The sequence below is a fragment of the Salinisphaera hydrothermalis C41B8 genome (assembly GCF_000732535.1).
In the GTDB taxonomy this organism is placed as follows: Bacteria; Pseudomonadota; Gammaproteobacteria; order Nevskiales; family Salinisphaeraceae; genus Salinisphaera; species Salinisphaera hydrothermalis.
The window spans coordinates 57,672-114,028 of record NZ_APNK01000009.1 but is presented as its reverse complement, the minus strand read 5'-3'; the positions used below and the strand labels follow the sequence as shown (position 1 = coordinate 114,028).

Below are 56,357 nucleotides of genomic sequence, written 5' to 3'. Positions count from 1 at the left end.
GATGATCTGTACGACTTTTCCAAGACTCATAGCGTTTCCTCGACTGGGCAGCAGGCGCTGCCGCGTATCTTGTTCTTTCGTTGCGATTCTCTGGCGCGTCCGGCTCTAGGAGACCGCCGCTGCGCCGGCCACGATTTCCGACAGCTCCTGCGTGATCGCCGCTTGGCGCTGCTTGTTGTACTCCAGCTGGAGGTCGTCGATGATGTCGCCCGCGTTGTCCGAGGCCGACTTCATTGCCACCATCCGCGCGGCCATCTCACAGGCCACGTTCTCGACCGCGCCCTGATAGACCTGCGATTCGACGAAGCGCACCAGAATGTCGTCCACCAGCCCATTGTCTTCCGGCTCGTAGATGTAATCCCAGCGGTCGGACAGTTCGTTGTCCTCGCTTTCCTCGACCGGCAGCAGCTGCTGGCGATAGGGACGCTGCGTCATGGTGTTGACGAACTCGTTACCCATGACGAACACGCGATCCAGATTGCCCTCGCGATAATCGTCGAGCATTACCTTCACGGTACCGATCAGATCCTGCAGATGCGGCTGATCCCCTAGATCGACCACGTCGGCCTTAACCTTCGCGAACCGCTTGAAGAAGCTCAGCCCCTTGCGCCCGATCACGACCAGGTCGACATCGACGTTGTCTTCGCTCCAGCTCCGGATCTCGCCCAGAACGCGACGGAACAGGTTGATGTTCAGACCGCCGCAAAGACCGCGGTCGGTCGAGATCACGATGATCCCGACCCGCTTGGCTTCACGCTCGACCAGAAACTCGTGCTTGCCGCCGATGTTGGCCTTGGCGACATGCCCGACCGTACGCCGGATCTTGGCAGCGTACGGACGCGCTGCCTCCACGCGCTCCTGGGCCTTGCGCATCTTGGAGGCCGCGACCATTTCCATGGCCTTGGTGATCTTTTGCGTATTCTGAACGCTCTTGATCTTGGTCTTGACTTCCTTGGCACCGGCCATCTAGCGAACTCCGTTGAACTGCATCACGCCGCGGCGTTTCACCACGTGTGCGATTCCTTGAAGGACTTGAGCGCCGAATGCAGGCCGTCCTTGATCTCGTCCGAGTAGTCACCCGTTTCGTTGATCTGGTCGACCAGCGCCTTCTGCTCCGAGCTCATGTACTGATGCAGCGCGGCTTCGAAGTCCTGAACCTTGTCCGCGTCGACATCGTCCAGATAGCCCTGCTCGGCCGCGAACAGCGACGACGCCATGAGCGCCACCGACAGCGGCGAATACTGGTTCTGCACCATCAGCTGGGTCACGCGCTCGCCGTGCTCGAGCTGCTTGCGCGTAGCGTCGTCCAGATCGGAGGCGAACTGTGCGAACGCCGCCAGTTCACGGTACTGCGCCAGCGCCAGACGAATACCGCCACCGAGCTTCTTGATGATCTTGGTCTGGGCCGAGCCACCCACGCGAGAAACCGACAGACCGGCGTCGACCGCCGGACGGGCGCCCGAGTTGAATTTATCGGTATCCAGATAGATCTGGCCGTCGGTGATCGAGATCACGTTGGTCGGCACGAACGCGGACACGTCGCCGGCCTGGGTCTCGATGATCGGCAGCGCCGTCAGCGAACCGGTTTTGCCCTTGACCTCACCGTTGGTGAGCTCTTCGACATAGTCGGCGTTGATGCGCGCGGCGCGCTCCAGCAACCGGGAATGCAGATAGAACACGTCGCCCGGGTAGGCTTCACGGCCCGGCGGACGACGCAGCAGCAGCGAAATCTGACGATAGGCGACGGCCTGCTTGGACAAGTCGTCGTACACGATCAGCGCGTCTTCGCCGCGATCACGGAAGTATTCGCCCATCGCACAGCCAGCGTACGGCGCCATGTACTGCAGTGCCGGCGACATCGCCGCGCTGGCGGACACCACGATGGTGTGGTCCATCGCGCCGTGCTCTTCGAGCTTGCGCACCACGTTGGCGACCGAGCTGTTCTTCTGCCCGATGGCCACGTAGATGCATTTAATGCCCGTGTCCTTCTGGTTGATGATCGCGTCGATCGCGATGGCGGTCTTACCGATCTGGCGGTCGCCAATGATCAGCTCACGCTGGCCGCGGCCGATCGGGACCATGGCGTCGATCGCCTTGAGACCGGTCTGCACCGGCTGGTCAACCGACTGGCGAGCGATAACACCCGGGGCCACCTTTTCGATCGGCGCCGTCTGCTGGGCATCGATCTCTCCCTTGCCGTCGATCGGCGTGCCCAGCGGATCCACCACGCGCCCAAGCAGCGCCTCGCCGACCGGCACTTCCAGCACCTTGCCGGTGGTCTTGACTTCGCAGCCTTCCGAGATGTGGCGATACTCGCCCATCAGCACGGCGCCGACCGAGTCGCGTTCGAGGTTAAGCGCCAGCCCGTAGGTGCCGCCGGGGAATTCGAGCATCTCGCCCTGCATCGCGTTGGCCAGCCCGTGGATACGGGCAATGCCATCGGCGAGGCTCACCAGCGTGCCGACATTGCGCGATTCGGTGACGGTCTCGAAGTTCTCGATCCGTTTTTTGATCAGATCCGAAATTTCCGCCGGATTGAGTTGCATTGATGTCTTCCTCTTTATCCTTCTCGCCGCGTGCGCCACGCGACGGCGTCGACCTTAATGGGCGAGAGACTGGCGCATCCGCGCGAGCTGGGCCGTCAACGAGCCATCGATCACGAGATCGCCGGCCCGGATCACGGCACCGCCGATCACCGAATCGTCCTGCGCGAACGTCATCGCGACCTTGCGATCGAAGCGCTTCTCGAGCGCTTCGCCCAATGCCTTCTGCTGGGCATCGGACAACTCGACCGCCGAGGTCACCTCGACGTCGAGCCGATCCTCGGCCGCGGCACGCTCGATCTCGAACAACTCCGCGATCTCCGGCGCCAACGACAGACGATTGTTGTCGATCAGCAGACGCACGAAATTACGCGCCTGCTCGCTGAAGTCCGATGCTCCGGTTTCGATGATGGCATCGGCCAACACCCCGTCGGAGACACGCGGATTGTTCATCAGCGCCGCGACCGACTCGTTCGCCACGATGGCCGACAACGCGGCTAGCGCGTCCGACCACTGCGACAAACCGTCGCTGCCGGACGCCTGAGCCAGCTCGAAGACCGCCTCGGCGTAGGGCCGGGCCAGGGTATAGCGCTCGGCCATGACTAACGAATCTCCGCCACGAGGTCGTCGATGATGTCGTTGTGCGCCTTGGCGTCGATCTCGCGCTTCAAGATGCGCTCGGCGCCAGTCACGGCGAGCTCGCCGACTTCACGACGCAACTCTTCCTTGGCGGACGCGACGGCCTGGTCGACCTCTTCACGCGCAGCGGCCACGATGCGATCGCCCTCGGCACGCGCATCGCTGCGAGCCTTGTCGAGCGTCTCGTTAGCCTGGCGCTGGGCCGTGGCCAGAAGCTCGCGGGCTTCTTCCTGAGCCTTCGACAGACGCGACTCGGCTTCCTTGACAGCCTCGTCGAGTTCCAGACGTCCACGTTCCGCCGCGGCCAGACCTTCGCTGATCTTCTGGCGGCGCTCGTCGATCGTTTGCGTCACCGGGCCCCAAAGCACCTTCTTGATAAAGAAGACAAGTGCCAGGAAGACCAGGATCTGGACGATCAGGGTTCCGGTTATAGCGACCATGACGCGCTCCGGCCTTAACCGCCGCCGGCGAGGCTAGACAGCGTGCCCACGAACGGGTTGGCGAACAGGAACCACATGGCCACACCGAACAGAATGAACGGGAAGGATTCCATGAGGCCGGCGAAGATGAACATGTTGACCATCAGCTGCGGACGCATTTCCGGCTGACGGGCGATGCCTTCCAGCGCCTTCGAGGTGATCAGGCCCCAGCCGATGGCCGAGCCGAGACCGGCGGCGGCCAGCATGAGACCCACGGCGACGGCCGTCGCGGCGACGATCTCAGCAATTTGTTGTGGATCCGAATGCACGATTGCTACTCCTTGTCGACATTTTTAGCTTAACGACGGATGAGATCGGATTCCCGGCCGACCCACCCCAGCGATGTTCGGATCTCGCGACCCGCTTTCTCCAGCCGGCGCCGTGATCGGCCGCGGCACCTTCCACCGCCGGGTCGAATCCAGACCCGACCGGCGTAACTCGCCGCTCGCGACGAATCTGCCGCGAGCGGATCAATTTTTCCAGGCGATTGACCGCCGAAGTCTCCGACCCTGTCAGTGATCGGTCTGCTGCGCCATCCCCAAATAGACGATTGACAGCACGGCAAAGATGAAGGCTTGCAGGAACACGATCAGCAGATGGAACACGCTCCAGATGAAACCGCCCAGGAAATGCAGCGGCGCCCAGACCGCGACCATCGCGCTCGGCGGCGATAGCGCCGACAGCGTCAGCATCGCCAGCAGCGCGAAGATCAGCTCGCCCGCGAACATGTTGCCGAACAGTCGAAGCGCGAGACTCACCGGCTTGGACAGATCGTCAATCAGGGTCGTGAGAATGTTAGCCGGCGCCGCGTATTTGCCGTACGGATGCGTCAGGAAACGTTTGACGTAACCCTTGGCGCCGTTCGCACGGAACTGGTAGTACACCATGATCGCGAACACCACGATCGCCATGGCGAACGGCGTATCCAGCGCGGCGGTCGGCACGATACGGAAGTAGACATGCTCGAAGCCGAGCAGATGACCGATACCACCGAGCACGCTCGGCACGAGGTCGACCGGAATGATGTCGGCCAGGTTCATGGCCGCCACCCACAGAAAGATCGTCAACGCCATCGCGCCCACGAAATCGTTGCGCTTGTGGAAGACCTGGCCTACCTGGTCGCTGACGTATTCCACGCCGGCTTCCATCGCCATCTGAATGCCGCTCGGGTCCTCGACCGTGAGCCGCTTGCGAATGAATAGCGCAAGCAGGGCCACCAGCCCGGCGCAAATCAGCCCGACGATGATCAAATCGATCGTGAACGCGCCGAAGTCGACCAGCCCGGACGGCTGATGATCCGCCGTGCAGCCGACACACCAGTCGGTCAGATGATGCGTGATGTATTCGGCCGAACCGCCGCCGCTATTGGCCATCGTATCGTCTTCCCATCAGTTCGAGCATGTATCGACGCATCGGCCCGGCGGCCAGATAGTAGGCCAGCTCTGATACGCCGAACCCGATCAACATCGGCACCGGCACGAGGCCCAGCACACCAATTCCCACCGCGAACGCGATACATACCATGATCATGCGTTCTGCCGCGCCTAGAACGAGCCACCGCATGGCCCGGTCCGAGCGCGAAGCCTGGCCGATTCGCCAAGCCAGCATTAACGTCATGATCAATGCGACAAGCCCACCGTAGATCGCGGCTACAGCGGCACCACTCCCATAAACCACGCTTACCAGGATCGCCACACATACAGCGGCGACCGACTGCATGAGCAGCAATCGAGTCACTACGTTTCGCATCGATTGTCGCTCGCTGAGGCTGCGTTCCCGGACGCGTTGTTCCCTTTGTTCGAGCCGCGAGGCTACCTTGTTTCACTCGCGGATTTCAACAAGTTTTCGGGTCGCCCCGAAGAATTTGCGAGTTAGCTCCAGTTGGCGCGTAGTTACGCGCACGCTCCATGTACATGACAACCAATTCGAGACCAATGTGGTATCGATTCCACGCTCGATGACTGTCAGTCGAAGCGTCCCACGAGGGCATCCAGCTCTTCGGCCGATTTATAGCGAATGACCACGCGCCCGCCGCCGCGACGATCGGGCTCGATGCGCACGCCGGCCTCCAGCCGCTTGGCCAGGCTCGATTCCAGGCGTTCGACCGTGGCGTCGCGTTCGGGCTTCGGCGCGGCCGACGTCTCGCCGGCGAGCATGGTGCGCACCAGCGATTCGGTCTGGCGTACGGTCAGGCGACGGGCGACCACGCGCTCGGCCGCGGCGGATTGTTCGTCGCCCGTCAGCGCCAGCAGCGCGCGTGCATGGCCCATCTCGATCTCGCCGCCCCGCAGCCGATCGGCGACATCGGCATTCAGATCCGCAAGACGCAGCAAGTTCGACACCGAGGCCCGCGAACGGCCCACGGCTTCAGCGCAGGCGGCATGCGTCATGCCGTATTCCTCGATCAGGCGCTTGAGCGCGGCCGAGATTTCCAGCGGGTTGAGATCCTCGCGCTGAATGTTCTCGATCAGGGCGATCGCCATGGCCGCGTCATCGGCGAGTTCGCGCACCACCGCGGGCACGGTTTCGAGCCCGGCCATGCGGGAGGCGCGCCACCGGCGTTCGCCGGCGATGATCTCGTAGCGCTCGGGATCGTCGTCGCGTCGACGCACAACCAGCGGCTGGACCACACCCTGCGCCCGAATGGACGCGGCCAGCGCTTCCAGCGCATCGGCGTCCATGTCGCGGCGCGGCTGATAGCGCCCGGGCGAGAGATCGTCGAGCGCGACTTCGGTCAGCGCGCCGGAAGCCGCCGCCTGTTCATAGTCGTTCGCAAGCAGGGATTCCAGGCCCCGGCCGAGGCCCCGCTTCTTCTGTGCCATAGCTTCGCCCTGATGGTCTGGCGCCGCCGCCCGTCGTACGCAACGCGCTGGCGGCCTGTCGGCTGTTGCCACTCATTGTAAAACCACGCGGCAGCCGGTTTCGGCCCACCGCCACGTTACGACGGGCGCGACGGTGCGCGCCTGGCGCTAGCGCTTACCGCGTCGCCCGAACAGCGAGGATACCGCACGCCGCGCGCCCCCGGTCGGCGCGGTCATCACTTCGCTGTCGTCGCGCCCCAGCAATTCGGCGGCCAGCGATCGATAGGCGGCCGAGCCGGTGGCGCTGCTGTCGTATTCCAGTACCGACAAGCCATGGCTCGGCGCCTCGGCCAGACGTACGTTACGCGGGATCACGGTCTTGTAGACCGAATCGCCGAAATAGTCGATCAGCTGCGCCGATACATCGCCGGTGAGCCGGTTGCGCCCGTCGTACATGGTGCGTAACACGCCCTCGACGGTCAGCTCGGGATTGATGCGCTGGCGCACGCTGTCGATCGTCTCCAGCAACGCCGACAACCCTTCAAGCGCGTAGTACTCGCACTGCATGGGAATGATCACCCCGCGCGCCGCGACCAGCGCGTTCACGGTGAGCATCGACAGGGCCGGTGGGCAGTCAATTACGACATAGTCGAAGCTGTCGGCGATCGAAGCCAGGGCGTTCTTCAAGGCCGAGCGCCCGCCGCCACGCTCGCGCAGACCGACTTCGGCCGCGGTCATGTCGCCATTGGCGCCGAGCAGATAGAACGAGCCGTCGGCCACCACTTCCAGCGCTTCCGCCACGCCCTTGTCGCCGAGCAGAAAATCGCAGACCGTCGCCTCGAGCGCGTTCTTGTCCACGCCCACGCCCATGGTGGCATTGCCCTGGGCATCCATATCGACCAGCAGCACGCGCTGCTCGGCCTCGGCCAGGGCGGCGGCCAGATTGATCGCGGTGGTGGTCTTGCCCACACCGCCTTTCTGGTTGGCTATGGCGATGATATTGCTCATGAAAACATGCCTGGCGTTTGGCGCCGGTGAAACAACCCCGAGTCGTGCGCGACCCGAGTCTATCGCATGCGCGAACGAGCCGTGACCGGCCCGAACGGCTGATCGCTAGATCAACCCGGGTTCGAGAATCGCCACATGCCGCTCTGCGCCGAGCCCCGGCACGGTCACGGCCACGGTTTCGACATGCCGGAAATCCAGCGGCAAATCATCCATTTCAGCGGCCGGATCGCGCCCTTTCATGAGCACGAACCGGCCGCCTGGCGCGATCAGATGACCCGAGCCGCGCACGGTATCGCCGGCGGTGGCAAAAGCGCGCGTGATGACGCAGTCGAAACGCCGCGCGGGTTTGAAGTCCTCGACCCGCGACTGAACCACCTCGACATTCTCCAGGCCGAGCTGACGCCGCACGTGACGCAGAAACGACGCCTTCTTGCGATTCGATTCCACCAGCGTAACCGCCAGCTGCGGCCGCGCAATCGCCAGCACCAGCCCGGGCAGCCCCGGCCCGGCACCGACGTCGGCCAGATTGGCGCCCACCACGAAATCCGATACGGCCAGACAATCCAGCAGATGCCGCGTCACCATCGCCTCCGGATCGCGTACGGCGGTGAGATTGTAGGTCGCGTTCCAGGTGTTCAGCTCGCGCAGATAATCGATCAGGCGGTCGCCCGTCTCGGCCTCGCCCGACATGCCCAGTGCGTCCATCCCGGCATGCAACCGTTGTGCACAGGCGTTCCAGTCGGTCATGGCCATGATGATCGATCCCCCGATGTGATCCCGGCAAAGCCGGGCAGCATACCGTTTTTCAAGCCGAGACGTGGCCGGCACCCTCCAGCCGGGGCGACAAATCCGCGACCGCGGGCCGCACGTGCAGCTCTGTGCCGTCGAACAGCCAGACACCGCCGCCGGGCAGCGTGAGCACGCGTCGGATCAGTACCGCAGCCGCCAGCGCGTCAGCCGTCCAGACCGCTCAGGCGTTGCCGCGGGCCTCGATCTTGGCCCAGGTGTCGCGCAGGGCGACCACGCGATTGAACACCGGCGCGCCCGGGGCATGCTCATAGCGATCGGCCACGAAATAACCGGTGCGTTCGAACTGGAGCCGGGTTTCCGGCGCGACCTCGGCCGCATCCGGCTCGATCCAGCAGCCGCGGTGTACGGTCAGCGAGAACGGGTTCAGGCCGTCGAGCAATTCTTCTTCGCGGGCCGGATTTTCGACCGAGAACAGCCGGTCGTAGACGCGGACCAGCGCCTGCTTGCCATGCGTCGCCGACACCCAGTGGATCACGCCCTTGGGCTTGCTGCCGTCGGCCGGATTGGCGCCGAGCGTGTCCGGATCATAGGTGCAGTGCACCTCGACGATCTCGCCGGCGTCGTTCTTGACCACGTCCTGCGCTTCGATGACGTAGGCATTGCGCAGCCGCACCTTCTTGCCGAGCACCAACCGCTTGTACTTCTTGTTGGCCTCCTCGCGGAAATCCTCTTTCTCGATATAGATCTCGCGGGTCAGCGGCAGGCGGCGCTCGCCCATGTCGTCACGATTGGGATGGCCGGGCGCGGTGAGCGTTTCCACATGGCCTTCCTCCCAGTTGGTGATGACCACCTTCAGCGGATCGAGCACGCACATCGCACGCGCGGCGTTGGTGTTCAGGTCATCCCGGATCGCGTGTTCCAGCAGCGCCGCGTCGACCGTGCCGCCGCTGCGCGACACCCCGACCATTTCGCAGAAATTACGAATGGATTCCGGCGTGTAGCCGCGCCGCCGAATACCGGAAATCGTCGGCATGCGCGGATCGTCCCAGCCGTCGACGATGTTTTCGTCGACCAGCCGGCGCAGCTTGCGCTTGCTGGTGATGGTGTAGTTGAGGTTCACCCGCGCGAACTCGTACTGCACCGGATGGCTCGGCACCGGCAGATGCTCGATCAACCAGTTGTAGAGCGGACGATGGTCTTCGAATTCCAGCGTACAGATCGAGTGCGTGACACCCTCGATAGCATCCGACTGGCCGTGCGCGAAGTCGTAGGACGGATACACGCACCATTTATTGCCGGTCTGGTGGTGCGCCTTGTTGCGAATACGATAGATGACCGGATCGCGCAGGTTGATATTGCCCGAGGCCATATCGATCTTCGCGCGCAGACTGGCCGTGCCCTCGGCATATTCGCCGTTCGCCATCGCCTCGAACATCGCACGCGACTCGACCGGGTCGCGGTCGCGATACGGGCTGTTTTTGCCCGGCTCGGTGAGCGTGCCGCGGTATTCGCGAATCTGTTCCGGCGAGAGCTCGTCGACGTAGGCCAGGCCGGCGTCGATCAATGTGAGCGCGTAGTCGTAGAGCGTATCGAAATAGCTCGACGTATAGCGCACCTCGCCGTCCCATTCGAAGCCCAGCCAGTGGATATCGGCCTGAATGGAATCGATGTATTCCTGGTCTTCGGCGTCCGGATTGGTGTCGTCGAAGCGCAGACGGCAACGGCCGCCGAAATGCTCGGCCAGCCCGAAGTTCAGGCAGATCGAGGCGGCGTGGCCGATATGCAGATAACCGTTCGGCTCGGGCGGAAACCGGGTCACCACCTCGCCGCGATGCTCGCCCGAGGCGATCTGCTCGGCGATCAGCGTGCGCAGGAAATTGGTACCGCCAGTCTTTTCGGCAGGGGCGTCGTGGGCGTCGTTGTTGCTCATAGCGGCCGGCTCGTCAATACGCGTCGCGAAGATCGACGAGCCATGCGGCCCGTCGACGAAACAGCGGCGAATTATAACGGGTTGAACGTCATCGCTGGCCGCCCCGGGGCCGGCTCGCCCCGATTCACCGGGCTCGCGATCTCTTGATACCGCGCTTTCGCGCGTCGTTAAATTATTAATGAACGATTCATACGATGCGCCTAGACTGGCTTCAGTATCACGAAACGAGCATCGCGCTCGGCACGGAGATCCTCATGAACAAGACGAATACCCAGTCTCGCTCGCGCTGGCTCACGCGGTTCAGCGCGCCGCTGGCCGTCCTGGCGCTGCTCGCCACCGGCATCGGTGCCGCCCAGGCCCACGACTTCGATCACTATCGACACCACGATCGTGACGACATGCATCGCACGTTTCATCGCGATCACGACCATTACCGGGATCACGACCGGCGCGACTATCGCCACTATCGCTACGACCGGGACCATCGCTACGGCTGGCGCGGCGAGCATCGCGATCACTATGATCATCGCCGTTATGGCGACGATCATCGCTATGACCATCGCTACGCCCGCGACGGCTGGCACCACGACGACGATGACCGCGGCGTGTTTGGCCGCTGGTAGTCAGCGGCTACGGTCGGCGACGATCCTGACGTCTCAGGATCGATCGCCGGCCGCTTCCGGAAAGTAGGCGTCCTCCAGAAAATCGGCCACTTTCGCGTAGTGATCGTGTTCCAACCCGCGAATCACGCGCTGCATGCTCGATCGAATCACCCGCATCGCGCCCTTCAGCCCGTAGTCGATGCTCTTGCGCGTTGCGAACCCCACGCCCAGCGATCGTAGCGGTCGCTGAAAATGATAGTCGAAGGACGTCTCGGTCAATTCGAGGATGAGTTCGACGACATGGTCGCGATGCACCTGCTCGGGCGCATGCCGCAGATCCTTGATGGTCTGCCGAGCACGATCGGCCAGCTCGCCGGAAATCGGGCATCCGATAACGGGTTCAGCCATGGTCTCCTCCTGTGTCAGCCCCGCCTGGTCGTTCAGACAACGAATAGATCGGTGAAATCCGGTACGGCCGTGGCTTCGGTCCGGGCCTGATCGGCGACGATCTCGTGAATCCGGCCTGCGTTCTTCGGCGCGATCTTGAGCGCCAAATTGGCCGCGAACTTTTTCTTGAGCTCGGGAATCCCCTCGTCGCGACGCCGGCGATGCCCGATCGGATAGTCGACGGAGACGTTCTCGGTCGCCGATCCGTCGTTGAAGAACACCTGCACGGCATTGCCGATGGCGCGCTTGTCGGCTTCCAGATACTCGCGCGTAAAGCGCTCGTTCTCGACTACTTCCATCTTGGCGCGCAGCGCATCGATCCTCGGATCGGCGGCGACATTGTCTTCGTAGTCAGCTGCGGTCAGGCGACCGAAGATGAGCGGAACCGCCACCATGTACTGAATGCAGTGGTCGCGATCGGCCGGGTTATCCAGCGGGCCGGTCTTGTCGATGATGCGCACGCCGGATTCCTGGGTCTCGATCCGGATACGGTCGATATCGTCGAGCCGGTCGACCACTTCCGGGTGCAACGTCAGTGCGGCCTCTACCGCAGTCTGGGCATGGAATTCGGCCGGGAAGCTGATCTTGAACAGGATCTGCTCCATGACATAGCTGCCGAAGTCCTGGCCGAGCGTGATTTCTTCACCACGGAACAGCGCATCCTGAAAACCCCAGGTCGGCGCGGTCAGCGCCGACGGATAGCCGATTTCGCCGCGCAGCACACGCAACGCCAGCAGCACGCCGCGCGAGGTCGCGTCGCCGGCCGCCCAGGACTTGCGCGGGCCGGTATTGGGCGCATGGCGATAGGTGCGCAGCGCGCCGCCATCGATAAACGCGTGGCTCACCGCGTTGGTCACCTCGTCCCTGGTCCCGCCGAGCATCTGCGTGACCACGGCACAGGTGGCGATGCGCACCAGCAGGACGTGATCCAGACCGACCCGGTTGAAGCTGTTTTCGAGGGCCAGCACGCCCTGGATTTCATGCGCCTTGACCATGGCCACCAGCACATCACGCAGGGTCAGCGGGGCCTCGCCCCGGGCAATGTTGCGCCGGGAGACATAGTCGGCCACGGCGAGGATGCCGCCGAGGTTGTCCGACGGATGACCCCATTCCGCAGCCAGCCAGGTGTCGTTGAAGTCCAGCCAGCGGATCATGCAGCCGATGTTGAAGGCAGCCGTCACCGGGTCCAGGGCATAGGACGTGCCCGGTACGCGCGCGCCGTTGTCGAGTGTGGCGCCTTCGACCACCGGCCCCATGAGCTTGGTGCAGGCCGGGTAAGACAACGCCTGCAGGCCGCAGCCCAGAGTGTCGATCAGGCAGTAGCGGGCGGTTTCCAGGGCTTCGGCGCTGTCAATCTCGGCGTCGCAGACATAATCGGCGATGCGGGTGATGACGGTATCGAAGGGGACGCGCGAGGCGGAACGGTTATCGTGGCTCATAACACCTGCAGTTGGTTGAAATCGGATGCGACGGCTCGTCAGTCATTCGAATCGCTCGACGGGCCGGTCGTTTTCTTGTCCTGGGTCGTCTTGGCGGCCTGGCGTGGGCTGCGCGTTTTATTGGACGCGTTTTTCGCCCCGCTCTTGCTCTGCCGGGTGGCGCTGCGACCGCTGCCGGCGGCCTTGCCATCCCCGCTGGACTGGCTGGTTTTGGCCTGGCGGGGTTTGGCCCGGCTACGCGCGGACGTGCCAGTCGATCGTTTGCGAGCCTCAGTCTTGGCTTGGGTCTTGGCTTGGGTCTTGGCTTGGGTCTTGGCTTGGGTCTTGGCTTGGGTCTTGGCTTGGGTCTTGGCTTGGGTCTTGGCTTGGGTCTTGCCCTGACTCCGGGCCTTGGTCGGGGCCGGTTGAGCGGGCGTGGCCTCCGCCGGTTCGGCGGCGCTTGCTGCCGGCGCGCTGGCCGGCTGACCGTAGAGTTGGCGCAGCTCGTCCAACGCTTCGCCGGCATAGACCGCGATATGCTGCAGCGACGGCAGGCTGTCGCGACAACCGATGAAGCCGAAGCCCAGCGTATCGGCATAGCCGTGCACGGTGATGTTCAGCGCCTGACCGTGGGTGACCAGCGACGTCGGGTAGAACACCTCCATCTCGGCGCCATTGATATACAGCGGCTTGCGCGGCCCCGGCAGGTTGGACACGGTCACGTTGAATACCGGCCGCGTCCGCCCGGCCATGCCGGAAACCAGCGACAGGATATACGGCGACATCAACGCGATCGTGTACTGGGTGATCGCCGAAGCGGATAACTTCTCCAGGCTTGCCTTGGCCGCCCGCGTCGACGCTGCGATCGTCTCGAAGCGCTTGCGCATGTCGGGCTCGTCCGTGGCCAGCGTCGAAATGATGAACGTAATGGCATTACCGTGCTCATCCTGGTCGTCGCTGTCGGCCGTGCGTACGGATACCGGGATACCCGCAGTCAGTGCCTTTTTCGGCAGCGCGTTGATCTCGAGCAGATAGCGCCGCAGCGCCGTGCCGCAGATCGTGAGCACGATATCGTTGACCGTGCCGCCGGCGTTGCGCGCTAGCCCACGCAGCTCGGCCAGCGAATACAGCTGGGTCGCATACCGTCTGGGCGCGGTGATCCGGCCGTTGAGCACCGAACTCGGCGCGGCAAACGGCAGCCCCATCGCATTGCTGCCGGAGCGAGCCGCCCGCAGCATATCGCGGACCACGCCCGCGAATCCGGAAAGCGACGTCACCTGTTCCCGGGTGCCGCCGATCATCTGGGCGACCGCGCGATACAGGCCGGGGCGGACTTCCTCGGGCGGCTTACGCGGTCGCTTCTTCGGCTCGATCGCCCAGAACGGCGGTCGACCGCGGGTTTCGGCCGTGCCGTCGAGCGCGCGCGCCAATAGCCGCATGCCGGCCACACCATCGATCAGCGAATGATGCACCTTGAGGTAGATCGCGAAGCGCCGGTCCTCCAGGCCCTCGATCAGATGGCATTCCCACGGCGGATAGTCGAAGTCGATCGGGTGACTGTGCAGCCGCGAAGTCAGCGTACCCAGTTCAAGTTCGCCGCCGGGCGACGGCAGCGCCGAATGCCGGAAGTGATAGTCGACATCGATTTCGTCGAGCAGCTCCCATTCGGGCACGACGCTGCGCAGGCGGCCGGAGCGCAAACGCTGATTCCAGGGGCGAAAGGCCGTTGGGTAACGTCGCCAGTGCTCGACCAGGCGCTCACAGAAATCCGCCGGCGCATCGTCGGGGATCTTGAATGTCAGCAGCCCGCCGACCTGCATCGGCGCGTTGGGCGTTTCCACGTTGAGCCAGGCGGTATCCACCAGATTGAGTCGTTTCGTCTGCATAGCGCACCTCGCGCGCCGCTGTTGTCCTGGCCCGCCATGATAGAAACGGGCGCTCAGTTTCGAGCATACGCCGTTGCCCGGCCCGCGATATCCGCTCTTTCGCCGATGTCACGGCAGGCCGGTCATCGCGCGCGATCTCAGCCGACGGCGGCGGTGATGAACAGGGCCACGGTGCAGGCCGTGGCGGCGAACCAGACCAGGCTGCGCAACGTGGCGCGGTCGGTGATATAGCACCAGCCGTAGATCAGCCGCAGGAGGATGAACAGCACCGCCAGCGTATTGACGGCCCCGATCGCGCCGCCCGCGATCACAGCGATGATCACGCCGGCCGCGAACGGCGGGAACGCCTCGAAGCTGTTGAGCTGCGCCCAGTAGGCGCGTTTCTGGGCGCCTTCGGTGCGATCCAGCCATTCGCGCGGCGTATGGTTTTCGCGCGGGCCCATCTTGTTCTTGCCGGCGAATTTCGCGTAGCCGATGAAGCCCAGCGGCATGAAGGCGGCGATCAGCACGCACCAGTAAGCCAGAATCATACGGTTCTCCTTATTATGGTTGACGGTCTCGACACGATCAGCCGCGTGCGTCGATGGGCACGAATTCGCGCGTGTCAGGCCCGATATAATCGGCGCTCGGGCGAATCAGGCGATTGTCGGCCCGCTGCTCGAAGATATGTGCCCCCCAGCCGGTCAGTCGCGAGATCACGAAGATCGGCGTGAACAGTTCGGTCGGAATGCCGAGAAAGTTATAGGCCGTGGCGTGATAGAAATCGGCATTGGGGAACATGCCTTTTTCATCCTGCATGACCTGCTCGAGGCGCTCCGAGATCGCATACAGATTGCGCCGCTCGGGATCGTCGCCGGCCAGCTGTTCCGACCAGGCCTTGATGATGGGATTGCGCGGGTCGCCGGTCTTATAGACCCGGTGCCCAAAGCCCATGATCTTTTCCTTGTTCGCCAGCATCCGGCGCAGCCCGGCCTCGGCATCATCCGGATCGGAGAACGACTCGATCAGCGCCATGGCTTTTTCGTTGGCGCCGCCGTGCAGCGGACCGCGCAGCGCGCCGATCGCCCCGACCACGGCCGAGTAGAAATCCGACAGCGTGGCCGTGATCACCCGCGCGGTGAAGGTCGAGGCGTTGAATTCATGCTCGGCATAGAGAATCAGCGAGGTCGACATCGCCTTGATCGATTCTTCGTCCGGCCGCACGCCGTGCAGCAAATGCAGGAAATGCGCGCCGATACGGTCGTCGTCGGTCTCGACCTCGATGCGGTCGCCCGAATGGGTGAAGTGATACCAGTACAACAGCATCGACGGAAATGCGGCCAGCAGCCGATCGGCCACATCGTGCTGCTGGGCGGCCGGATCGTTTTCCTGCTCGATCGTGCCCAGCACCGAGGCACCGGTGCGCATCACATCCATCGGATGCGTATCGGCCGGCAGCACTTCCAGCGCGGTCTTCACGCCTTGCGGCAGGCCGCGCCGCGCCGCCAGGCGCCGCTTGTAGTCCTCCAGCTGGGAGCGCGTCGGCAGCTCGCCGTAGAGCAACAGATAAGCCACTTCCTCGAACTCGGCGCGGCGCGCCAGATCGTCGATGGCATAGCCGCGATAGGTCAGTCCGACGCCTTCCTTCCCGACCGTGCAGATGGCGGTCTTGCCGGCGGTCACGCCCGCCAGGCCGGCGGTATTCTGGCTCTGTGCCATGACAGAAACTCCTCGTGGTTTGTTATTGCTTCCAGCTTGGCGCGCTCAGCGCGTGACGTCGACCACCGTGCGGCCGCTGTGCTCGCCGGCCATGATCGCCTCGCAGACCGCCTGAACATCGTTCAGACCGATGGTTTCATGGGCGATGCGATCCAGCCCTGCCGGCTTGAGCTCGCCGGCCAGATCGCCCCAGACCGCCTCGCGGCGCGGTGCCGGGCATTCCACCGAATTGATGCCGAGCAACGACACCCCCCGCAGGATGAACGGGAGCACGGTGGTCTCAAGCTTGGGCCCGGCGGCCAGTCCAATGGCTGCGACATTGCCGAATTGCACGATATGCCCGAGCAGATCGGCCAGTACCGGGCCACCGAGCGCATCGATTGCGCCGCCGTAGGTCTCGGAGCCGAGCGGCTTGCCGCCGAGATCGAGCGTATCCGGCGCGATGACGTCGGTGGCCCCGAGTTCGCGCAGCGCCGGGCCCTGGGCCTCGACGCGACGCGTCACCGCCACCGGCGAAAACCCGGCCTGGGCCAGCATCTGGATGGCGAACATACCGACCCCGCCGGACGCGCCGGTGACCAGGATCGGGCCGGCCTCAGGGCTCTGGAAGTTGTCGCGCAGCCGCGAGATCGCCAGGCCCGCGGTGAAACCGGCCGTGCCCAGCGCCATGGCTTCCCAGGCCGTAAGGCCGGCCGGCAGTGCGGTCACGCAATGTGCGGGCACGCGCACGTAGTCGGCCAGGCCGCCGTCGCGAGTTTCCGACAGTTGCCAGCCGGTCACCAGCACCTCGTCGCCGGGCGCGAACCGCGTGTCATCGCTGGCCTGCACCACGCCGGCCACGTCGATGCCGGCATTGAGCGGCCGCTTGCGCGCGATCTTGCCGGCCCCGGTGATCGCCAGGGCGTCCTTGTAGTTGAGACTGGAATAACGCGACTCGATCACCACCTCGCCGGCGGTCAGATCGGCCTGTTCCATCTCCGTGATCCGGCCGCGCGGGCCGTCCTCGGTGTCGATGATCCGCAGTGCTCTCACGGCGCGCTCCGTGGTTAAGTGAAAACACCGCTTTTTTAACACAGCATGCCGAACGAACAAGCTTGAGCGCGAATCGGGCTCGGCGTAGGCTTGCCGCATCATCCAACCACCGCTGATCCGCGATGAGTGACAACGTCTATAAGTCCATCGAACTGACCGGTTCCTCCGAAACCAGCCAGGAAGATGCCGTGCGCAAGGCCGTTGCCGAAGCCTCGAAGAGCATCAAGAACATGCGCTGGTTCCAGGTGGTCGACACCCGGGGCCACATCGAGGATGACGAGATCGCGCACTGGCAGGTGACGGTCAAGATCGGCTTCACCCTCGCCAGCTGACCGAAGATGAGCGACCAACCCAGCGCCTGGCAGGGCGACCTGGACCGGGCCGACCTGATCGAAGCCAACGTCCCGGCCGATCCGCTCGCCCTGTTTGCAGACTGGTACGCCAGCGCCGCCGACTGCGGGCTGCGCGAACCGACGGCCATGACGCTGGCCACGGTCGACCCCGACGGTAGCCCTTCGGCCCGCATCGTGCTGCTGAAGGGCTTCGACGACGCCGGGTTCCGCTTCTATACCAACTACCAGAGCGACAAGGGCACAGCGCTGGCCGCGAACCCGCGGGCCGCATTGGTGTTCTGGTGGGAACCGATCGAGCGTCAGGTCCGCGTGACCGGCGCGGTGAGCAAACTGGATGCAGCCACCTCGGATGCCTATTTCCAGCGTCGCTCCCGCGGCAGCCGGCTCGGCGCCCATGCGTCGCTGCAGAGCCAGCGGCTGGCCGATCGAGCCGAACTGGACCAGCGGCTGGCCGACGTCGAGGCGCGTTTCGCCGATCGTGAAGTGCCGCGCCCGGATCACTGGGGCGGCTATCTCGTCGCGCCGGAGCGCATCGAGTTCTGGCAGGCGCGACGCAGCCGACTGCACGATCGGCTACGCTATGTCCGGGACGAATCAACAGGTTGGCGCATCGAGCGCCTGTCGCCCTGATCGCCCGCTACCCGATGCGCCTTTCGGCGTGGCCGTACCGGCCCACCGCTGTCGTTTGGAGATGAAATGAGTCTGTTGCGTTTGGTTGCCCGGCTGGCCTGCCTGTGTCTTGTTGTTGCCATTACCACGCCGGCGCTGGCCGCCGTGTACGACATGCCGCCCCCCGGTTCGGACGTCGTCGGCAAGCTGCAACACATCAAGACCAAGAAATCGGATACGTTCGTCGCCCTGGCCCGTAAATACGATGTGGGCTATCGCGACCTGCGCGAAGCCAACCCGAACGTCGACCCGTGGCTGCCCGGCGACGGCACGCCGCTGGTGATCCCGACCGAATACGTCCTGCCCAACGTGCCGCGCAAGGGCATCGTAATCAATCTGCCCGAGATGCGGATCTATTATTTCCCGCCCAAGGGAAGCAAATACGCCGGCAAGGTTTTCACCTTTCCCGTAGGCATCGGCCGCCAGGGCTGGGCCACGCCGGTGACGCACACCCACGTGGCACAGAAGATTCCGAACCCGACCTGGACGCCCCCGGCCTCGATCAAGGCCGAGCATGCCAAGAAAGGCGATCCGCTGCCCGACGTGGTCCCCGCCGGCCCGAACAACCCGCTCGGGCAGTACGCCCTGCGCCTGGGCCTGCCGTCATACCTAATTCACGGCACCAACAAGCCGGCGGGCATCGGCATGCATGTCTCCCACGGCTGTATTCGCCTGTTCCCGGAGGATATTTCCACGCTGTTCGCACTCGTGCCCAAGGGCACGCCCGTGAACATCGTGAGCGAACCCTACAAAGTCGGCTGGCAAGGCAATACGCTGATGATGGAGGTGCATCCGCCCCATCCCGAAGGCGACAGTAAGCCCGTGCAGTCCTACACGCCGTGGGTACAAGCGCTGATTGCGGCGACCAAGGACGAGCCCAAGGCGCCGGTCGATTGGGAGACGGCCGAGAAGGTCGTACAACAGGGCCGTGGCATCCCCGAGGCGATCGGCACCGATCCACGCAAGCACAATCCGAACACCACGTCGCACTCCGACGCGGCGTCGAGCTGATTCGATCCGCCGGCCCCACCGTTCCGGCTCGGCTTAGACCGGGTCGAGGACCTCGCCGGGCGGACACAAAAAAGCCCTGCCAAACGGCAGGGCTTTTTTACAAGCGGGACAAGCCCGCCCGCTTAAGCGCTTACTTCTGCTGAGAAGTCTGGAACATACGCTCCATACGCTGCGAGTTGGCCTGAGCCATCGACTTCGCTTCGTTGGCGGTCTGCAGCGCCTGGTTGGCGGTCTGCTGAGCCTCGTTGGCGGTCGACTGGGCCGATTCGGCCTTACGGGTGGCCTGGTCGATCTGCGACTGCATCGGGCCGTTCTGGCTGGCACAACCAGCAGCGGCGGCGACGATGCCGGCAGCGAAGGCAGTCTTCAAAACCGTCTTGATCATAATAGCAACTCCTGATTATTGCTTTGCTCCGACCGGAAACCCCCGACCGTGCTGACTAAATCTAGCATAACTTCGGTTCGATGTTGATACGATCAGGCCTCGCGCCCCACGGGTTCTGAATCGAGGAGACCAGGCATGAGTGATAGCCGGGTACACGAAACTGAAATCAAACTGAACGACAATGCCCGGCTTGGCCGCCTGACTTTGGACAACCCGGCTGCCCTGAATGCTCTGCGGCTGGAGATGGTCGAGGCCATTCAGTCCGCGATCGATCGCTGGGAGTCGCGCGAGGATATCGTCGCCATTCTGATCGACGCCGACTCGGACAAGGCTTTTTGTGCCGGCGGCGATATCGTCAATCTGTATCGAGCCACGACCGGGGCAATCGAGGCCGACTATCCCTATCGTTTCTTTACCCACGAGTACCGCCTCTGCCACGACCTGCGTCGTCTGAACACACCGTGCATCGCCTGGGGCCACGGTATCGTGATGGGCGGTGGCATGGGCGTGTTTTCCGGCGCCTCGCATCGCGTGGTCACCGGCAGCAGCCGTCTGGCCATGCCCGAAATCAAGATCGGGTTGTTTCCAGACTGTGCGGCTACCTGGTTCTTCAATCGTATGCCGCGTTATCTGGCTCGTTTCATCGCTTTCACCGGCACGACGCTCGGCGCCGCCGATGCGTTGTTCACGGGGCTGGCCGATCATGCGATCGGGCACGATGCCAAACCGGATGTGATCGAGGCGCTGGCGGCGGTTCCGGACTGGTCGGACCCCGCGGCGGCCGTGACCGACGCACTGCGCTGGGCCGAGGCGAACCGGCCGGCCGCCACTGCAGGCGAGGCACCGATCGCGGGGCATCTGGATGCCCTACGCGCCGCGACCGCCGGCGCCGATCTCGAAACGATCGTCGCCGGCCTGTCGGCCTTGGCGGACGCCGACGACCCCTGGCTGGCCGAAGCCGGCGCGAACATCGCCGCGGGCTGCCCGGTCACGGCGCATCTCATCCATCGTCAACTCGAAGGGGGCGCATTGCTCTCGCTCGCCGAGGTGGCTCGCACGGAGTTGGCCATGGCGCTGCAATGCTGCGCGCGGCCCGATCTTCCGGAAGGCGTACGCGCCCTGCTGATCGACAAGGATCGCCAGCCGCGCTGGCGCTATACCCGGGTAGCCGATGTGCCCACCGAATATGTCGATGCCCATTTCGAGCCCGCCTGGACCGGGCCACACCCGTTCGAGGACCTCGCGCCAGCGCAGCTCTGACCCAGCGACGGCGCTGCGGTACTTTTATGACGAACAGCTCAACACCAGCCCCCGCGCCCAGTCCGGCGGCAGGCGCGCATAGTCTGCATGTTCCGGCTGCTCGTCGAAGGGGTGGCGCAAAATCGCGTGCAGGCGTTCGATTTCGCTGTAGTCCCCGTCCTGGGCGCGCTCGATGGCGTGCTGCGCCAGATAATTCCGCAGCACATACTTCGGATTGGTCAGTCGCATGCGCTCGGCGCGCGCGGCGTCGTCCTCGCTCGTGTTGCCGAGCCGGGCACGCCAGTCGGCCAGCCACTCGTGCGCGCCGTCGCGATCGACAAACTCATCCACGAAAGGCGCGCCGGTCGCCTGCGGGTCGGCCGAGACATGGCCAAGCGCCCGGAAGGTGCGCGTGAAATCGGCGCCGTCGGCCGCCATGCGCTTGAGCAGGCGCTCGCTCAGTTCAGCATCGCCCTCGACCGTCTCGAGCAGGCCGAGCTTGGCGCGCATGCGGGCCTGATATGCCTCGTCGAACTGGCCGCGATAACGCTCGAGCAACGCCTGGCCGATCTCCACCGCCGCATCCGGCTCGTCCGCCAGCAACGGCAGGATGGCCTGCACGAAACGGCCGAGGTTCCACAGCCCGACGGCCGGCTGCTGCTGATAGGTATAGCGGCCGCCTTCGTCGGTATGGTTGCAGATCCACTGCGGGTCAAAGCTGTCCATGAAACCGAACGGGCCATAGTCCAGCGTCAGCCCCAGCACCGACATGTTGTCGGTATTCAGCACGCCATGACAGAAGCCCACGGCCTGCCAGTCGGCCACCAGTTCGGCGGTTACGGCGATCACGTGTTCGACCCAGGCACGATAGCGCTCATGGGTATTTTCGATCGCGGCGATTCGCGGATGATGTGTGGCGATAACGTGATCGGCCAACGGTGCGAGCTCGTCGAACTGCCGGTTGTAGAACAGCATTTCGAAGCTGCCGAAACGCACTAGCGACGGCGCGACCCGAGTCAGTATGGCCGAGGTCTCGACTGTTTCACGATAAACCGGTGCCTGGCTGCCGACGATGGCCAGCGCGCGTGTGGTCGGAATACCGAGGGCCGCCAGCGCTTCGCTGCCCAGATACTCGCGCACCGTCGAGCGCAGCACGGCCCGGCCGTCGGCAAACCGTGAATAAGGGGTCTTGCCCGCGCCCTTGAGCTGGATGTCGTAAACCTGCCCACGGGCGTTGACGACATCCCCCAGCGTGATCGCCCGGCCGTCGCCCAGCTGGCCCGCCCAGATGCCGAACTGATGCCCGCCGTAGCGATGCGACACCGGCGCCGCGCCCTCCGGGACGCGGTTGCCGGACAGCACCTCGGCATAGCCCTCGCGGCGCGCCCGATCGGCGTCGATATCCAGTAGCGCGGCCACATCGTCGTTGAACGCCACCGGATACGGTGCGTCGATGGCCGTCGGCTGTTGTTGCGTATACCAGGGCTCGCCCATGGCCGCGCCGCGGTTACGCCAATCGAGTGCCCAGAGGTCGCGTGTTTTCTGATTCGTGCTCATCCGTCGACGCTGGCGACGCCTGCAGGCTCATGCAAGCCCCGGACGGTCGACCTACTGCCCGTCGCTGTCGCTTGAAGGCTCGTCCGGCGGCGTCTGGCAATACACGGCATCCGGATCGCCCGTGCCGTCGTTGATGTGCACCAGCTTGGCGTTGGGCTGCTGACGGCATTTTTCCTGCTGATCGCGCCGCTGCGCGGCTTGAACCGCCTGACTGTGCTCATAAGCCTCGCGTGCATCACGCAAATGCGCGAGGTCGCCGGATAGCGGCCCGCTCGCACCCTGCGGCCCGCTGGGATCATAAGGCGCGTCCGTCGCATCGAAAGCGTCGACCGGGTTCTTGTACGGGCCGGGATGGCGCGGCGGTGGCGGATGATCCATACAGGCCGCCAACATCAACAAGCCGGTAGCGGCCACCAGGGCGCGCCCTATCGTGGAGCCTGTGTTCATCGTCATTCCCCGCGAGATGGGTTCGAATTATAGTTTAGGCCTTGTGAATGCGTCGTACGAGCACCGCGTTCGGGCCCGCTCGTTCGCCGCTCACCTCGCCCATCGGGCTCGCGCTTGCCCGCGCTGCGGCAACGCCTGACGACAGAGCGGGCGAAAACGCGCTAGGATGCGCCTCTTTTCACGCGAATCGAGTCATGCAAACGCTACACGTCAGCCGTGATTTCGAAGCCGATGCGGCCACGATTTTCGATGTCATTGCCGATCATGCCGGCTATGCCAGCTTGCCGGGCATACGCTCGGTCTCGCTACGTACACCCGGTGAAACCGAGCGCGGCGGCGTCGGCGCGGAGCGAGTGATCCAGCTGCCGGCGATCCGTCTGGTCGAACGCATCACCGAATACAAACCCGGCGAGTCGCTCGGCTATCGCATCATCGAATGCCCGTTGCCGATCGATCACATCGGCGCGCGCATCATGCTCCAGCCGCTGGGTAGCGACGGCAATCGCACCCGGGTCCACTGGACTTCGCGCCTGCGCGGCACCACGCCGTTCGGCGCCGAACTCACGGCGTCGGTGTTCGCGGCCCAGATGCGTCTGGCCTATCGCGGCGCGCTCGAGATCTGGGCGCGGCGGCTGGGCGGCTAAAACCCGGCCACGAGGCCCGGCTAGCGTTCGCTACCCGGGCTGTCGGACGCGTTGCGCTCGCGCAGCGCGTCCCGAATCTCGGTCAGCAGCACTTCCTCGCGCGAAGGTGCCGGCGGCAGGCTGGGCGCCTCGGCTTCCTTGCGCTTGAGCTTGTTGAGCATCCGGATCACGACGAAGATCGCAAAGGCGATGATTACGAAATTGATCATCGTCTGGATAAAGCTGCCGTAGTTGATCGTCACCGCCGGCTGGGTGCCGACCGCATGGCGCAGGGTGAATTTGAGATTGGCGAAATCCACGCCGCCGATCAGAATGCCCAAAGGCGGCGTGACGATATCGTTGACCAACGAGGTCACGATCTTGCCGAACGCACCGCCGACGACCACACCGACCGCTAGATCGATCACATTGCCTCGCACCGCGAAGCTCTTGAACTCGCTCCAGAAGCTCATGATGTCTGTCCGGCTGGATTGGTCATATCAGTTTAGCGCTGCCGGGGCGCGATCGGGGCGTTAATTCCAGCCGATCGGCTGGTAACCGCGATCGCGCAGACAGCGATTCACATAGGCCCGATAGGCCGGCGCCGGGCCATTGTCGTGATGGAACATATCGCGGACCAGACCGGCCGCCACGCCGCCGGCCGCCCCGGCCGCGGCTCCGGTTGCCGCATTGCCGTAGATCGCGCCGGCCACCGCGCCGCCGGCACCGCCCACGGCGCCGTTTTCGACGGCGTTGCGACCGATGCGGCCCTTGGAATAATCCAGTCCCGCCGCCTTGGCCTGCTGGGTACAATCCGAAACGGCCTGATGCCCGCCCGGCGGCATACCACCACCGCGGCTATAGAGCACGGGTTTCTGGCTTGCGCAGCCGGCCAGGCCCAGCACGGCCGCGACAATCAGCGCTCGACGATTCCACATGAGAACAATCTCCGGCGCCGACGGATGCGACGGCGCGCTCAGGCGTAATGCGTTTTCAGATGATCGGCGATTTCGGCGGCCGCGAACAGCGCCTGTTCGGTGTTCGGATCGATCAAGGTAGGGACCGGCGGACGCCCGGCATCGACATCGGCCGGCGCGCTTCGCCGTATCCACTCGGCCGGCGCCGGCGCATCGGCCAGCGCGTACGGGCTGCGCAGCACATAAGGCAACTCCAGCGCTGCCAACAGGCCGCGCACGGCCCCGGCATGCGAGCTGCGCTCGTCACTGAACAGTTCGAGCAGCCATTCCGGCGGCGTTCGGCCACGCGCGTCGGCCACCTGCATGCCGTATGACCCGCGCACCGCAGCCCCGGCGGTCACGCCCAGCGCGCCGGCCGCGGCAACGTCCGGCCGATCGAGCGCATCGAGGTAGCGGATGATGTCGCCGGATTCATACAACACCGTGTCATGGGCATCGTCGACCAGCAGGGGGAACTGCTGGCGCCCGCCTACGGATTCGGCCTGGGGGCGAAATCGCCGCCCGCCTCGCGGGCAGGGAAAGACCACGGCCTCGAGCACGCGCTCCATCAACGCAGCGCGCACCCGGCCGCAGAACGGACAGCCTTCGTACTCGTACAGATACAGCATGATTTCGATCATACCGCATGACGCCGCGGACACTACGGCTTGTCCACAAGGCGCGGCGACGCCACAATCGCGGCGCCATCGCCGGACGAAGATCATGGACAAGCGCGATTTCGATTATGTTCTGCCCGAGGCGTCGATCGCCCAGGCGCCGCTCGCCGAGCGTCGCGCCTCGCGCCTGCTCGCGCTCGATCGGCAAAGCGGCGCCGTCGATGATCGCCGCGTCGTGGATCTACCGGCCCTGCTCGACCCGCACGATCTGCTGGTGTTCAACGATACGCGCGTACTGGCCGCGCGCATGCATGGGCACAAGGCGACGGGCGGCGCGGTCGAAGTGATGCTGGAACGCATTCTCGACAGTCGTCGCCTCACCGCCAAGATCCGCGCCAACAAACCGCCGCGCGCCGAGGCCGAAATCCGGATCGGCGATTATCGCCTGAGCGTGGCCGCCCGCCACGGCGAGCTGTATACGCTGGCGCTCGACGGCGACGCCTCGGTCCACGATCTGCTCGATGCGCATGGGCACATGCCGCTGCCGCCGTATATCCGCCGGCCGGACGAAATCACCGACCGCGAGCGCTACCAGACGGTCTGGGCCCGGCATGACGGCGCAGTGGCCGCGCCCACCGCCGGCCTGCATTTCGACGAGGTGCTGCTCGATGCGCTGGCCGCGCGCGGCGTGAATTTCGGCTATGTCACGCTGCATGTCGGCTCGGGGACCTATCAGCGTCTGCGCGAAGGCGATGTACGGCAACAGACGCTGCACGCCGAACGCCTGCAGGTCGACGCCTTATTATGCGAACAGGCCGCCGCGGCACGCGCCGCCGGTGGCCGCGTGATCGCCGTCGGCACCACCGCCGTACGCAGCCTGGAGACGGCCGCGCGCGCCAACGGCGACCAGCTCGGCCCATATCAGGGTGAAACCCAGCTGTTTCTCAAGCCCGGCGATACGTTCCACGCGGTGGACGCCATCTTCACCAACTTCCACGAACCGCAGTCGAGCCTGCTGATGCTGATCTCGGCCTTTGCCGGCCGCGATAACGTTCTGGCAGCCTATGCCCACGCCGTCGAGGCGGGCTATCGATTTCTGAGCTATGGCGATGCCATGTTGATCCGCTGAAGCAGGCCGCTCAGACCTTGGCCCCGAGCCCGACCCGGCGCACGAAGGCCTCGATCAGGCTGTAGCAGCCGAACAACATCACGCCGACGGCCCAGACCGCCAGCACGATCCGGCCATAGCCGTGCTGCTGTACCCAAACCAGCAGCCCCTGTACGCCCTTGGCATCGCTCGGGTCGAGGGTGATCGCGGAATAGATCACGAAGCCGCCGATGCCGAGGAACAACAAACCGCGCGCCGATAAACCGATACGGCTGACCGGATCGATCCACCACATGGCGCCAGGCCAGGCATCGAACCACTTGCGAAAGCCGGCCACCGCTGCCTTGTGCAGATGCGCCACGCCGGCCCCGATGATGACAATGCCGAGCACCGCCACCAGTTCCCGCCCATACGGCCAGTCGAAGGTGGCGGAGACGGCGTGCTGGACCGGCTGGCTCGAACCGCTCGACCAGTCCATGGAAATCTTGATGCCGGCCCAGGCCAGCGAGGCGTGGCTGAACGCGCTCACCAGCAGCCCGCCGCGTACGGCGAGCGCCTTCGGTCCCCAGCCGTGATGATCGACATCCAGGGTGGACTGCACCAGACGCCAGGCGCCGTAGGCGGCCAGTCCCGCCGCCAGGGCGAGCAGCACCAGGGCGCCGCCGGGTTCCTGGTGAATCGCCTTGAGGCTGCCACGCACGTCCTCGGCCTCGGACAGCTCCCAGGCGGCATGTAGTGCGAGTCCCCCGAAGACGAGGTAGACCAACCCGCGCGCGGCATAGCCCACGCGAGCCAGCCAGCGCACGGTCGTTCGCGTCCATTTCATGCTGCGGTGGCATCCCCGATGGCAACGGCCACCGAATCGTGGCGCGCATCACGGCGGATGCTAACAAACCCCGCGAACACGCGTGATCCGTATACTGACGCATTCACCCGCTGTCGCAGAAAGAGTCCTCGTGTCGGACCCCACACTGTCATTCTGGTGGTTGCTCGGCCTACTTGCGTTGTTGCTGGTCGTCGGCCGACTGGTCGCCGGTTTAGTCTGGTGGGCGATTCGCCGGGCCACGCCGGCCACCCGCCGGGCCGCTAGCCGTACCGGCCGAGCCTTGCCCGGGCGGCGCTTTCTTGCCGATACCCTCAGCGCTCGCTTTCCGCGCACGAGCGCCTGGGTGGCCGCCCGCTTCGCCACCGACCGCTTCACCGGGCTGCCGCTGACACTGATGGTGATCCTGGCTGGCTATCTGGCCTCGCTCGGTAGCGATCTGGCCGAGGACGTCATCGAACGCGAAGAAATCGTGCACTTCGATGCCCACGTCAACGCGGCCCTGGCGCCGTTGCGCAACAGCGATCTGCTGCATGTCTTCGCCCAGATTACGCATTTGGCCGATATTCCTACGCTGGTCGCCGTCGTATTGGTTGCCACCGCCTTTCTCTGGGCGGATCGGCGTACGACTTATATTCCCGGGCTGTTGCTGACCGTGCTGGGGTCGGAAACGCTGACCTATGTCGGCAAGTACGCCGTCGATCGGCCGCGTCCGGATTTTCTGACCTTCGCCAGTGCCATCACGCCCTCGTTTCCCAGTGGGCACGCCACCGGCTCGATGGCCGTCTACGGCTTTATCGCCTATGCGATCGCACGCGTGTTGCCCAGCACTCGACTGCGCTTCGAACTGGTCTATTGGTGCGGCGCACTGATTGCCCTGATTGCGTTCAGCCGGCTTCTGTTGTCGGTGCATTTCACCAGCGACGTGGCCGCCGGCCTGCTGGTCGGCGGATTCTGGCTGCTGGCGGGGTTTGCATTGACCGAATACCTCAACGACCGCGCCGTCCGGCGCTGAACGCTCAGCGCCCGCCGGATTCATCGGGCTCGGCGGCCAGTTCGTCACGCTCGAACAGTTCCTCCAACTCGACTGCGGCCTCGCGTACGCGCTTGGCCAGACGATCTTCGTCGTTGGCGACTTCGTAATGCTCGGCCAGGCGCGCCTCGTCGTGCGCCTTGAAGGTCTTCTGTGCGCGCTCGACCTCCTCGCGACGCATGCCCAGCGCCCGCATGGTGTCGCCAGCCAGAGCAATGCTGGACAGGAACGTATCGCGCTGGAAGACCGTCACCCCCAGATCCATGAGCCGATAGGCATGCTGGCGATCACGCGCCCGCGCCACGATGGTGAGATGCGGGAAATGGGTCTGCACCATATGCACGGTACGCAGCGAAACCTCCACGTCGGCGATCGCCAGCACCAGCACGCGGGCCTCCTCGGCACGAGCGGCGCGCAGCATGTCGACCCGCGAGGCATCGCCGTAATACACCTTGGCGCCGAAGCGGCGAACGAAATCCACCTGGGCGGGGTTGGCCTCCAGCGCCACGAAGCCGATGCGCTTGGCGCGCAGCATGCGGGCGATGATCCCGCCCACGCGCCCGAAGCCGGCGATAATCACCGGATGCTCGGATTCCGCCGGCGTTTCGTAGTCCGGCGTTTGATCCGCCGGGGCGCGGCGCGCGTTGAACCAGGCCACGCCCTGAACCGCGAACGGCGTGAGCACCATCGACAATGTCACCGTCGCCACCAGCACGTCGGCCTCCGGCTGTACGAACAAGCCGCCGGCCACCGCCGTGGACAGGATGACGAAGGCGAATTCACCGCCCTGACCGAGATAAGCGGCCAGATTACGCGACGCCGCCCACGACAGCCCTTGTCGGCGGGCGAGTACGGCCAGAATCGCGCCCTTGACCGCCACCAGACCGAGCGTCAGCGCGATCAGATAACCGGGGTGAGAGGCGAACAGGCCCAGGTTGATCGACATGCCCACGGCAATGAAAAACAGACCCAGCAACAGATCCTTGAACGGATCGACGTTGGCTTCGAGTTCGTGCCGATATTCGGAATCGGCGAGCAGCACCCCGGCGACGAACGCGCCCAGCGCTACCGAGATACCCGCAGCTTCCATGACCGCGGCCGTGCCGACCACGATCAGCAGCGTCATGGCGATGAAGATTTCCTGCATGCGTGTGGCGGCCACCACGCGCAGCACCGGCTTGAGAACATAGTGGCCGCCGATCACCAAACCGGCGATTACGGCTGCCGCCTTGGCCGTCTTCTCGATACCGCCGAGCAGCGATATCTCGGTCGTACCGATGGATAGCAACGGCAGCAGCGCGAGGATGGGAATCACCGCCAGATCCTGGAACAGCAGGATCGCGAACGACGAGCGGCCATGGCGCGAGGTGAGCTCACCGCGCTCGCCCAGCATCTGCAGGGCAAACGCGGTCGACGACAGCGCCAGCGAGAAACCGGCCACTGCGGCCGGCGCCGGCGGCAGATGCATGATCCACGCCGCCGCCAGCGACAGCGCGACGCCGGTCGCCAGCACCTGCAGTCCGCCGAGCCCCACGATCACCTTGCGCAACGCCCATAGACGTCGTGGCTGCATTTCCAGCCCGATGATGAATAGCAGGAACACCACGCCGAACTCGGCCAGATGCAGCACTTCGTCGACCTGGCCAATCAGGCCGAAACCCCATGGCCCGATCACCATACCGGCCAGCAGATAACCGAGCACCGAGCCCAGCCGCAGCTTCTGAGCGATCGGCACGGCGATGACCGCGGCCGCAAGGAAGATCACCACTTCGACCAGCGAGACACTCAAGCTCTTGCTCCCGGATTCAAACCCCGCACTCCGGTCAAGCTTAGAGCTTGTTGCGGTTTCGCACGACCCCTAGCCGAGTGCATTCGAGGCGCTCGGGCGCCGCCGGGGTGCGACACAGACCCGAGTTGCATCCGGGCGGCGGTACGGCGTCAAATGGCTAAGGGCTCCAACCCGATCCGCTCCGTTATCCATCTCCCAAACCGGTGATTCCCTCATGGCGTCCCAGCCTCAGTTTCAACGCCCTGTCTCTTCGGATTGGCGCGCCCGCGCCGAACGGCTGTCCGACGCGGATATGGAAGCCTTCTGGATGCCGTTCACGTCCAATCGCGAATTCAAGTCGAAACGGCGCCTACTGGTTGGCGCCGCGGGCTGTTATTACACCGCCGAGGACGGTTCCAAGAAATACGACACGCTGTCCGGCCTGTGGTGTGCCAGCTTCGGACACGGCCGGCCCGAAATCGCCGAGGCGATCGCCGAGGCCGCGCGCACGCTCGATTACGCGCCCCCGTTTCAGTACGCCCATCCACTGGGCTTCGAACTGGCCAATCGGGTGAAGCAGTTCACCCCGGCCGGGCTCGATCACGTGTTTTTCACCAACTCGGGCTCGGAATCGGCCGATACCGCGATCAAGATCGCCAAGGGCTACTGGGCCCGTCGCGGCCGCCCGGAGAAGAACCGACTGATCGGCCGGGTGAAGGGGTATCACGGCGTCAATGTCGGCGGCACCAGCGTCGGCGGCATCGAACCGAATCGGGCCGGCTTCGGCGAGCTGATGGCCACCGGCCATCTGCCGCATACGCTGCTCGAGGAAAATCGTTTCTCGCGCGGCTGCCCCGAGCACGGCGCGGATCTGGCCGACGTGCTGGAACAACAGATTCAGGACGCCGGGGCCGAGACCATCGCCGCCGTGATGGTCGAGCCCATGAGCGGCTCGGCGGGCGTGATCGTGCCGCCGAAGGGTTATCTGGAGCGTCTGGCCGCGATCTGTCGTAAACACGACATCCTGTTGATCTTCGACGAGGTGCTGACCGGCTTCGGCCGGCTGGGGGCGACCTTCGGCGCCGAGCTGTTCGGCGTGACGCCGGACATCCTTACCATGGCCAAGAACATCACCAATGGCTCGGTCCCGATGGGCGCGGTCGCGGTCACCGACGCCATCCACGATGCGTTCATGGAGACGTCACCGCTGGAGTACGACGTCGAATTCCGCCACGGCTATACCTATTCGGCGCATCCGCTGGCCTGTGCCGCGGGGCTGGCCGCGCTGGACGTGATGGAACGCGATGGCCTGGTCGCCCGGGCGGCCGAACTCGCGCCTTATTTCGAGGACCAGCTGCACAACCTCAAGGGGTTGAAGCATATCGTCGATATTCGCAACCTGGGCCTGGCCGGCGCCTTCCAGATCGAAGCCCTGCCCGGCGAGCCCGGCAAGCGCCCCTGGCAGATCGCCATGGCGGCCTGGGATCGCGGCTTGTATGTCCGCTTCGGCGGCGACACGGTCCAGCTCGGCCCGCCCTTCATCGCCGAAAAAGCCGATATCGACCATATCTGCAATGTGCTGGCCGATATCATCCCGAGCATCGACTGAGAACAGACCCTAGTGGAATCGGCTCTGACGCTGATCGCATGCGCGCGGCGGGAACGGCTCCCGCCGCTTGCGTTTACTGAATGCTGTAGCCGCCGTCGATGACCAGGTTGGCGCCGTTGATCATGTCGGCGGCGTCGCTGGCCAGATACAGCGCACAGCCGGCGATTTCTTCCGGATAGACGAAACGCCGCGCCGGGATCTTTTCCTTCATCCGTTCGCCGACCTCACCGGCCCATGCCTTGCGGCCAAGCTCGGTCAGCGCGACGGTCGGCGAAATCGCGTTGACGCGGACGTTGCGCGGGCCCCATTCCGAAGCCAGCACCTTGGTCAGACCGACCACGCCGGCCTTGCTCGTGCAGTAGGCCAGATGCTTGTCGAGCGCGACCTCGGCCGCCTGCGACGCCATGTTGACGATGCGCCCGCCACCGGATTCGAGCATATGCCGGCCCACGGTCTGGCACATCAGGAAGACGCCCTTGAGATTCACGTTCAGCGTGAGGTCCCAGTCCGCCTCGCTGAGCTCTTCCGCCCAGTCGAGCGCGACCACGCCGGCGTTGTTGACCAGCACGTCGATACGCCCGAATTCGGCCACCACCCGCTCGACCGCCGCGTGCACGTCGACGCTGTCGGTCACGTCGGCCTGAATACCGATCGCCGCGTTCTCGCCGAGCTCGGCCGCAGTGGCCGCGACGTGCTCACTGCGGTCGACCAGCGCCACCCGGGCGCCTTTTTCGACATACAGCTCGGCGATGGCACGCCCGATACCGGCCGCGCCGCCCGTGATCAGCGCGGTTCGGCCGGTGAGCGCGAAATTCTTGTCATAGCCTTGATATTCCATGGGAATCACCGCGTGGGATGAACGTCTCGTCGCCGACCCGGGCCCGAGCGAACCCGCACCGGGCGCAAACCCGATGAACGAACGACGAATGAGACGGGCGGCCACCGTGTCCGTCACCCGACGAACACGGCGCCGCCGAAAGATTTACTGCTGACCGTAGTGGCCGGAGGCCAGGTTCTTGTTGATCAGCTCCGGCAGGCCGTCGATGAACTGCTGCCGGTTGTCGTACATCTGCTTCATGTACTTGTCGGCGTTATCGTGGGTCACGACCGGCATGTGGATCATGATCTTCTTGGGCACGGACTGGCCGTGCACCGCGTTGACCGCAACCTGCAGCGCCATGCCGAGCTGGAGCGGGGCATTCTGCAGATTGGTGACCAGCTGACGACCGGAGGCCACGTTCTTCAGGCCGGCCTCGATGCCATCCACGCCGACCACCGGCACGTTGGTGATACGACGCTGACGCATGGCGCGGATCGCACCGACCGCCATGTCGTCGTTCTCCGAAATGATGCCGTCGATCTTGGTGCCATAGCGCGACAGCCAGGAAGCGGTGATGTTGTAGCCTTCCTCGCGCTTCCAGTCGCCCGGGCGCTGGGCCAACACTTTGATGCCCGGATGCTGCTTGAGCACGTTCTCGATGCCCTTCGTGCGATCGATGGTCGCCGACTGGCCGAGCGGGCCCTTCAGGATCACCACATTGCCCTTGCCACCGATCTTCTCGACCAGTGCCTTGGTCTCGTTCTCGCCGGCCAGCACGTCGTCCGGGCCAACGTAGGAGGTCAGATACTGTTCGCCCGGCGGGAAGATCTTCACATTGGTGCCGATCACCTTGATGCCCTTATCACGGGCTTCCTTGATCTGCGGGCCCAGCGCGGAAGAATCGACCGGATCGATGATGATCGCGTCCACGTTCTGCGAGATGAACTGCTTGACCTGGGCCACCTGGCTGGCGACCGAGCCGTCCGCACTGGCCCAGCGCAGGTCGACGTTGTTGGCCTTGGCCACCTTGTCCACGCCTTCCTTGCCGGAGGAGACCCAGCCCGACATGGCATAGACGGTAAAGCCCACCGTCACGGGCTTTTTGCTGCTGTCGTTACTGTTGGCCTGGGCTGCCAGCGCGGGCCCGGCCAGGGCCACACAGCCGAACGCGAGCAGCGCGGCCCCGGCCCGCTTGATGAATGATGATTTCATGATCGTCCTCCTGTTTTCTCGCTCGAGATCACAGCCCCATCGGCTGTGGTTTGTTGTAAAGCGCTTCATCCCGACGCTCAGACCAGCTTTCTTCGGCTGGCGATGGTGTCCAGAAAGACCGCCAGGATGATGATGAAACCGCGGATGATGTGCTGATAGAACGGCGAGACATTGAGAATGGTCAGGCCGTTGTCGATGGTGCCCAGCAGGATCACGCCGAACAGCGCGCCGGCGATCGAGCCCCGGCCGCCGGCCAGGCTGATGCCGCCGATGACCGGCGCCGCAATGGCGGTGAGTTCGTAGCCGGAGCCGGTCGAGGCGATACCGGCGGTGATCTGGGCGGCCAGCAGTACGCCCGCCAGCCCGGACAGCCCGCCCGAGATCACGAACGCCGAAATCAGCACGCGCCGGATCGGCAGGCCGGCGACGAAGGCAGCCTGGATATTGCCGCCCACGGCATAGATATAGCGGCCGAAGCGGGTCTTCGACAGCACCAGCCAGAGCAGCAGAAACACGATGAACATGATGTAGATCGGAATCGGAATGCCGAAATACGCGTTGATCGAGATATTCAGAAACGGATCGTTGTCGATCGAGATCTGTTGCCCGGCGCTGAAGACATAGCCGACGCCGAGGGCGATCGACAGCGTGCCGAGCGTGGCCACGAACGACGGAATATTGAGCAGCGCTACCGCGATGCCGTTGAAGGCGCCGATGAGCAAACCGGCCAGCACGCCGCCGGCAATCGCCACCAGACACCAGCCGACCCCCGAATGCCCGGTCAGAATCACCGCCGCAACCACGCCGGCAAGGCCCACGATGCTGCCCACCGACAGATCGATCCCGCCCGAGAGCACCACCACGCCCTCGCCGAAGCCGATCAAGGCATAGACCGAGATCAGCATCAGGATCGAGATGATGTTGTAGAAGGAGATGAACTGCGGCTGGGCGATCGCCAGCGGGATCACGTAGCAGGCGAACGCGATCCAGACCACCAGCGAGGCCAGCCGCTGGCGATTGAAAAAGGCCGGCCGACGCGCCGCGGTCGCGGCGTCATCTGACGGTTTCTGGGTCGATGTCGGGGCAGTACTCACTGGGTCATCCTCTTTCTGAACCGCGGGCTCGCCGAATCGTCGCGGTCATGCGCCGATCGCGGTCCGGACGATGTCGGCCTCCTGGAACGCGTCACGCTCGAAGGTTCGGGCAATGAAGCCGTCCTTGAATACGGCGATGCGGTGCGACAGCGTCATCAACTCCGGTAGTTCCGACGACGACACCACGATCGCCACGCCGTGGCGGGCCAACTCGACGATGATTTCGTAGATATCGGCCTTGGCGCCGACATCGATGCCGCGCGTGGGCTCGTCCAGTAACAGCACCTTCGGGTCGTCGGCGATCAGGCAGCGCGCGACCAGCGCTTTCTGCTGGTTGCCGCCGGATAGCTGGGCGACCGACGCGCGCGTGGATTCGTACTTGGTGCGCAGCGCTTCCAGCGCTTCGCGCGTGACATCGTGTTCGCGCGACGTCTTGAGCCAGCCGGCGATGCCGGAAAAACGGCCGAGATTGGCTAGGATCGCGTTGGCGGCGATGCCCTGCGATAGCACCAGGCCCGCCTCCTTGCGGCTTTCCGGGATATAGATCAACCCACGGGCCAGTGAGCGCGACGGCGACCGATCGGCATAGTCCGCGCCAGCCAGCCGCACGCGCCCCTGGCGCGCGGGATGCAAACCGTAGACCGACTTGAGAAACGCCGTGCGCCCGGCCCCGGCGATGCCGGCCAGGCCGATGATCTCGCCGGGCCGAATCGCGAAATCGAAGGCCGTATCGGCCCCGCCGTCAGCCGCGCGCGTGGCGTAGTGTTCGACCGCGAGCACCGGCGGCACATCCGCAACCTCGGGCAATACCAGCCGCTGCTCGGCCAGCTTGCGCCCCACCATCGCATTGACGACCTCGGCCGAGGACAGATCGCGCGCCGCGGCTTTCAACGTGATCTCGCCGTCGCGCAACACCGCGATGTCATCGGCCATCCGTTCGACCTCGTCCATCTTGTGGGTGGTGAACACGACCGTCGTGCCGTCGGCGCGCAGCTTGTCGACGATATCGAACAGATGCTGTGTTTCGTTGCTGGTCAGCGAGGACGTCGGCTCGTCGAGCAAGAGGATGCGCGGCCGGCGATGATAAGCCCGGATGATCTCGACGATCTGGGCATAGGACAGGCTGATCTGCTCGACCCGATCCCGCGCGTTGATCGGCACACCGAAGGCATCGATCGCCGCCTGGGCTTCGTCGAACATACGGCGCGATTGCAGATAACCGACGTGCTTGGAACCGGCGGTCAGCTCGCGGCCCAGGAAGATGTTGTCGGCCACCGTCAGATGCGGCACCAGCGACAGTTCCTGGGTAACGATCTGAATGCCGTGCGCCTGGCCGGCACTGGGCGTGAACTCACGCACCGGCTCGCCGTCGATCCGCAACTCGCCGGTGGTCGGCGCGATCAGGCCGGCAATGATGTTGAGCAGCGTCGACTTGCCGGCCCCGTTCTCGCCCATGAGCGCGGTCACGCGACCGATCTGCAGGCGCAGATCGATCCGGCTCAGCACCGGGGTGGTACCAAAGCGCTTGCCGATTTCAAGGCATTCGAGAATGGGCTCGCTCATCGCCTGTCACGCCTGTCGCGTGCTCCTCCATGAATGCGCTCGGCTGCATCGGCCGTTGTTTTCTGCCGAGCGCCTGCCCTGTCGCGCCCATCGGATGGGCGATGACGGCGGCCGGTGGCGCCCGGCATCTTTTCGTGCTCATAATAGCAACACAATGCTCATATGAGCGCTATGCCCTATTGGTCGCAGACGCTATCCTTACCGCCATGCCCATCGATCCCGACACCGGCGTTCTGGCTGCGACCGTCGCGCAGCGGTTTTATATCGACGGCGCACCGAAGACGGTGATCGCCGAGGATCTCGGGCTGTCGCGCTTCAAGGTGGCGCGTCTGCTCAACCTCGCGGTCTCGGAAGGCATCGTGCGTTTCACCATCAAGGCGCCGCTGGCCTACGACACCGGCCTGGCGCGCGAGCTGCAGCGCAAATTCGATCTCAAGCAGGTCATCGTGGTGCGCTCGTCCGAGCATGATCGGGAACCCGCGGCCATTCGACAGCGTGTCGGCGCGGCGGCCGCCAACCTGCTCGGCGAACTGGTTTCGCCGGACGATGTGCTCGGGATCGGCTGGGGCCGAACCACCAGCGCCATGGCGCTGCAGATCGAGCAGCTGGCACGCTGCACTGTGGTCCAGATGGGCGGCATCGTCGGCTCGTCGAGCGAGAATTCACTGGACGTGGTGCGCCGGGTGAGCGAAATCGGCGGTGGCGAGGCCTATCCGATCTTCGTGCCGCTGGTGGTCGGCGACAAGGCGACCGCGGATGGCCTGCGCAAGGAGCCCAGCGTGGAGGCCGCATTCCGCCTGTTCGGCTCGATTTCGGTCGCCGCGGTGGCGATCGGCAGCTGGGATCCACCGGCCTCGCAGATGATGCAGAGCCTGAGCGCAGAGGATCGCCGTCAGCTCAGCGCTGCCGGGGTCAAGGCCGAGGTGTTGGGCACGTTCATGCGCGCCGACGGGTCGCTGGTGACCACACTGGATGATCGCACGCTCGCGCTCGGCTACCCGGACCTCCTGCGGATTCCGAACCTCATTCTCGCCGTGGGCGGCGCCGAGAAAGCCGAAGCCTTACTGGCGGTCTTCCGTGCTGGCATTGGCAAGACGCTGGTAACCGACGACACACTCGCCCGACAGCTGCTCGCTTCGGACTGACCAAGGTCGCGGCGCTCGCCGCGACCGCGTCACGCCCGCCGGATGACCACTGGTCAGGTGCCGCGTATCGCCGCATCATTCATGCGTCGGGCTTGAAGCATGCAATGAGACCACGAAACGCTGGGTTAGAACGCGAACGGCGATTCAAGCGTGGGCGTTGCGCCCGACATCGGACGACACGAACGAATGACTTCGATACGACAACGAAGCCTGGAAGGATTCCGGCATCTGATCTTCGGCGCTGCGGAAACGCCCGAGCAGCGTATGCACCTGACCTTCCTGTTCTTCGCCCCGTGGGGCTTTTATTTCAGTGCCGTATTCAATGCGGCAACCGGCGTCACCGATATCTTTTACGTCACCGCCCTGACCCTGGTCGGCGTGCTGGTGAACGCATTGTGGTTCCATGCCCGACAATCCCTGCGCACCCACGGTATGGCGGCCCTGTTCTGCCTGCTCGCCTTGTTCGTCGTGTTGCCCATGAACTGGCTCTACAACGGCGGCGCCGATGGGCCCACGCTGATGTTTTTCGTCCTGCTCGCCGCCTATGCGCTGGGCGCTGTCGTACTGAGGCCCTGGCAACGCGTGGCGTTGATTGCCGGCTTTCTGCTCGTGCCGACCATGCTGATCCTGGCCACGCACAGCCGCCCGACCTGGATCCCGGGTTACACCGATCCGGGACAGCGGCTGCTGGATCTCACGGTGTCCTACTATTTTTCGATCACGCTACTGCTGATTCTCATGGGCGGTTATTTACGGCGATTCGAGAGCGAACACCGCGATGCCCGCGATACCGCCATGCGCGACAGCCTCACCGGCCTGCTCAATCACGGCGCTTTTCATGGCGTACTCGATCAATACGGCATCGAGCGTGTATCGCGGCCCGATCGCGCGATTCTTCTGACCTACGACCTGGATCATTTCAAGCAGGTCAACGACAGTTATGGCCATGCCTACGGCGATCGCGTGCTGCAGCATTTTTCGCGTCTGCTCAACGAGACGGCGCGCGCATATGGCGGGGTGGCCGGGCGTTGCGGCGGGGAGGAGTTCAACGTTTTCATCCCGCGCGCGACGCGCAGCCAGGTCGTAGCGCTGGATAACCGGCTACGCGAACAATGCATGGGCCAGCCGCTGGATCACGGCGCCATTTGTTTTAGCGGCGGCGCCGCGTTCGATTCGGCCCCTTCGTTTTCGGTGGACGAATGGCTAGGCCGTTCGGACAGCGCGCTCTACGCGGCCAAGGCCGACGGGCGAAATCGTTCGCTGTTCGACGACGGGGCGATGATGACGATACCTTCAAACAAGCGGGCATAACATACGGTTGCATATTGCAAGTATTATCGGTGACATCGATAATACTTAAGTCGAATACGACGGTAGCCGCGATGAGAGAGGCGAGGGGGCCTTTCCAATCCGCCCATGGCTGCTTCAGGGAGAAACTTTCATGTCGAGTTCCAGTTCTCACACCGCTTACGGCGGCTGGCTCATGATCACGAGCGCGTTCGCCGCGGTGATCGTGGCCGCTGCGTATGCTTTTTCGATCGGCAACGGCATCGCGCTGACGCTCGGGACTTATCTCGTCCTCGGATCGTCGGCCGTTTTGCTCGTGCTGGCCATGATCTTATCCGCGACCGGCATGGGCCGCGGCCTGCGCGGGCTGGTGCTCGCGCTCGCGCTGATCGACATACTCGCCACCGCCCTGGCCGCCTATTTCCTGCTCGCCACTTGGCTGATCGTACTGATGGCGATCGCCCTCGTCGGCTGGCTGATCCATCTCTTTGTCGATTCGCCGCTCCATGTCTGAACGCCCCCGGGGAGACACCCTAATGCACAAACTCATGCTCGCGTTCGCCGCCGGGCTGCTCTCGACCGCCGTCGCGGCCGGTGCCGCAACCGACGCCGCCAATAACGGCGATAACAGCGATAACGGCTCGGCCGACAACGCTCAGAACACCACCACCGGCAAGGCCGGCTCCTGGACCGAAACCGGGCCTGCCGCCAGCCAGACCGGCGGCGGCGCCGACCCCTGGATGGCGTCGCCGAACAGCTGGGCTACCTTCAACGGCGACCTCGAAGACCAGAAATATTCGCCGGCGAACCAGATCACCCCGGACAACGTCGACAAGCTCAAGAAGGTGTGGGAATACCACACCGGTGACGTCTCCGATGGCAGCGGCAAGGTGCCGATGACGGTCTGGTCGGCCACGCCGCTGTTCGTCAACGACACGCTCTACATCGGCACGCCGTTCTACCGGATCATTGCCCTGAACCCGGCGACCGGGAAGGCAAAGTGGAAATTCAATCCGCACGCCGAACTCAAGGCGCTGACCCAACCCGACATGAAGAATCGTGGCGTGGCGTACTGGCAGGCCGATGATCCGAAGCCGAACCAGCCGTGCCAGAAGATGGTCTATATCGGCACGATGGACGCCAAGCTCTATGCGGTCGACGCCGATACCGGCCTCAAGTGCCCGAATTTCGGCGATGATGGCGTGGTCGACGTCAATCAATGGAACACGACCAACAACAAGTGGCCGTTGTCGCTGCTGCAGCCGCCGACCGTGTATCACAACACGCTATTGATCGGCTGGGCCGGCAAGGACTGGGCCTATCAGGCCGCGCCGCCCGGCACCGTGTTCGCCCTCGATGCCCGCACCGGCAAGCGCAAGTGGACGTTCCATGCGCTGCCCAAGGACGTGATCAAGAAAACCGGCACGGCCAACGTATGGGCCTCGATGTCGGTCGACCCGAAGACCGGCATCGTCTATATCCCGGTCAGCTCGCCGAGCCCGAACTTCTACGGCGGCGATCGTAAAGAGAAGCTGCCGCTGGCCACCTCGGTGACCGCGCTGGATATCGATACCGGCAAGGTGGTGTGGAGCCGTCAGCTCGTGCATCACGATCTCTGGGATTACGACACCCAGGCCCCGCCGACGCTGATGGATATCCACAAGGACGGCAAGACCATCCCGGCGCTGGTACAGACCTCCAAGCAGGGCTATCTGTACGTGCTCAACCGCAAGACCGGGGCGCCGATCTACCCGATCAAGGAACAGCCGGTCCCGAAATCCGACGTGCCGGGCGAACAGGCCTCGCCGACCCAGCCGGTCGTGCCTTATCCCAAGCCGGTGATTCCCGATCATTCGCCGGGTGCGTACTGGCTATCCAACATCGTGAGCCTCGGCAGCTGCAGCCGCCGGATGAACAGCCTGCGCAACGAAGGCAAGTTCACCCCACCGAGCCTGAAGGGCTCGATGGCGTTCCCGCCCAGCGTGGGCGGCAGCGAGTGGGGCGGCGGCGCGGCCGACCCGAACAAGGGCATCTTCGTCGTCAACTCGTCGCACGTCGCCTTCGAGTACCAGCTGATCAAGCGCGCGGACTATAAGCAGAAAGCCCAGAACGGCGAAAGCGGCGGTGGCTACTATGCCCAGGCCGGCGCGCGTTATGCCGTGAAGCTCGGCCCGTTGCTGAACTGGGCCGGCATGCCCTGCTGGAAACCGCCGTACGGCACGATCGCGGCCTACGACATGAACACCGGCAAGCGACTCTGGAACGAACCCTTCGGCCAGGTTCAGAAGTTCGGCTTCTATATGCCGAAGTCCTGGGGTTCGGTGACCATCGGCGGCCCGGTGATCACCCAGTCCGGCCTGATCTTCATCGGCGCCTCGATGGACTCGCGGGTCCGCGCGCTGGATCTCAAGACCGGCAAGGTGCTGTGGCGCTCCAAGGTGGATGCGCCGGCGGTTTCGATCCCCGCAGTGTATAACTACAAGGGGCGCGAATACGTGACCTTCGTGGTGGGCGGCAACTCGATCCTCATGCCCAAGGTCTCCGACCAGGTCGTGACCTTCGCCCTACCGAAGCAGGACTCGGACGACTGATCCGCTGGCTGCCGGGCGGTCGCATCGGCGACCGCCCGAGGCCACGACGGCTGGTTGATTTCAGCTCTGAACCGAGCGGTCAGGCGAATAGCGACATCATGTCAACATGCCGCGACGCCGGCGCCGCCCGGCCTCTCGGGACCGACCGCGCGGGCCGGGCTATTCGATGATGGCGGCAAAGCCATCGTTAGCCCGCATGACCGAGCGCGTCAGCGCGCCGTCGCAGCCGCGTCGCAACAACGATTCCTCGGCACCATAGGACGCCGAGATGGTCTGGGCCGCCAGCCAGCGCAACGGCTCGGGCTCCCAGCGCGCCAGCACCTGGTCGATGGCGGCATCGGCGTGCGCCCAGGGCGCGCGCGTGCGCGGCGTGTCCTCGCCGACAATCAGTTCCGCCGTGGTTCGGCCCATCAAATGCGAGGCGGCCACGCCTTCGCCAGCATAGCCGCCAGCGGTCGCCAGACCGGTGTGCGGATCGACGATCGCATGCGGGCGGAATCGGCGCGACAGGCCGAGCGAGCCGCCCCAGCCGTGGGTGACGACCAAGTCCTCCGGCAGGCCCGGAAACAGGTCGAGGAGCAGGCGCCGGCGCATCTCGATCTCCGCCGGGGTGATGGCATGATCCTGCTTGGGCGTGCCGCCCAGTGGATAGGCGCCGCGGGCGCCGAATACCAGCCGGCCGTCGCGGCTGCGGTGGCCGTAGTTGATCACCCGGCTCGCATCGCAGAACGTGGGCCGATCCCCCAGGCCGACGCGCGCCCACACCGCCTCGGATAACGGCTCGGTCGCGATGACCAGACTGCGCACCGACAGCACACGCCGGCCGAGCCCCGCCAGACACTCACTGTAGCCTTCCGTCGCCTGAACGATATGGCGCGCGTTGAACTGGGCACCGTTCGTGGTGATCACGTGATGCGGCGCGAGGTAGCGGACCCGGCTGTGCTCGGAAATCGCCACCCCGCGCTGCGCCAACACGCGGGCCAGGCCAAGCACCAGTTTCATCGGATGCACGCTCGCCGTATGCCGGAAGAAGACCGCGCCATAGCCGTCTCGGAACGCGGCGCGTTCAGCCAGCGCCGGGCCATCGAGCCAGACGCAGTCCTCTGGCGCATGGCCGAGTTCGATCAGTGCGTCGCGATGGGCTTTCTGCATCGCGACTTGTTGAGGATAACGTGCCGCCGCATCGAGCGTGCCGCCCTTGTGGAAATCGGCATCGATGGCCTCGCGCGCCGTCACCCGCCCGATCTCGTCGACGTTGTCGGCCAACTGGGCGCAGATTGCATGCCGGGCGGTCCGATCGAGATCGCCGATCAGACGTTCCAGCCCGGCGAGATTGCCGATCGCCCAGCCGCCGTTGCGTCCGGACGCACCGTGGCCGACCGTTTCGGCCTCGAGCACCGTGACGGCAAGCTCCGGGCGCAGCGTGGTCAGGTAATACGCGGTCCACAACCCAGTGAATCCGCCGCCGACGATGACGACATCGGCGTCATGGCGGCCCTCGGCGACCGGCCACACGTCCGGTTCACCGGCGCTGTCCACCCAGTAATTGCACGCGCTATCGACGGCGGTCATGGGCCGAGCCTCAACGGATGGTTTCGAGCAGCCGGTACCAGGTCATGCCCAGCGCCAGCAGCGTGTTGCCGAAACGGTCGCCGAGGGGCACGCGGCCATGCGGTAGCGCGGCAAAGGCATCGAAGGTGGCGGCCTGGCCGTGGATGGCTTCCGCCAGCACGCGGGCGACGATATGCGAGGTGGCGACGCCGTGGCCGGAATACCCCTGCGCGTAGTAAACGTTGGCGCTCTCGCCCAGGCGCCCGAGCATCGGCATGCGATTGGGCACAATGCCGGCCATGCCCTGCCACTGGTAATCGATGGCCACGCCCTTGAGCGCCGGGAAGGTCGCTTCCAGCCGCGGCCGCAGATAAGCCGCGATGTCTTCCGACTCGCGCCCCGAGTAGTTGGCCCCACCGCCGAACAACAACCGGCCGTCGGCGGTCAGGCGATAATAGTCGAGCACGAAGCGGGTGTCGTAGACCGCCAGATCGTCCGGATTGATCCGGCGTGCGGTCTCCCCGAGCGGCGCGGTGGTGACGATGCCGAGTGCGGCCGGAAACAGCTTGCCGGCCAGATCGGCACGGCCCAGGCGATGATAGGCACCACCGGCCAGCACCACGGTATCGGCGGTGATCGCACCGCCCCGGGTGACGACCCGAGCGGGCGACCCGTGCTCGATATCGACGACCGGCGAGTCTTCGAAGATCGCCACGCCCTGGTCGGCCGCGGCCCGGGCCTCGCCGCGCACGAGATTGAGCGGGTGCAGATGGAGGTTGGCGTCGTTGCGTAGCGCGCCGTGGTAGAGCGGCGTATCCAGCAGATCGCGCAGCTCCGCTTTTTCGATCCAGTGCACGACATCGCCCATGCCGCGCGCCTGTGCGGCATCGCGATCGGCCTTGAGCGCGGCCACATGGCCCGGCTTCCACGCCGCCTGCAGATGCCCGTGCTTGAGATCGCAGGCAATGCCGTAGCGTTGGACACGTTCTTCGATGATGCGCTGGCCGCGCCAGCGCAGATCCCATACGAACGCATCGACGTCGCCGCCGGGCACATCGCGCAGGTATTTCTTCAACCCGGCCTCGCCCGACAAGCTGCCGGTGACCTGGCCGCCGTTGCGCCCGGACGCGCCCCAGCCGATACGATTCGCCTCGACCAACGCCACGTCGTAGCCGCGTTCGGCCAGTTCGAGCGCGGTGGCCACACCGGTGAAACCGCCGCCGACCACGGCCACATCCACCCGGCGATCTCCGGCCAGCGCGGCATACTCGCCCGGCTCGGCGACCGAGGCCGCGTAATAAGAACCGGGATAAGCGGCCGCCCGCTCAGCCACGGTCGAAACCGGCCAGTACGTTGACCGCATTGATGCCGATCTCGGCGACCGCATAGCCGCCTTCCATGAGGAACAGCGTCGGCCGTTTCATGCCGGCCAGACGGCGGCCGTAGTCGGTGAAATCATCCGAAACGAGCTTGAAGCTGCCGATCGGGTCGCCCTCGAAAGTATCCACACCCAGCGACACGATCACCAGATCGGGATCGTAGTCGTCGATCCCGCTCATGGCGGCCTCGAGCTCGGCCACCCAGGTTGTATAGTCGGTACCCGGCGGCAACGCATGATTGCGGTTGTAGCCCTCGCCGGCCCCCGCTCCGCGCTCGTCGGGACGGCCGAGATAATGCGGAAATTCGTGCACCGGATCGCAGTGCAGCGACACGAACAGCACGTCGTCGCGATCGTAGAAAATCTGCTGAGTGCCATTGCCGTGGTGGTAATCGACATCCAGAATCGCGACCCGCGACGCGCCGGCCTCGCGCGCGGCCTGGGCCGCGATCGCGGCGTTGTTAAAAAAACAATAACCGCCGTATTGATCGAACGCGGCATGGTGGCCGGGCGGCCGACACAGGCCGAAGGCCGCTTCGCCGGTAGTCTGGACATGGTCGAGCGCGGTCAGCGCGATATCGACGCTGGCACGGGCGGCCTCCCAGGTGCCGGCCTCGATCGCGGTCTCGGCCGCCAGGGCGTAATAGCCGAGTTTGCCGTCGATGTTCTGCGGCACGAAATCGGAGCGGGTACGCCGCGTCGGCCAGACCGTGGCGATCGCCTCGCCGGTGTAACCGGCGGCCCGCCAGTCGGCCCACGCGTTCTCGATGAAATCGATATAGGCCGGGTCGTGCACCGCCGCGATCGGCTCCAGGCCGTGCATGGTCGCGCCGCGGATGTCGCCGAGCCCGACCTCGCGGATACGGTCCGCGATCATGTCGACGCGTTCGGGGCATTCCAGCGGAGCGATCAGCTCGCCGCCAGCCAGTTCGCTGGTCGAGCGACGGTTCTGCGTACGATGGTCGTGAAACGTCAGCATGACGCATGACTCCATTGAAATCGGCGGCCCGATGGGCCGCCGTCAGTCGATAGCGATTGGGCGCGCCTGCCCTGAGCCGGCGAGAAATCAGACGCGCAGCAGCAGGTATTCCCGCTCCCAGGAACTGATCACCTTGAAATGCGCGATCTCCTCGGTGCGCTTGACCGCCAGATAGGTGTCGATGAAGCGCTCGCCGAGCAGTTCCTTGAGCGGCGTGCAGTCGGCAAGAGCCTCCAGCGCACGCCCCATATCCGAAGGCAGTCGATGGCCCTTGGCATGGGCGGAATCGGCCACCGGCGCGCGCGGCTCCAGCTTATCGCGGATGCCGAGATAACCGCAGGCCAGCGATGCTGCGATGGCCAGATACGGATTTACGTCGGCGCCGGCGATGCGGTTTTCCACGCGCTTGCCACGACGCCCGGAATGCGGCACCCGCAGGCCGACGGTGCGGTTGTCGTAGCCCCATTCGGTATTGATCGGTGCCGAACCGTTGGAGACATCCGGCATCAGGCGCCGATAGCTGTTCACGTTCGGCGCCAACAGCGCAAGCGCCGGCGGCAGATAAGTCTGCATGCCGGCGAGGAACTGATAGAACAGTTCGGTCGGCTCGCCGGATTCGTCGGCGAACGCGTTCTCGCCGGTCGCGACATCGATCAGGCTCTGATGAATATGCATCGAGCTGCCCGGCTCGTCGGCCATGGGCTTGGCCATGAACGTGCCGTACATGCCGTGGGCGAGCGCGACTTCGCGCAGCGTTCGCTTGAACAGGAAGGCCTGGTCGGCCAGATCCAACGGGTCGCCGTGCTCGAAGTTGATCTCCATCTGACCCGAGCCTTCCTCGTGGATCAGGGTGTCGATATCGAGCGCCTCGGCCTCGCAGTAGTCGTACATATCCTCGAACAGCGGATCAAACTCGTTCACCGCATCGATGCTGTAGGCGCGCCGGGAAATCTCGCGGCGCCCGGAGCGGCCGGCCGGCGGCTGCAACGGGTAGTCGGCATCGGTATTGCGCTGAACGAGATAGAACTCCATTTCCGGCGCAATCACCGGCCGCAGCCCCAGCTCTTCGTAAAGCGCCAGTACCCGTCGCAGCACGTAACGCGGGCTGACCACCACTGGCTCGCCATTGAGATAGCTGCACTCGTGAATGATCTGCGCCGTGGGCTCTCGGGCCCAGGGCACGAGCCGACAGGTCGACAGATCGGCATCGAGCTGCATGTCCAGTTCGGCCGGATCCGCGATTTCCTCGTCGTCCTCCGGATAATCGCCGGTGGCGGTCTGGATAAAGATGGAATCGGGCAATCGCGGACGCTCGCCATTGAGATAGCGGGCGGCCGGCATGATTTTGCCCTTGGCCTCGCCGGTAATATCCGGCACCAGGCATTCGACCTCGCTGATGCGATGGGTGTTGAACCATTCGCGGATCTGCGGATCGCTCGTATCCTCGCTCATAAATCTCCCGGGTTGACCGATTCCGGGCCGACGCGACGCCGGCCCGGTACCACTGCTATCGCGACTGCACTTCCGTCCACAATTGCTGGACGAACTGCAGGTTGTCGCCTTCGATCGCCGGCGTGAAATGCAGGCGCTTCATCTGCTCGTCGGTCGGCATGACCGGCGGCTGGGTCAGCGACTTGTCGAGATACGGCGTGGAGGCCTTGTTCGGGCTGGCGTAGGCGTTCCAGTTCGACAGCTCGGCACCGATCTTGGCGTTCAGGATGAAGTTGATGAACTCGTTGGCGAGCTTCGGATGCGGCGCATGCGCCGGAATCGCCATGCTGTCGACCCAGAGCTCGGCGCCTTCCTTGGGCACCACGAACTTGATGTCCTTGAAGCCTTCGGGGTTTTCGCTCTTGTCGAAGGCATAGTCGCCGTTATAGGCCATACCAGCCGCCACATTGCCGCGCGCGAGCTGCTTGAGGGTGGGCGTGGCGTCCTGGAAGCCGCTGAAGTTGGAGCGCTTCTTGGTCTTCAGGATGAGCTTGGCGGCCTTGGTCCACTTGTCGCGGCCCTGGCAGTCATATTTGTAACCGAGGTAGGCACAAGCCGAGCCGAACATGACCTGGGCATCGGTGCCGATCTCGAACGGATACTTCGAGTTGGCCTTCGGGTCGAACAGAATCGACCAGCTTTCCGGCTGCTTGCCCAGCGTCTTGACGTTATAGGCGATACCCGTGTCGCCCCACTGGTAGGCGGCGGTGTACTTGCCCTTCGGGTCGTAGCTGGTGTCCTTGAACCGCGACATCAGGTTGTCGTAGTTCGGGATCAGTTTCTTATTGAGCGGCTGGATCAGGCCGGTGTGGATCAGACGCGGTACGTAGTAGTTCGACGGCACTACGATGTCGTACTGCGAATCGCCGCCGGCGCGCAGCTTCGCGAACATCTCGGGCTGGGAGTTGTAATAACTCTGGACCACCTTGACGTGATACTTGGCCTCGAACTGCTTGATGATCTTCGGGTTCATGTACTGAGACCAATTGAAGATATACAGCGTCTTGGCATCGTCAGCGAAGGCCGGCAGCGCAACGGCCGCTACGGCGGCCGCCGCGATCAGTCGGGTCAGGAATCGGCGTGTTTTCATGATGGTCGGGTCCTCGTGCTGGCTAATTGGATGTCTTGTATGAAGCGGGGCCGGCAGATCAGCGCGACTGCACCTCGCCCCAAAGTTGCTGGACGAACTGCAACGAGTCGCCCTTGAGCGCAGGCGTGTAGTGCAAATGCTTCATCTGCTCGGCGGTCGGCTGGCTCGGCGGCTTTCTGAGCGCCGGCTTGAGATACGGCGTGGCGGCCTTGTTCGGACTGGCATACCAGGTGAAATTCGACAGCGTGGCGCCGTTCTTGCCGTCGAGAATGAAGTTGATGAACTTGTTGGCGAGCTTCGCGTGTGGCGCCTTGTCCGGAATCGCCATGGTATCGACCCATAGCTCGGCGCCCTCCTTGGGCACCACGAACTTCAGATTCTTGTAGGCCTGCGGATTGTTCGCCTTGTCCTGCAGGTAGTCGCCGTTGAAGCTCACGCCGGCCGCGACGCTGCCCCGGGCCAGCTGACGCAGCACCGGCGTGCCATCGACGAAGCCCGAGAAATTCGAACGCTTCTTGGTCTTGAGCAGCAGTTGCGCGGCCTGCTTCCAGTTGTCGCGTCCCTGACAGGCATAGCCATGCCCCTGATAGGCACAGGCGGCACCGGTCATGACCTGGGCATCGTTACCGAGGGCAAACGGATACTTCGGGTTCGCCTTGGGATCGAACAGGATCGACCAGCTGTTCGGCTGCTGCCCCAGTTTCTCTGTGTTGTAGACAATACCCGTGTCGCCCCATTGATAGGCCGCTGTGTACTTACCGGTCGGATCGTAGGACGGCTTCTGGAAGCGCGCCATCAGGTTGCTGTAGTTCGGGATCTCGGATTTGTCGAGCGGCTGAATCAGGCCGCTCTCGATCAGGCGGGGGATATAATAGTTCGACGCCACGATCACGTCGTACTGGGCATCCCCGCCGGCCCGCAGCTTGGCGAACATCTCCGGATTGGACTCGTAGAAGTTCTGGACCACTTTGACGTGGTATTTATCCTCGAAAGCCTGGATCAGCTTGGGGCTGATGTAGTCCGACCAGTTGAACAGCATCAGCTTGTCGCCATAGGGCGCGGCCTGCGCGCCGCTGACGCCGGCCAGCAGTAACAGCGCCGCCGGTAGCAGTCGTTTCAGGCCAAACCGGCCGATTCCCGTTGTCATCGTGAAAGCCCCCTGCCGTTAAACAGAACCCGGCGCCGTCGCAACGCCCGAGTGTGTGGATCGTTCGTTCGAGTCTGCCATGACCGCTACCGCGACCGGATCTCGGTCCATAGCTGCTGGACGAACTGCAGATCGTCGCCGCTGAGCGGCGGCGTGAACTTGAGCACCTTCATCTCGGCCGGCGTTGGCATCACCGGCGGCTTCGCCAGCGCTGGATTCAGATAGGGCTTGGACGCCTGATTGGGGCTCGCGTAGTAGTTGAAGTTGGATAGCTCGGCGCCGCGCTTGGCATCCAGCACGAAATTGATGAACTCGTTGGCCAGCTTGGGATGCGGTGCATGCGCCGGGATCGCCATGTTGTCGACCCACAGCTCCGCGCCTTCCTTGGGCACGACGAACGTCGTGTCCTTCAAGCCCTGCGGATTGCTGTGTTTTTCCGAGACATAGTCGCCGTTATAGGTGAGTGCCGCATCGACCGTGCCGCGGGCGAGCTGCTTCAACACTGGTACGCCGTCGCGGAAACCATTGAAATTCGGTCGCTGCTTGGTCTTGAGCACGAGCTGCGCCGCCTGCTTCCAGTGGTCCCGGCCGTGACAGGCATAGCCATGGCCCTGATAGGCACAAGCCGCGCCCAGCATCACCTGGGCATCGGTCATCATGGCGAACGGATAGTCCGGATTGTTCTTGCGATCGAACAGAATCGACCAGCTGTGTGGCTGCTCGCCCAGCTTCTTCGTGTTATAGACGATGCCCGTATCGCCCCATTGATAAGCCGCCACATATTTGCCCTCGGGATCGTACGGCGGCTTTTTGAAGCGCGGCATGAGATTGTCGTAGTTCGGAATCAGCGTCTTGTCGAGCGGCTGAATCAGGCCGGTCGCGATCAGCCGGGGCACGTAGTAGTTCGACGGGAAGATCACGTCGTACTGGGCATCGCCACCGGCACGGAGTTTGGCGAACAGCTCCGGGTTCGAGTGATAGAAATTGCGCACAATCTTGACGTGGTACTGCTGCTCGAAGGCCTTGAGGATCTTCGGGCTCATGTACTGCGACCAGTTGTACAAATACAGCTTCTTCGCCGGCGCGGCCGCCGCACCGGCCGCCACGACCAGCCCGGCCGCCAGAACGACGCTCTGCAAAATCCGTTTCATGTCGTACCCCTGAGTGCAATGAAACGCGAACCCCCCAAACCGTGCACGCGCGCGGCCTCAATCGGCCGCGCGCGGACGCGCCGCCCGCACATACTGGAACGCCAGCGCGATGACGGCCGCCGCGAACACCGCGCCAATCATGAGCGTGGCGATGGCATTGACCTCCGGCGTTACCCCCTTCTTGATCGCACTCCAGATGAAGATCGGCAGCGTTACGCTCTCCGGCCCCGAAGTGAAGAAGCTGATCACGAAGTCGTCGATCGACAGCGTGAAGGCGAGGAAGAACGACGACACGATCGCCGGCCGCAACGTGGGCAGGATGAAGTACCACGCTCGCTGCCAGCCTTTGGCATACAAATCGTGACAGGCCTCGAACAGCATGGCGTCGAGCCCGACCAGACGTGAGTAGATCAGCAGCGCCACGAACGGCACCTGGAAGCTCACATGGGCGATCACCATCGTGCCCAGCCCCAGCTGGAACAGGCCGGTGGCGTTGCTGATCGAGGTGAAGAAGCTCATCTGCGAGATGCCGTAGACGATGTCCGGCATCACGATCGGCAGATACACCAGCCAGATCAGCCAGCCCAGCCGACGATTACGGTAGGTGTACATGCCGTAACCGAGCAGCGTGCCGATCACGGTGGCGATGATCGACGATGTGATGGCGAGCGTCAGGCTGTTGTAGAACGCATTCAGAATGGTCTCGTCCGAAAAAAGCTGGGCATACCAGCGCAACGAGACACCCGCGAACACCGCCGACGAGTTGATGCTGTTGAACGAGTACAGGGCAACGACGGCCAGCGGTGCGTACAAAAAGAACAGCATCACGTACCAGAAGGCCCGCATCCCGCGATGGAAACCGCGCGAACTCATAGCACCACCTGCGAATCACCGCCGAGTTTCTTGCCCATGCGCCGCAGCACCAGCAAGCCGAGCAGGGTCGCGATGATCATGATCAACGCGCCGGCCGCGCCCAGCGGCCAGTTCGAAGCCGCGGCGAACTGCCGTGCCACGAGATTACCGAGCATCATGGACTTGCCGCCGCCGAGCAGTTCGGGAATGACGTACATGCCGAACGCCGGAATCGACACCAGCACGGTGCCGGCCAGCAGCCCAGGCAACGTCTGCGGCAGCACAGCATGGATGAAGGTCCGGATCGGCCCGGCCCGCAGGTCGCGGGCGGCATCGATCTGGGCGTAGTCGAGTTTTTCGAACACCGCATACAGCGGCAGCACCATGAAGGGCATGAAGTTGTAGACCAGTCCCACGACCACTGCGAACTTCGACGGGAACAGGCCCATCTGCGCCGGAATCAGCCCCATCGAGGCAGCCAGGTCACTCACGGGCGAGCCCGGCGACAGGATGTTCATCCAGCCGATCGCTCGAATGACCTGGTTGGTCCAGGACGGAACCACCACCGCCAGCAGCATCAACGGCCGCATGCGCGCCGGCGCTCGGGTGATGTAGTAGGCGATCGGATAAGCCATCACGATCACCAGCGAGGTCGACAGCACCGTCTGCCAGATCGAGCGGATCAGGGTATAGAGGTTGCCGGGCGACCAGCCCAGAAAGCCGAAGCCGGCCAGTTCCTTGAAGGCCTCGAGCGTCAGCGGCATGCGCGGCAGACCGTAGGTGCCGTTGGTCATGAACGCGATCGTCATCAGATACGCGCTCGGCAGCACCAGGAACACCACGATCCAGATCACGCCCGGCGAAATCACCGCCATGAGATGCCCGAAATGGCTCGGCTCGCGACGCTTCGGCGACTCGCTGGCGCGGGTCGCGAAAGCGCCCTGCGTTCTTGCGTCTTGCGTTCTAGGCATGGAAGGTGACCACCCCCGAGGTCTGCACTTTCACCGCCACGCGGGTACCGACGTCGAACATCGGCTCGCCCACGTTGTTGCAGGTGGCCACGATCTCGGTGTCGTTGCCCAGATCGAGCGTGTACTCGGCCACGTGGCCGCGATAGACCCGCTCGCGCACGACGGCGGCGAAGACGTTGGGCCCGGCGTTGACGTCGTCCTCGCGCACCACGGTCATCGTTTCCGGCCGGATGAGCACGTGTGTGCCGCGTTCGAATTCCCCCACCAGCCGGCCGAAACACGTATCCAGGCCGGATTCGTCCTGTTGGCGCACCTCGTAGAGGTTCTGATGGCCCATGAAGCGCGCCACGAACAGATTCTCGGGGTGCTCGTACAGCTGCTGCGGCGGGCCGACCTGCTGGATGCGACCATCGTTGAGCACCGCCACGCGATCGCTCATGACCATCGCTTCCTGCTGGTCGTGGGTGACAAAGATGAAGGTCATACCCAGCCGGCGCTGAATCCGCGACAACTCGAGCTGCAGCTCGCTGCGCAGGCCGGCATCGAGCGCCGACAGCGGCTCGTCGAGCAGCAGCACGTCGGGCTCGTTGACCAGCGCCCGGGCGAGGGCGACACGCTGGCGCTGGCCGCCAGAGAGCTGGTCGACCCGTCGACCCAACAGATTGCCGATCTTGATGAACTCGGCGGTTTCGGTCACGCGCTTGCTGATCTCGGCCTTGTCCATGCCGCGCATCTTCAGACCGAAGCCGATGTTCTCACGCACATCGAGATGATTGAACAGCGCGTAGGACTGGAACACCGTGTTGACGTTGCGCTTGTGCGCCGGTACGTCGGTGACCGAGGCGCCGCCGATCTCGACTTCACCATCGCTGGCGTTCTCCAGACCCGCAATGATGCGCAGCAGCGTGGTCTTGCCGCAGCCCGACGGGCCGAGCAGCGTGAAGAACTCGCCGCCACTGATCTTGAGATTGATGCCCCGCAACGCGATCGAATCGGCCGCGAACTGCTTGGTCACGCCATGTAATTCGATCGATGAGCCACTGCGCCCGCTGGCCTGGTCCTGATGTTGAGTCGTCGGTTCGGCGGCCACCGCCGATGCCGTTGCTGTCGACTGCCCTGTCATATCCGCCCTCTTAGAGTAGATCCCGCATGCGATAGAAATTGGTCGCCAGCACCAGCAGCGGCGTGCGAAGTCGCTCGCCACCGGGAAACCGGCGATGCGTGAGCCGGGTATAGAGATCGAAGCGTTCCGCCTGCCCGGCCACGGCATCGCTGATCAACTGCCCTGCCAGTCCCGCAAGCGCCATGCCATGGCCCGAGTAGCCTTGAGCATAGAACACGTTATTACCGATGCGCCCGAAATGCGGCGCGCGATTGCGGGTCACACCGACCAGGCCGCCCCAGCTGTAATCGATACCGATACCTTCCAGTGCCGGAAACAGGCGTCCCAGCTTGGTCTGCATGCGTTCGTTGAGCCGCTTCGGCGGCCGTTTGCCGTAGCTGACCTGTCCGCCATAGAGCATCCGCGGCCTGTCCGCCGGTGCGGCAGAAAGCTGGTAGTAATCGAGTACGAAATTGGCGTCCGAGACCGCGTCGTCGCCGGGCAGCGTCTCGGCGACCTGCTGCGGCGACAACGGCTCGGTCGCAATGATGTAGTTGCCCACCGGCATCAAGTGCCCGGCGAGTTCCGGCGCCACGTCGGCAGCCAGATAAGCATTGCCGCCCAGCACCACATGATCGGCAGTGAGCTGACCGTCGCGGGTATGCACGGTCGCCGGCTCGCCGTGCTCGATACGCTCGACCGGCGAGTCTTCATGCAGCGTCACCCCGGCCGCCTGCGCGGCGCGAGCCAGGCCGAGCACATAGTTCAATGGATGCAGATGCCACGACTCGGCGTCGTACAGGCCGCCGATATAAGCCGGACAGCGCACGCGCTCGGCCAAGCCGTCGCGATCGAGCAGGGTCAGGCCGTCGTAGCCGTAGACCCGCTGCATATGCTCCTGTTCTTCCGCAAAGCCCTTCATGTGACGCGGCTTGAGCGCGGCGTAGACCGCACCACCACGCAGATTGCAGTCGATATCGTGGCGCCGGATGCGATCCACCGTCAGATTGACCGCCTCGCGCGACATCTCGAATACGCGGCGCGCGTCCTCGGTGCCCAGTGCGTCGGCGAACGTCGACATGCCGGTGCCGAAGCCGGTGAGAATCTGCCCGCCGGAGCGTCCCGAAGCACCCCAGCCGATACGATTGGCTTCGACCAGTGCTACCGAATAACCCCGCTCGGCGAGGTTGAGGGCGGCCGAACAACCGGTCACACCACCGCCCACGACCGCTACATCAACGCGGCGCGCACCGGTCAGCGGCGTCGTGGGCGCCAGCTCGATGCGTCGGCTGTCGCGATAGTAGCTGTCAACGTAGTCGCTCATGAAGATCTTATTTTGTGATCACAATCCAAACATGCCGCAATCGATAGCCGTCTGTCGAATCGCGCAATCGCGGTGCAAACTTGACTGCAATGGACAACTACCGTGCTGCTGGCGGTTCGCTTGCAAGCCCCGGACCAAGTAGCACAAGCGCTTCCAGCGCGCGAAACAGCCCCGAAACAGCGCATTTGAACCGGAATTTGCACCGTTATAGCGCGCTCATCGTCTTTTTGTGATCACAAAAAGGTCATAGAGCGCGCTCATTCGGCGTTGGCGACTGCGGCGCGCCACTCTATGCTGAACCCGTGAATGACACGAGTAGACGCATGGCGGGCTACGACCAATTGACACCTGCCACCGGCACGAATCATCGCCAACAGGCGATTTATTCCGCAGGATTGGCCGGGCGCCGGCCGGCGATTCCGGTGGCGCATACGGCCCTGGCCGCTGAGGCCGAACGTCGTCTGTCGGCGCCGGCGCACGGCTATATCGCCGGCGGCGCATCGGGGGAGACCACGCTGGCCGCGAACCGGGCGGCGTTCGGCGCCTGGCATATCGTTCCGCGCATGCTGACCGACATCGCCCACCGCGATACCGGCGTTTCGCTGTTCGGCCATCGCTACCCACAACCGTTCATGCTGGCGCCGATCGGCGCGTTGGAGCTGGCGCATCACGAGGCCGATGTCGGGGCGGCCCGTGCAGCGGCCGCCGCCGGCATTCCGGCGATTCTGTCGAGCCAGGCCAGCCGCCCGATGGAAGCATGCACGGCCGCCATGGACGCGGTCGCGCCCGGCGCGCCGCGCTGGTTTCAGCTGTACTGGCCCAAATCCGACGCGCTCGCGGAATCGCTGATCGCACGCGCCGAAGCCTGTGGCTGCGACGCGCTGGTGGTCACGCTCGACACACCACTGCTGGGCTGGCGCCCGCGCGATCTCGAGCTCGGGCATCTGCCGTTTCTGCGCGGTCAGGGGCTGGCGCAATACACGCACGACCCCGTGTTCCGGTCGATGCTGGCCGATACGCCGGCCGACTCGAATCGGCCGCCCATCACGCCCCGCTTGCTGGCCAACGTGCTCGCCTGCGCGCGGCATTATCCCGGATCGACCTGGCGCGCGCTGACCCGCGGTCACGGCCTGGCGGCCGTGCGCCAGTTCGTCGCCACCTATTCGCGCCCCGATCTGACCTGGGCCGATCTCGCCTGGCTGCGCGAGCGCACGCGGTTGCCGATCGTGCTCAAGGGCGTGCTGTCGAGCACGGACGCCCAGCACGCCGTGGCCGCCGGCATCGACGGCCTGATCGTATCCAACCACGGCGGCCGACAGGTCGACGGCGCCATCGCCAGCCTGGACGCGCTGATCGATATCCGGGCCGCCGCGCCGGATCTGACGCTTATTCTCGACTCGGGCGTGCGCACCGGCGCCGATATCGTCAAGGCGCTGGCGCTGGGTGCGGATGCGGTGGCCATCGGTCGACCGTATGCGTACGCGCTCGCATTAGCGGGCGCGACCGGCGTGGCCGAATGGATCGCCAATACCGCGGCAGATTTCGAGCTTACGATGGCGTTGGCCGGCGCCCGATCCGTCGAGGAGATTCGGGCCGGCGGCGTCGAGCTGCGATCGGGGCGCCGCCGATGATCGATCTGGCCCCCTGGCTGCTTGGACTGGCCATCGTTGCCCTCGTCTGGTGGCGCGCCATGGGCGCCCGCTCGGCGGCCCGGCGCGCCGCGCAGGCCGCCTGCGAAGAGGCCGACGTCATCTTCATCGACGAACTGGCGTTCAAGCGTATCGGCTTCTCGCGCGACGGCCAGGGCAGCTGGCGGCTGACCCGGCGCTACGGCTTCGAATTCTATAGCCGCGGCGATCGACGCTACGCCGGCACGATCGAGATGCACGGCCAGCGCGTGGTCCGGGTCTATATGGGGCCGCGTCCGGTCTGAGTTTGCTTCACGGAGAGTGGCGCGGCTCGGATGAACAATCTACTGACACGTCACAACCCGGGCGAGGCCGCGAGGCCAGCGATTCCAGGGACCATCGTGGGTTGGGGCCAGGCGGTCAGTGGCGTCGTATCGCGTGGCCGCCCGGGGTTCCACGCGAGGCGCGTGGTGTGCGCTAGACTCGGCACCAGTTTCAACAGACTACGGCCCGATGTCCCATCAAGAGATCACCCTGCGCTTTCTCGCCG

At 64.5% G+C, this 56,357-nt stretch carries 57 protein-coding genes (2 of these 57 cut by a window edge); 16 read left to right on the top strand and 41 right to left on the bottom strand.

Translation table 11 applies throughout. The annotated features are described in order from the left end of the window. The 12 genes from atpD to C41B8_RS08385 form a co-directional block, all read right to left on the bottom strand. Positions 1-30 carry the beginning of a F0F1 ATP synthase subunit beta gene (gene atpD, locus C41B8_RS08440; RefSeq protein WP_037336566.1) on the bottom strand. 1,368 nt of this gene lie to the left of the window's left edge, so only the first 30 of its 1,398 coding nucleotides appear in the window; it begins with the start codon at positions 28-30; the stop codon falls past the left edge of the window. A gap of 75 nt (positions 31-105) precedes the next feature. Continuing rightward, positions 106-966, bottom strand: coding sequence for a F0F1 ATP synthase subunit gamma (atpG, locus tag C41B8_RS08435; RefSeq protein WP_037336564.1), 861 nt, complete (start codon positions 964-966; stop codon positions 106-108). Between the two features lie 38 nt (positions 967-1,004). Continuing rightward, on the bottom strand, positions 1,005-2,546 hold the full coding sequence (gene atpA, locus C41B8_RS08430) for a F0F1 ATP synthase subunit alpha (protein ID WP_037336563.1): 1,542 nt from the start codon (positions 2,544-2,546) through the stop codon (positions 1,005-1,007). Positions 2,547-2,600: 54 nt separating this feature from the next. Next, on the bottom strand, positions 2,601-3,143 hold the full coding sequence (locus tag C41B8_RS08425) for a F0F1 ATP synthase subunit delta (RefSeq protein ID WP_037336561.1): 543 nt from the start codon (positions 3,141-3,143) through the stop codon (positions 2,601-2,603). Positions 3,144-3,145: 2 nt separating this feature from the next. Next, a complete protein-coding gene (locus C41B8_RS08420) occupies positions 3,146-3,622 on the bottom strand; it encodes a F0F1 ATP synthase subunit B (protein WP_037336560.1) in 477 nt (158 codons plus the stop codon). Positions 3,623-3,636: 14 nt separating this feature from the next. Beyond that, positions 3,637-3,930: a F0F1 ATP synthase subunit C gene (atpE, locus tag C41B8_RS08415; protein WP_037336558.1), complete on the bottom strand. Its 294-nt coding sequence runs from the start codon at positions 3,928-3,930 to the stop codon at positions 3,637-3,639. Between the two features lie 243 nt (positions 3,931-4,173). Next, entirely contained in the window at positions 4,174-5,034 is an 861-nt protein-coding gene (atpB, locus tag C41B8_RS08410) for a F0F1 ATP synthase subunit A (RefSeq protein WP_037336556.1), read from the bottom strand. After that, entirely contained in the window at positions 5,024-5,410 is a 387-nt protein-coding gene (locus C41B8_RS08405; protein ID WP_084188720.1) for an ATP synthase subunit I, read from the bottom strand. The genes atpB and C41B8_RS08405 overlap by 11 nt, the downstream gene beginning before the upstream one ends. Before the next feature lie 215 nt (positions 5,411-5,625). Further along, positions 5,626-6,483, bottom strand: coding sequence for a ParB/RepB/Spo0J family partition protein (locus C41B8_RS08400; RefSeq protein WP_037336551.1), 858 nt, complete (start codon positions 6,481-6,483; stop codon positions 5,626-5,628). Between the two features lie 147 nt (positions 6,484-6,630). Continuing rightward, a complete protein-coding gene (locus tag C41B8_RS08395; protein WP_037336548.1) occupies positions 6,631-7,470 on the bottom strand; it encodes a ParA family protein in 840 nt (279 codons plus the stop codon). A gap of 105 nt (positions 7,471-7,575) precedes the next feature. Next, on the bottom strand, positions 7,576-8,223 hold the full coding sequence (gene rsmG, locus C41B8_RS08390) for a 16S rRNA (guanine(527)-N(7))-methyltransferase RsmG (protein ID WP_198025124.1): 648 nt from the start codon (positions 8,221-8,223) through the stop codon (positions 7,576-7,578). Between the two features lie 217 nt (positions 8,224-8,440). Continuing rightward, entirely contained in the window at positions 8,441-10,168 is a 1,728-nt protein-coding gene (locus tag C41B8_RS08385; RefSeq protein WP_415752833.1) for a glutamine--tRNA ligase/YqeY domain fusion protein, read from the bottom strand. Positions 10,169-10,344: 176 nt separating this feature from the next. Between C41B8_RS08385 and C41B8_RS08380 the strand changes: the two genes are divergently transcribed. Further along, a complete protein-coding gene (locus C41B8_RS08380; protein WP_037336544.1) occupies positions 10,345-10,773 on the top strand; it encodes a hypothetical protein in 429 nt (142 codons plus the stop codon). A gap of 33 nt (positions 10,774-10,806) precedes the next feature. Here C41B8_RS08380 and C41B8_RS19550 read toward each other — a convergent pair whose 3' ends face one another. The 6 genes from C41B8_RS19550 to C41B8_RS08345 all read right to left on the bottom strand — a co-directional run bounded on the left by C41B8_RS19550 (position 10,807) and on the right by C41B8_RS08345 (position 17,233). Then, complete coding sequence (locus C41B8_RS19550) at positions 10,807-11,160, bottom strand: hypothetical protein (protein ID WP_051883284.1); 354 nt, start codon at positions 11,158-11,160, stop codon at positions 10,807-10,809. A gap of 32 nt (positions 11,161-11,192) precedes the next feature. Beyond that, positions 11,193-12,638 carry a bifunctional 2-methylcitrate dehydratase/aconitate hydratase gene (locus tag C41B8_RS08370; protein WP_037336542.1) on the bottom strand — a complete coding sequence of 482 codons (1,446 nt, stop codon included), beginning with the start codon at positions 12,636-12,638 and terminating at the stop codon, positions 11,193-11,195. A gap of 38 nt (positions 12,639-12,676) precedes the next feature. Then, positions 12,677-14,503: a wax ester/triacylglycerol synthase family O-acyltransferase gene (locus C41B8_RS08360; protein ID WP_084188718.1), complete on the bottom strand. Its 1,827-nt coding sequence runs from the start codon at positions 14,501-14,503 to the stop codon at positions 12,677-12,679. 137 nt (positions 14,504-14,640) lie between these two features. Continuing rightward, on the bottom strand, positions 14,641-15,033 hold the full coding sequence (locus C41B8_RS08355; RefSeq protein ID WP_037336540.1) for an MAPEG family protein: 393 nt from the start codon (positions 15,031-15,033) through the stop codon (positions 14,641-14,643). 37 nt (positions 15,034-15,070) lie between these two features. Beyond that, the gene (gene prpC / locus C41B8_RS08350) at positions 15,071-16,201 is read right to left on the bottom strand and encodes a bifunctional 2-methylcitrate synthase/citrate synthase (protein WP_037336538.1); all 1,131 of its coding nucleotides are present in this window, start codon (positions 16,199-16,201) and stop codon (positions 15,071-15,073) included. Between the two features lie 45 nt (positions 16,202-16,246). Further along, entirely contained in the window at positions 16,247-17,233 is a 987-nt protein-coding gene (locus C41B8_RS08345) for a YhdH/YhfP family quinone oxidoreductase (protein ID WP_037336621.1), read from the bottom strand. 122 nt (positions 17,234-17,355) lie between these two features. Here C41B8_RS08345 and C41B8_RS08340 point away from each other — a divergent pair, with 122 nt between their 5' ends. The 3 genes from C41B8_RS08340 (at position 17,356) to C41B8_RS08330 (ending at position 19,266) form a co-directional block, all read left to right on the top strand. Further along, complete coding sequence (locus C41B8_RS08340) at positions 17,356-17,565, top strand: dodecin (protein ID WP_037336536.1); 210 nt, start codon at positions 17,356-17,358, stop codon at positions 17,563-17,565. 6 nt (positions 17,566-17,571) lie between these two features. Next, positions 17,572-18,216, top strand: a complete 645-nt coding sequence (gene pdxH / locus C41B8_RS08335; protein WP_037336534.1) for a pyridoxamine 5'-phosphate oxidase — start codon at positions 17,572-17,574, stop codon at positions 18,214-18,216. A gap of 66 nt (positions 18,217-18,282) precedes the next feature. Then, complete coding sequence (locus C41B8_RS08330) at positions 18,283-19,266, top strand: L,D-transpeptidase family protein (RefSeq protein WP_051883283.1); 984 nt, start codon at positions 18,283-18,285, stop codon at positions 19,264-19,266. 130 nt (positions 19,267-19,396) lie between these two features. Here the strand turns inward: C41B8_RS08330 and C41B8_RS08325 are convergent, their stop codons facing one another. Continuing rightward, the gene (locus tag C41B8_RS08325; protein ID WP_051883282.1) at positions 19,397-19,651 is read right to left on the bottom strand and encodes an Lpp/OprI family alanine-zipper lipoprotein; all 255 of its coding nucleotides are present in this window, start codon (positions 19,649-19,651) and stop codon (positions 19,397-19,399) included. Positions 19,652-19,786: 135 nt separating this feature from the next. On the opposite strand from C41B8_RS08325, the gene C41B8_RS08320 reads away from it, so the two are divergent. Further along, positions 19,787-20,911, top strand: a complete 1,125-nt coding sequence (locus C41B8_RS08320) for an enoyl-CoA hydratase/isomerase family protein (protein ID WP_037336529.1) — start codon at positions 19,787-19,789, stop codon at positions 20,909-20,911. Positions 20,912-20,935: 24 nt separating this feature from the next. Here the strand turns inward: C41B8_RS08320 and C41B8_RS08315 are convergent, their stop codons facing one another. Both C41B8_RS08315 and C41B8_RS08310 read right to left on the bottom strand, forming a co-directional pair. Continuing rightward, entirely contained in the window at positions 20,936-22,447 is a 1,512-nt protein-coding gene (locus tag C41B8_RS08315; protein ID WP_037336528.1) for a protein adenylyltransferase SelO, read from the bottom strand. Between the two features lie 51 nt (positions 22,448-22,498). Then, a complete protein-coding gene (locus C41B8_RS08310; RefSeq protein WP_156962480.1) occupies positions 22,499-22,894 on the bottom strand; it encodes a hypothetical protein in 396 nt (131 codons plus the stop codon). Positions 22,895-23,088: 194 nt separating this feature from the next. On the opposite strand from C41B8_RS08310, the gene C41B8_RS08305 reads away from it, so the two are divergent. Next, a complete protein-coding gene (locus tag C41B8_RS08305; RefSeq protein WP_037336524.1) occupies positions 23,089-23,538 on the top strand; it encodes an SRPBCC family protein in 450 nt (149 codons plus the stop codon). 20 nt (positions 23,539-23,558) lie between these two features. Here C41B8_RS08305 and mscL read toward each other — a convergent pair whose 3' ends face one another. The 3 genes from mscL to C41B8_RS08290 are packed head-to-tail and all read right to left on the bottom strand — an operon-like array spanning position 23,559 to position 25,114. Next, positions 23,559-23,990, bottom strand: a complete 432-nt coding sequence (gene mscL / locus C41B8_RS08300; RefSeq protein WP_037336523.1) for a large-conductance mechanosensitive channel protein MscL — start codon at positions 23,988-23,990, stop codon at positions 23,559-23,561. A 60-nt stretch (positions 23,991-24,050) separates the two neighbouring features. Next, positions 24,051-24,455, bottom strand: coding sequence for a membrane protein (locus tag C41B8_RS08295; RefSeq protein WP_037336520.1), 405 nt, complete (start codon positions 24,453-24,455; stop codon positions 24,051-24,053). A gap of 38 nt (positions 24,456-24,493) precedes the next feature. Further along, positions 24,494-25,114, bottom strand: a complete 621-nt coding sequence (locus tag C41B8_RS08290) for a glutathione S-transferase N-terminal domain-containing protein (protein ID WP_198025122.1) — start codon at positions 25,112-25,114, stop codon at positions 24,494-24,496. Positions 25,115-25,196: 82 nt separating this feature from the next. Between C41B8_RS08290 and queA the strand changes: the two genes are divergently transcribed. After that, complete coding sequence (gene queA, locus C41B8_RS08285) at positions 25,197-26,219, top strand: tRNA preQ1(34) S-adenosylmethionine ribosyltransferase-isomerase QueA (protein ID WP_037336518.1); 1,023 nt, start codon at positions 25,197-25,199, stop codon at positions 26,217-26,219. 10 nt (positions 26,220-26,229) lie between these two features. On the opposite strand, the gene C41B8_RS08280 is transcribed toward queA, so the two are convergent. Further along, positions 26,230-27,024 carry a DUF1206 domain-containing protein gene (locus C41B8_RS08280; protein ID WP_037336517.1) on the bottom strand — a complete coding sequence of 265 codons (795 nt, stop codon included), beginning with the start codon at positions 27,022-27,024 and terminating at the stop codon, positions 26,230-26,232. 130 nt (positions 27,025-27,154) lie between these two features. Between C41B8_RS08280 and C41B8_RS08275 the strand changes: the two genes are divergently transcribed. Next, positions 27,155-28,036 carry a phosphatase PAP2 family protein gene (locus C41B8_RS08275; protein WP_037336514.1) on the top strand — a complete coding sequence of 294 codons (882 nt, stop codon included), beginning with the start codon at positions 27,155-27,157 and terminating at the stop codon, positions 28,034-28,036. Positions 28,037-28,040: 4 nt separating this feature from the next. Here the strand turns inward: C41B8_RS08275 and C41B8_RS08270 are convergent, their stop codons facing one another. Continuing rightward, positions 28,041-29,843: a monovalent cation:proton antiporter-2 (CPA2) family protein gene (locus C41B8_RS08270; RefSeq protein WP_037336512.1), complete on the bottom strand. Its 1,803-nt coding sequence runs from the start codon at positions 29,841-29,843 to the stop codon at positions 28,041-28,043. A 214-nt stretch (positions 29,844-30,057) separates the two neighbouring features. On the opposite strand from C41B8_RS08270, the gene aptA reads away from it, so the two are divergent. Then, on the top strand, positions 30,058-31,431 hold the full coding sequence (gene aptA, locus C41B8_RS08265; protein ID WP_084188714.1) for an omega-aminotransferase AptA: 1,374 nt from the start codon (positions 30,058-30,060) through the stop codon (positions 31,429-31,431). A gap of 73 nt (positions 31,432-31,504) precedes the next feature. Here the strand turns inward: aptA and C41B8_RS08260 are convergent, their stop codons facing one another. The 4 genes from C41B8_RS08260 to C41B8_RS08245 all read right to left on the bottom strand — a co-directional run bounded on the left by C41B8_RS08260 (position 31,505) and on the right by C41B8_RS08245 (position 36,120). Next, positions 31,505-32,275, bottom strand: a complete 771-nt coding sequence (locus C41B8_RS08260; protein ID WP_353214941.1) for an SDR family oxidoreductase — start codon at positions 32,273-32,275, stop codon at positions 31,505-31,507. Between the two features lie 138 nt (positions 32,276-32,413). Then, positions 32,414-33,463 carry a substrate-binding domain-containing protein gene (locus C41B8_RS08255; RefSeq protein WP_037336509.1) on the bottom strand — a complete coding sequence of 350 codons (1,050 nt, stop codon included), beginning with the start codon at positions 33,461-33,463 and terminating at the stop codon, positions 32,414-32,416. A 77-nt stretch (positions 33,464-33,540) separates the two neighbouring features. After that, positions 33,541-34,557: an ABC transporter permease gene (locus tag C41B8_RS08250; protein WP_037336507.1), complete on the bottom strand. Its 1,017-nt coding sequence runs from the start codon at positions 34,555-34,557 to the stop codon at positions 33,541-33,543. 45 nt (positions 34,558-34,602) lie between these two features. Continuing rightward, positions 34,603-36,120 carry a sugar ABC transporter ATP-binding protein gene (locus C41B8_RS08245; RefSeq protein WP_037336505.1) on the bottom strand — a complete coding sequence of 506 codons (1,518 nt, stop codon included), beginning with the start codon at positions 36,118-36,120 and terminating at the stop codon, positions 34,603-34,605. A gap of 206 nt (positions 36,121-36,326) precedes the next feature. Here C41B8_RS08245 and C41B8_RS08240 point away from each other — a divergent pair, with 206 nt between their 5' ends. The 4 genes from C41B8_RS08240 (at position 36,327) to C41B8_RS08225 (ending at position 41,143) form a co-directional block, all read left to right on the top strand. Next, positions 36,327-37,265: a sugar-binding transcriptional regulator gene (locus C41B8_RS08240; RefSeq protein WP_037336504.1), complete on the top strand. Its 939-nt coding sequence runs from the start codon at positions 36,327-36,329 to the stop codon at positions 37,263-37,265. Positions 37,266-37,451: 186 nt separating this feature from the next. After that, the gene (locus C41B8_RS19545) at positions 37,452-38,576 is read left to right on the top strand and encodes a GGDEF domain-containing protein (protein WP_156962478.1); all 1,125 of its coding nucleotides are present in this window, start codon (positions 37,452-37,454) and stop codon (positions 38,574-38,576) included. Positions 38,577-38,706: 130 nt separating this feature from the next. Further along, positions 38,707-39,066 (top strand): hypothetical protein, encoded by a 360-nt coding sequence (locus C41B8_RS08230; protein WP_037336502.1) that lies wholly within the window; start codon positions 38,707-38,709, stop codon positions 39,064-39,066. Positions 39,067-39,088: 22 nt separating this feature from the next. Further along, on the top strand, positions 39,089-41,143 hold the full coding sequence (locus C41B8_RS08225) for a pyrroloquinoline quinone-dependent dehydrogenase (RefSeq protein ID WP_198025121.1): 2,055 nt from the start codon (positions 39,089-39,091) through the stop codon (positions 41,141-41,143). A 159-nt stretch (positions 41,144-41,302) separates the two neighbouring features. Here the strand turns inward: C41B8_RS08225 and C41B8_RS08220 are convergent, their stop codons facing one another. From C41B8_RS08220 to C41B8_RS08170, 11 genes are all read right to left on the bottom strand, one after another. Next, complete coding sequence (locus C41B8_RS08220) at positions 41,303-42,715, bottom strand: NAD(P)/FAD-dependent oxidoreductase (RefSeq protein ID WP_037336500.1); 1,413 nt, start codon at positions 42,713-42,715, stop codon at positions 41,303-41,305. Between the two features lie 10 nt (positions 42,716-42,725). Then, on the bottom strand, positions 42,726-44,057 hold the full coding sequence (locus C41B8_RS08215; RefSeq protein WP_037336498.1) for an NAD(P)/FAD-dependent oxidoreductase: 1,332 nt from the start codon (positions 44,055-44,057) through the stop codon (positions 42,726-42,728). Next, entirely contained in the window at positions 44,020-45,051 is a 1,032-nt protein-coding gene (locus tag C41B8_RS08210; protein WP_037336496.1) for a histone deacetylase family protein, read from the bottom strand. The genes C41B8_RS08215 and C41B8_RS08210 overlap by 38 nt, the downstream gene beginning before the upstream one ends. Before the next feature lie 87 nt (positions 45,052-45,138). Next, positions 45,139-46,503 carry a glutamine synthetase family protein gene (locus tag C41B8_RS08205; protein WP_037336494.1) on the bottom strand — a complete coding sequence of 455 codons (1,365 nt, stop codon included), beginning with the start codon at positions 46,501-46,503 and terminating at the stop codon, positions 45,139-45,141. A 55-nt stretch (positions 46,504-46,558) separates the two neighbouring features. Next, positions 46,559-47,632, bottom strand: a complete 1,074-nt coding sequence (locus C41B8_RS08200) for an ABC transporter substrate-binding protein (protein WP_037336493.1) — start codon at positions 47,630-47,632, stop codon at positions 46,559-46,561. Positions 47,633-47,690: 58 nt separating this feature from the next. Continuing rightward, on the bottom strand, positions 47,691-48,779 hold the full coding sequence (locus tag C41B8_RS08195; protein ID WP_037336491.1) for an ABC transporter substrate-binding protein: 1,089 nt from the start codon (positions 48,777-48,779) through the stop codon (positions 47,691-47,693). Positions 48,780-48,865: 86 nt separating this feature from the next. After that, positions 48,866-49,930 carry an ABC transporter substrate-binding protein gene (locus C41B8_RS08190; protein ID WP_037336489.1) on the bottom strand — a complete coding sequence of 355 codons (1,065 nt, stop codon included), beginning with the start codon at positions 49,928-49,930 and terminating at the stop codon, positions 48,866-48,868. A gap of 57 nt (positions 49,931-49,987) precedes the next feature. Then, positions 49,988-50,803 carry an ABC transporter permease gene (locus tag C41B8_RS08185; RefSeq protein WP_037336487.1) on the bottom strand — a complete coding sequence of 272 codons (816 nt, stop codon included), beginning with the start codon at positions 50,801-50,803 and terminating at the stop codon, positions 49,988-49,990. Further along, a complete protein-coding gene (locus C41B8_RS08180) occupies positions 50,800-51,753 on the bottom strand; it encodes an ABC transporter permease (RefSeq protein WP_084188704.1) in 954 nt (317 codons plus the stop codon). Before C41B8_RS08180 ends, C41B8_RS08185 begins: the two co-directional genes overlap by 4 nt. Further along, complete coding sequence (locus C41B8_RS08175) at positions 51,746-52,876, bottom strand: ABC transporter ATP-binding protein (RefSeq protein ID WP_051883279.1); 1,131 nt, start codon at positions 52,874-52,876, stop codon at positions 51,746-51,748. Before C41B8_RS08175 ends, C41B8_RS08180 begins: the two co-directional genes overlap by 8 nt. A gap of 10 nt (positions 52,877-52,886) precedes the next feature. Continuing rightward, complete coding sequence (locus C41B8_RS08170) at positions 52,887-54,179, bottom strand: NAD(P)/FAD-dependent oxidoreductase (RefSeq protein WP_037336483.1); 1,293 nt, start codon at positions 54,177-54,179, stop codon at positions 52,887-52,889. A gap of 323 nt (positions 54,180-54,502) precedes the next feature. On the opposite strand from C41B8_RS08170, the gene C41B8_RS08165 reads away from it, so the two are divergent. The 3 genes from C41B8_RS08165 to C41B8_RS08155 form a co-directional block, all read left to right on the top strand. Beyond that, complete coding sequence (locus C41B8_RS08165) at positions 54,503-55,810, top strand: alpha-hydroxy-acid oxidizing protein (protein ID WP_051883278.1); 1,308 nt, start codon at positions 54,503-54,505, stop codon at positions 55,808-55,810. Further along, positions 55,807-56,112: a DUF3301 domain-containing protein gene (locus tag C41B8_RS08160; RefSeq protein WP_051883277.1), complete on the top strand. Its 306-nt coding sequence runs from the start codon at positions 55,807-55,809 to the stop codon at positions 56,110-56,112. Before C41B8_RS08165 ends, C41B8_RS08160 begins: the two co-directional genes overlap by 4 nt. Before the next feature lie 208 nt (positions 56,113-56,320). Next, on the top strand, positions 56,321-56,357 hold the 5' portion of the coding sequence (locus tag C41B8_RS08155) for an acyl-CoA thioesterase (protein ID WP_037336481.1). The gene runs 461 nt beyond the window's last position; the window shows 37 of its 498 coding nt (coding positions 1-37); it begins with the start codon at positions 56,321-56,323; its stop codon lies beyond the right edge, outside the window.

Coding starts and splice junctions, on each gene's coding strand:
- atpG (WP_037336564.1), bottom strand. CDS start 966: ATGGCCGGTGCCAAGGAAGTCAAGACCAAGATCAAGAGCGTTCAGAAT.
- atpA (WP_037336563.1), bottom strand. CDS start 2,546: ATGCAACTCAATCCGGCGGAAATTTCGGATCTGATCAAAAAACGGATC.
- C41B8_RS08425 (WP_037336561.1), bottom strand. CDS start 3,143: ATGGCCGAGCGCTATACCCTGGCCCGGCCCTACGCCGAGGCGGTCTTC.
- C41B8_RS08420 (WP_037336560.1), bottom strand. CDS start 3,622: ATGGTCGCTATAACCGGAACCCTGATCGTCCAGATCCTGGTCTTCCTG.
- atpB (WP_037336556.1), bottom strand. CDS start 5,034: ATGGCCAATAGCGGCGGCGGTTCGGCCGAATACATCACGCATCATCTG.
- C41B8_RS08405 (WP_084188720.1), bottom strand. CDS start 5,410: ATGCGAAACGTAGTGACTCGATTGCTGCTCATGCAGTCGGTCGCCGCT.
- C41B8_RS08400 (WP_037336551.1), bottom strand. CDS start 6,483: ATGGCACAGAAGAAGCGGGGCCTCGGCCGGGGCCTGGAATCCCTGCTT.
- C41B8_RS08395 (WP_037336548.1), bottom strand. CDS start 7,470: ATGAGCAATATCATCGCCATAGCCAACCAGAAAGGCGGTGTGGGCAAG.
- rsmG (WP_198025124.1), bottom strand. CDS start 8,223: ATGGCCATGACCGACTGGAACGCCTGTGCACAACGGTTGCATGCCGGG.
- C41B8_RS08380 (WP_037336544.1), top strand. CDS start 10,345: ATGCGCCTAGACTGGCTTCAGTATCACGAAACGAGCATCGCGCTCGGC.
- C41B8_RS19550 (WP_051883284.1), bottom strand. CDS start 11,160: ATGGCTGAACCCGTTATCGGATGCCCGATTTCCGGCGAGCTGGCCGAT.
- C41B8_RS08370 (WP_037336542.1), bottom strand. CDS start 12,638: ATGAGCCACGATAACCGTTCCGCCTCGCGCGTCCCCTTCGATACCGTC.
- C41B8_RS08360 (WP_084188718.1), bottom strand. CDS start 14,503: ATGCAGACGAAACGACTCAATCTGGTGGATACCGCCTGGCTCAACGTG.
- C41B8_RS08355 (WP_037336540.1), bottom strand. CDS start 15,033: ATGATTCTGGCTTACTGGTGCGTGCTGATCGCCGCCTTCATGCCGCTG.
- prpC (WP_037336538.1), bottom strand. CDS start 16,201: ATGGCACAGAGCCAGAATACCGCCGGCCTGGCGGGCGTGACCGCCGGC.
- C41B8_RS08340 (WP_037336536.1), top strand. CDS start 17,356: ATGAGTGACAACGTCTATAAGTCCATCGAACTGACCGGTTCCTCCGAA.
- pdxH (WP_037336534.1), top strand. CDS start 17,572: ATGAGCGACCAACCCAGCGCCTGGCAGGGCGACCTGGACCGGGCCGAC.
- C41B8_RS08330 (WP_051883283.1), top strand. CDS start 18,283: ATGAGTCTGTTGCGTTTGGTTGCCCGGCTGGCCTGCCTGTGTCTTGTT.
- C41B8_RS08325 (WP_051883282.1), bottom strand. CDS start 19,651: ATGATCAAGACGGTTTTGAAGACTGCCTTCGCTGCCGGCATCGTCGCC.
- C41B8_RS08320 (WP_037336529.1), top strand. CDS start 19,787: ATGAGTGATAGCCGGGTACACGAAACTGAAATCAAACTGAACGACAAT.
- C41B8_RS08315 (WP_037336528.1), bottom strand. CDS start 22,447: ATGAGCACGAATCAGAAAACACGCGACCTCTGGGCACTCGATTGGCGT.
- C41B8_RS08310 (WP_156962480.1), bottom strand. CDS start 22,894: ATGAACACAGGCTCCACGATAGGGCGCGCCCTGGTGGCCGCTACCGGC.
- C41B8_RS08305 (WP_037336524.1), top strand. CDS start 23,089: ATGCAAACGCTACACGTCAGCCGTGATTTCGAAGCCGATGCGGCCACG.
- mscL (WP_037336523.1), bottom strand. CDS start 23,990: ATGAGCTTCTGGAGCGAGTTCAAGAGCTTCGCGGTGCGAGGCAATGTG.
- C41B8_RS08295 (WP_037336520.1), bottom strand. CDS start 24,455: ATGTGGAATCGTCGAGCGCTGATTGTCGCGGCCGTGCTGGGCCTGGCC.
- C41B8_RS08290 (WP_198025122.1), bottom strand. CDS start 25,114: ATGATCGAAATCATGCTGTATCTGTACGAGTACGAAGGCTGTCCGTTC.
- queA (WP_037336518.1), top strand. CDS start 25,197: ATGGACAAGCGCGATTTCGATTATGTTCTGCCCGAGGCGTCGATCGCC.
- C41B8_RS08280 (WP_037336517.1), bottom strand. CDS start 27,024: ATGAAATGGACGCGAACGACCGTGCGCTGGCTGGCTCGCGTGGGCTAT.
- aptA (WP_084188714.1), top strand. CDS start 30,058: ATGGCGTCCCAGCCTCAGTTTCAACGCCCTGTCTCTTCGGATTGGCGC.
- C41B8_RS08255 (WP_037336509.1), bottom strand. CDS start 33,463: ATGAAATCATCATTCATCAAGCGGGCCGGGGCCGCGCTGCTCGCGTTC.
- C41B8_RS08245 (WP_037336505.1), bottom strand. CDS start 36,120: ATGAGCGAGCCCATTCTCGAATGCCTTGAAATCGGCAAGCGCTTTGGT.
- C41B8_RS08240 (WP_037336504.1), top strand. CDS start 36,327: ATGCCCATCGATCCCGACACCGGCGTTCTGGCTGCGACCGTCGCGCAG.
- C41B8_RS19545 (WP_156962478.1), top strand. CDS start 37,452: ATGACTTCGATACGACAACGAAGCCTGGAAGGATTCCGGCATCTGATC.
- C41B8_RS08230 (WP_037336502.1), top strand. CDS start 38,707: ATGTCGAGTTCCAGTTCTCACACCGCTTACGGCGGCTGGCTCATGATC.
- C41B8_RS08225 (WP_198025121.1), top strand. CDS start 39,089: ATGCACAAACTCATGCTCGCGTTCGCCGCCGGGCTGCTCTCGACCGCC.
- C41B8_RS08220 (WP_037336500.1), bottom strand. CDS start 42,715: ATGACCGCCGTCGATAGCGCGTGCAATTACTGGGTGGACAGCGCCGGT.
- C41B8_RS08215 (WP_037336498.1), bottom strand. CDS start 44,057: ATGCGGTCAACGTACTGGCCGGTTTCGACCGTGGCTGAGCGGGCGGCC.
- C41B8_RS08210 (WP_037336496.1), bottom strand. CDS start 45,051: ATGCTGACGTTTCACGACCATCGTACGCAGAACCGTCGCTCGACCAGC.
- C41B8_RS08205 (WP_037336494.1), bottom strand. CDS start 46,503: ATGAGCGAGGATACGAGCGATCCGCAGATCCGCGAATGGTTCAACACC.
- C41B8_RS08200 (WP_037336493.1), bottom strand. CDS start 47,632: ATGAAAACACGCCGATTCCTGACCCGACTGATCGCGGCGGCCGCCGTA.
- C41B8_RS08195 (WP_037336491.1), bottom strand. CDS start 48,779: ATGACAACGGGAATCGGCCGGTTTGGCCTGAAACGACTGCTACCGGCG.
- C41B8_RS08190 (WP_037336489.1), bottom strand. CDS start 49,930: ATGAAACGGATTTTGCAGAGCGTCGTTCTGGCGGCCGGGCTGGTCGTG.
- C41B8_RS08185 (WP_037336487.1), bottom strand. CDS start 50,803: ATGAGTTCGCGCGGTTTCCATCGCGGGATGCGGGCCTTCTGGTACGTG.
- C41B8_RS08180 (WP_084188704.1), bottom strand. CDS start 51,753: ATGCCTAGAACGCAAGACGCAAGAACGCAGGGCGCTTTCGCGACCCGC.
- C41B8_RS08175 (WP_051883279.1), bottom strand. CDS start 52,876: ATGACAGGGCAGTCGACAGCAACGGCATCGGCGGTGGCCGCCGAACCG.
- C41B8_RS08170 (WP_037336483.1), bottom strand. CDS start 54,179: ATGAGCGACTACGTTGACAGCTACTATCGCGACAGCCGACGCATCGAG.
- C41B8_RS08165 (WP_051883278.1), top strand. CDS start 54,503: ATGGCGGGCTACGACCAATTGACACCTGCCACCGGCACGAATCATCGC.
- C41B8_RS08160 (WP_051883277.1), top strand. CDS start 55,807: ATGATCGATCTGGCCCCCTGGCTGCTTGGACTGGCCATCGTTGCCCTC.